The organism is Reyranella sp. (assembly GCF_004297405.1).
Lineage (GTDB): Bacteria > Pseudomonadota > Alphaproteobacteria > Reyranellales > Reyranellaceae > Reyranella.
This window is the reverse complement of record NZ_SCVC01000039.1, coordinates 111,983-167,926: the sequence shown is the minus strand read 5'-3', so window position 1 is coordinate 167,926 and position 55,944 is coordinate 111,983. Positions and strand designations below refer to the sequence as shown.

At 65.5% G+C, this 55,944-nt stretch carries 56 protein-coding genes (2 of these 56 only partly in view); 26 read left to right on the top strand and 30 right to left on the bottom strand.

The genetic code is table 11. The annotated features are described in order from the left end of the window. From EPO50_RS25415 to EPO50_RS25355, 13 genes are all read left to right on the top strand, one after another. Window positions 1-348, top strand: partial view of an aspartate aminotransferase family protein gene (locus EPO50_RS25415; RefSeq protein WP_296348789.1) — the 3' end only. Its footprint begins 897 nt before the window's first position; 348 of the gene's 1,245 nt are visible here — the last part of the coding sequence; its start codon lies beyond the left edge, outside the window; it ends in the stop codon at window positions 346-348. Window positions 349-559: 211 nt separating this feature from the next. Beyond that, window positions 560-859, top strand: coding sequence for a 50S ribosomal protein L21 (gene rplU, locus EPO50_RS25410; protein ID WP_020697939.1), 300 nt, complete (start codon window positions 560-562; stop codon window positions 857-859). A 27-nt stretch (window positions 860-886) separates the two neighbouring features. Beyond that, entirely contained in the window at window positions 887-1,159 is a 273-nt protein-coding gene (rpmA, locus tag EPO50_RS25405; protein WP_296348786.1) for a 50S ribosomal protein L27, read from the top strand. Between the two features lie 73 nt (window positions 1,160-1,232). Then, window positions 1,233-2,246, top strand: a complete 1,014-nt coding sequence (gene obgE / locus EPO50_RS25400) for a GTPase ObgE (protein ID WP_296348783.1) — start codon at window positions 1,233-1,235, stop codon at window positions 2,244-2,246. Continuing rightward, on the top strand, window positions 2,243-3,373 hold the full coding sequence (gene proB / locus EPO50_RS25395) for a glutamate 5-kinase (protein ID WP_296348781.1): 1,131 nt from the start codon (window positions 2,243-2,245) through the stop codon (window positions 3,371-3,373). Before obgE ends, proB begins: the two co-directional genes overlap by 4 nt. A gap of 29 nt (window positions 3,374-3,402) precedes the next feature. After that, complete coding sequence (locus EPO50_RS25390; RefSeq protein ID WP_296348779.1) at window positions 3,403-4,683, top strand: glutamate-5-semialdehyde dehydrogenase; 1,281 nt, start codon at window positions 3,403-3,405, stop codon at window positions 4,681-4,683. Between the two features lie 24 nt (window positions 4,684-4,707). Beyond that, window positions 4,708-5,814, top strand: a complete 1,107-nt coding sequence (locus EPO50_RS25385; RefSeq protein WP_296348777.1) for a nicotinate-nucleotide adenylyltransferase — start codon at window positions 4,708-4,710, stop codon at window positions 5,812-5,814. Further along, window positions 5,811-6,269 carry a 23S rRNA (pseudouridine(1915)-N(3))-methyltransferase RlmH gene (rlmH, locus tag EPO50_RS25380; RefSeq protein ID WP_296348775.1) on the top strand — a complete coding sequence of 153 codons (459 nt, stop codon included), beginning with the start codon at window positions 5,811-5,813 and terminating at the stop codon, window positions 6,267-6,269. Before EPO50_RS25385 ends, rlmH begins: the two co-directional genes overlap by 4 nt. A 65-nt stretch (window positions 6,270-6,334) precedes the next feature. Further along, the gene (locus tag EPO50_RS25375) at window positions 6,335-6,922 is read left to right on the top strand and encodes a hypothetical protein (protein WP_296348774.1); all 588 of its coding nucleotides are present in this window, start codon (window positions 6,335-6,337) and stop codon (window positions 6,920-6,922) included. An 8-nt stretch (window positions 6,923-6,930) separates the two neighbouring features. Continuing rightward, window positions 6,931-8,520 carry a 2,3-bisphosphoglycerate-independent phosphoglycerate mutase gene (gpmI, locus tag EPO50_RS25370; RefSeq protein WP_296348808.1) on the top strand — a complete coding sequence of 530 codons (1,590 nt, stop codon included), beginning with the start codon at window positions 6,931-6,933 and terminating at the stop codon, window positions 8,518-8,520. Window positions 8,521-8,660: 140 nt separating this feature from the next. Beyond that, the gene (locus tag EPO50_RS25365; protein ID WP_296348772.1) at window positions 8,661-10,070 is read left to right on the top strand and encodes a S41 family peptidase; all 1,410 of its coding nucleotides are present in this window, start codon (window positions 8,661-8,663) and stop codon (window positions 10,068-10,070) included. 24 nt (window positions 10,071-10,094) lie between these two features. Beyond that, on the top strand, window positions 10,095-11,207 hold the full coding sequence (locus tag EPO50_RS25360) for a divergent polysaccharide deacetylase family protein (protein WP_296348770.1): 1,113 nt from the start codon (window positions 10,095-10,097) through the stop codon (window positions 11,205-11,207). Further along, window positions 11,204-11,674, top strand: a complete 471-nt coding sequence (locus EPO50_RS25355) for an RNA pyrophosphohydrolase (RefSeq protein ID WP_367268062.1) — start codon at window positions 11,204-11,206, stop codon at window positions 11,672-11,674. Before EPO50_RS25360 ends, EPO50_RS25355 begins: the two co-directional genes overlap by 4 nt. Before the next feature lie 22 nt (window positions 11,675-11,696). On the opposite strand, the gene EPO50_RS25350 is transcribed toward EPO50_RS25355, so the two are convergent. The 7 genes from EPO50_RS25350 to EPO50_RS25320 all read right to left on the bottom strand — a co-directional run bounded on the left by EPO50_RS25350 (window position 11,697) and on the right by EPO50_RS25320 (window position 19,942). After that, window positions 11,697-12,515, bottom strand: coding sequence for a ferritin-like domain-containing protein (locus EPO50_RS25350; RefSeq protein WP_296348767.1), 819 nt, complete (start codon window positions 12,513-12,515; stop codon window positions 11,697-11,699). 113 nt (window positions 12,516-12,628) lie between these two features. Then, window positions 12,629-13,042: an ATP synthase F1 subunit epsilon gene (gene atpC, locus EPO50_RS25345; RefSeq protein WP_296348765.1), complete on the bottom strand. Its 414-nt coding sequence runs from the start codon at window positions 13,040-13,042 to the stop codon at window positions 12,629-12,631. Between the two features lie 4 nt (window positions 13,043-13,046). Continuing rightward, a complete protein-coding gene (gene atpD / locus EPO50_RS25340; protein WP_296348763.1) occupies window positions 13,047-14,471 on the bottom strand; it encodes a F0F1 ATP synthase subunit beta in 1,425 nt (474 codons plus the stop codon). Window positions 14,472-14,507: 36 nt separating this feature from the next. Beyond that, on the bottom strand, window positions 14,508-15,392 hold the full coding sequence (locus EPO50_RS25335) for a F0F1 ATP synthase subunit gamma (RefSeq protein WP_296348762.1): 885 nt from the start codon (window positions 15,390-15,392) through the stop codon (window positions 14,508-14,510). Between the two features lie 15 nt (window positions 15,393-15,407). Continuing rightward, window positions 15,408-16,934 (bottom strand): F0F1 ATP synthase subunit alpha, encoded by a 1,527-nt coding sequence (gene atpA, locus EPO50_RS25330; RefSeq protein ID WP_296348760.1) that lies wholly within the window; start codon window positions 16,932-16,934, stop codon window positions 15,408-15,410. Further along, a complete protein-coding gene (locus EPO50_RS25325) occupies window positions 16,935-17,498 on the bottom strand; it encodes a F0F1 ATP synthase subunit delta (RefSeq protein ID WP_296348758.1) in 564 nt (187 codons plus the stop codon). A gap of 176 nt (window positions 17,499-17,674) precedes the next feature. Continuing rightward, window positions 17,675-19,942 carry a primosomal protein N' gene (locus tag EPO50_RS25320; protein ID WP_296348757.1) on the bottom strand — a complete coding sequence of 756 codons (2,268 nt, stop codon included), beginning with the start codon at window positions 19,940-19,942 and terminating at the stop codon, window positions 17,675-17,677. Window positions 19,943-19,955: 13 nt separating this feature from the next. On the opposite strand from EPO50_RS25320, the gene fsa reads away from it, so the two are divergent. From fsa to EPO50_RS25300, 4 genes are read left to right on the top strand one after another with little or no spacing between them, the layout of a single operon-like run. Beyond that, the gene (fsa, locus tag EPO50_RS25315; RefSeq protein WP_296348755.1) at window positions 19,956-20,612 is read left to right on the top strand and encodes a fructose-6-phosphate aldolase; all 657 of its coding nucleotides are present in this window, start codon (window positions 19,956-19,958) and stop codon (window positions 20,610-20,612) included. Window positions 20,613-20,629: 17 nt separating this feature from the next. Then, window positions 20,630-21,376: a DUF484 family protein gene (locus EPO50_RS25310; protein WP_296348753.1), complete on the top strand. Its 747-nt coding sequence runs from the start codon at window positions 20,630-20,632 to the stop codon at window positions 21,374-21,376. 7 nt (window positions 21,377-21,383) lie between these two features. Then, window positions 21,384-22,316: a tyrosine recombinase XerC gene (locus EPO50_RS25305; protein WP_296348752.1), complete on the top strand. Its 933-nt coding sequence runs from the start codon at window positions 21,384-21,386 to the stop codon at window positions 22,314-22,316. 5 nt (window positions 22,317-22,321) lie between these two features. Beyond that, the gene (locus EPO50_RS25300) at window positions 22,322-23,014 is read left to right on the top strand and encodes an aspartate/glutamate racemase family protein (RefSeq protein ID WP_296348750.1); all 693 of its coding nucleotides are present in this window, start codon (window positions 22,322-22,324) and stop codon (window positions 23,012-23,014) included. Between the two features lie 3 nt (window positions 23,015-23,017). Here EPO50_RS25300 and EPO50_RS25295 read toward each other — a convergent pair whose 3' ends face one another. The 5 genes from EPO50_RS25295 to EPO50_RS25275 form a co-directional block, all read right to left on the bottom strand. Continuing rightward, window positions 23,018-23,434 carry a GNAT family N-acetyltransferase gene (locus tag EPO50_RS25295; RefSeq protein WP_296348749.1) on the bottom strand — a complete coding sequence of 139 codons (417 nt, stop codon included), beginning with the start codon at window positions 23,432-23,434 and terminating at the stop codon, window positions 23,018-23,020. Continuing rightward, window positions 23,431-24,729, bottom strand: coding sequence for an APC family permease (locus tag EPO50_RS25290; RefSeq protein WP_296348747.1), 1,299 nt, complete (start codon window positions 24,727-24,729; stop codon window positions 23,431-23,433). Before EPO50_RS25290 ends, EPO50_RS25295 begins: the two co-directional genes overlap by 4 nt. 99 nt (window positions 24,730-24,828) lie before the next feature. After that, window positions 24,829-25,356, bottom strand: a complete 528-nt coding sequence (locus tag EPO50_RS25285) for a dihydrofolate reductase family protein (RefSeq protein WP_296348745.1) — start codon at window positions 25,354-25,356, stop codon at window positions 24,829-24,831. A 15-nt stretch (window positions 25,357-25,371) separates the two neighbouring features. After that, window positions 25,372-26,217: a dienelactone hydrolase family protein gene (locus tag EPO50_RS25280; RefSeq protein WP_296348804.1), complete on the bottom strand. Its 846-nt coding sequence runs from the start codon at window positions 26,215-26,217 to the stop codon at window positions 25,372-25,374. Next, a complete protein-coding gene (locus EPO50_RS25275; RefSeq protein ID WP_296348743.1) occupies window positions 26,217-26,645 on the bottom strand; it encodes an Rrf2 family transcriptional regulator in 429 nt (142 codons plus the stop codon). Before EPO50_RS25275 ends, EPO50_RS25280 begins: the two co-directional genes overlap by 1 nt. 109 nt (window positions 26,646-26,754) lie before the next feature. Here EPO50_RS25275 and EPO50_RS25270 point away from each other — a divergent pair, with 109 nt between their 5' ends. The 3 genes from EPO50_RS25270 to EPO50_RS25260 are packed head-to-tail and all read left to right on the top strand — an operon-like array spanning window position 26,755 to window position 28,158. Beyond that, entirely contained in the window at window positions 26,755-27,150 is a 396-nt protein-coding gene (locus EPO50_RS25270; protein WP_296348741.1) for a group III truncated hemoglobin, read from the top strand. A gap of 17 nt (window positions 27,151-27,167) precedes the next feature. Next, window positions 27,168-27,866: an alternative oxidase gene (locus EPO50_RS25265; protein ID WP_296348739.1), complete on the top strand. Its 699-nt coding sequence runs from the start codon at window positions 27,168-27,170 to the stop codon at window positions 27,864-27,866. Between the two features lie 13 nt (window positions 27,867-27,879). Then, the gene (locus EPO50_RS25260; protein WP_296348737.1) at window positions 27,880-28,158 is read left to right on the top strand and encodes a DUF1971 domain-containing protein; all 279 of its coding nucleotides are present in this window, start codon (window positions 27,880-27,882) and stop codon (window positions 28,156-28,158) included. A 32-nt stretch (window positions 28,159-28,190) separates the two neighbouring features. On the opposite strand, the gene EPO50_RS25255 is transcribed toward EPO50_RS25260, so the two are convergent. Next, window positions 28,191-29,942: a cation:proton antiporter gene (locus tag EPO50_RS25255; RefSeq protein WP_296348735.1), complete on the bottom strand. Its 1,752-nt coding sequence runs from the start codon at window positions 29,940-29,942 to the stop codon at window positions 28,191-28,193. 208 nt (window positions 29,943-30,150) lie between these two features. Here EPO50_RS25255 and EPO50_RS25250 point away from each other — a divergent pair, with 208 nt between their 5' ends. From EPO50_RS25250 to EPO50_RS25240, 3 genes are read left to right on the top strand one after another with little or no spacing between them, the layout of a single operon-like run. Continuing rightward, window positions 30,151-30,534: a hypothetical protein gene (locus EPO50_RS25250; RefSeq protein ID WP_296348732.1), complete on the top strand. Its 384-nt coding sequence runs from the start codon at window positions 30,151-30,153 to the stop codon at window positions 30,532-30,534. Window positions 30,535-30,583: 49 nt separating this feature from the next. Further along, window positions 30,584-31,090, top strand: a complete 507-nt coding sequence (locus EPO50_RS25245) for a sigma-70 family RNA polymerase sigma factor (protein ID WP_296348730.1) — start codon at window positions 30,584-30,586, stop codon at window positions 31,088-31,090. Continuing rightward, entirely contained in the window at window positions 31,087-31,872 is a 786-nt protein-coding gene (locus EPO50_RS25240) for an anti-sigma factor (protein WP_296348728.1), read from the top strand. Before EPO50_RS25245 ends, EPO50_RS25240 begins: the two co-directional genes overlap by 4 nt. Before the next feature lie 4 nt (window positions 31,873-31,876). On the opposite strand, the gene EPO50_RS25235 is transcribed toward EPO50_RS25240, so the two are convergent. The 10 genes from EPO50_RS25235 to zapE form a co-directional block, all read right to left on the bottom strand. Next, window positions 31,877-32,143 (bottom strand): hypothetical protein, encoded by a 267-nt coding sequence (locus EPO50_RS25235; RefSeq protein ID WP_296348726.1) that lies wholly within the window; start codon window positions 32,141-32,143, stop codon window positions 31,877-31,879. Between the two features lie 18 nt (window positions 32,144-32,161). After that, on the bottom strand, window positions 32,162-33,574 hold the full coding sequence (lpdA, locus tag EPO50_RS25230) for a dihydrolipoyl dehydrogenase (protein ID WP_296348724.1): 1,413 nt from the start codon (window positions 33,572-33,574) through the stop codon (window positions 32,162-32,164). A 10-nt stretch (window positions 33,575-33,584) separates the two neighbouring features. Then, window positions 33,585-34,826 (bottom strand): 2-oxoglutarate dehydrogenase complex dihydrolipoyllysine-residue succinyltransferase, encoded by a 1,242-nt coding sequence (gene odhB / locus EPO50_RS25225; protein WP_296348722.1) that lies wholly within the window; start codon window positions 34,824-34,826, stop codon window positions 33,585-33,587. A 53-nt stretch (window positions 34,827-34,879) separates the two neighbouring features. Beyond that, window positions 34,880-37,786 carry a 2-oxoglutarate dehydrogenase E1 component gene (locus EPO50_RS25220; RefSeq protein WP_296348721.1) on the bottom strand — a complete coding sequence of 969 codons (2,907 nt, stop codon included), beginning with the start codon at window positions 37,784-37,786 and terminating at the stop codon, window positions 34,880-34,882. Between the two features lie 86 nt (window positions 37,787-37,872). Further along, on the bottom strand, window positions 37,873-38,748 hold the full coding sequence (sucD, locus tag EPO50_RS25215; protein WP_296348719.1) for a succinate--CoA ligase subunit alpha: 876 nt from the start codon (window positions 38,746-38,748) through the stop codon (window positions 37,873-37,875). Further along, window positions 38,748-39,944, bottom strand: a complete 1,197-nt coding sequence (gene sucC / locus EPO50_RS25210) for an ADP-forming succinate--CoA ligase subunit beta (protein ID WP_296348717.1) — start codon at window positions 39,942-39,944, stop codon at window positions 38,748-38,750. The genes sucD and sucC overlap by 1 nt, the downstream gene beginning before the upstream one ends. 191 nt (window positions 39,945-40,135) lie before the next feature. Beyond that, on the bottom strand, window positions 40,136-41,101 hold the full coding sequence (gene mdh / locus EPO50_RS25205; protein ID WP_296348715.1) for a malate dehydrogenase: 966 nt from the start codon (window positions 41,099-41,101) through the stop codon (window positions 40,136-40,138). 85 nt (window positions 41,102-41,186) lie between these two features. Next, window positions 41,187-42,047, bottom strand: coding sequence for an alpha/beta hydrolase (locus EPO50_RS25200; RefSeq protein WP_296348713.1), 861 nt, complete (start codon window positions 42,045-42,047; stop codon window positions 41,187-41,189). A gap of 7 nt (window positions 42,048-42,054) precedes the next feature. Then, window positions 42,055-42,936 carry a dienelactone hydrolase family protein gene (locus EPO50_RS25195; protein WP_296348712.1) on the bottom strand — a complete coding sequence of 294 codons (882 nt, stop codon included), beginning with the start codon at window positions 42,934-42,936 and terminating at the stop codon, window positions 42,055-42,057. A gap of 67 nt (window positions 42,937-43,003) precedes the next feature. Further along, window positions 43,004-44,179 carry a cell division protein ZapE gene (gene zapE / locus EPO50_RS25190; protein WP_296348710.1) on the bottom strand — a complete coding sequence of 392 codons (1,176 nt, stop codon included), beginning with the start codon at window positions 44,177-44,179 and terminating at the stop codon, window positions 43,004-43,006. Between the two features lie 50 nt (window positions 44,180-44,229). Between zapE and fmt the strand changes: the two genes are divergently transcribed. After that, window positions 44,230-45,192 carry a methionyl-tRNA formyltransferase gene (gene fmt / locus EPO50_RS25185; RefSeq protein WP_296348708.1) on the top strand — a complete coding sequence of 321 codons (963 nt, stop codon included), beginning with the start codon at window positions 44,230-44,232 and terminating at the stop codon, window positions 45,190-45,192. 4 nt (window positions 45,193-45,196) lie between these two features. Continuing rightward, window positions 45,197-45,988: a tRNA pseudouridine(38-40) synthase TruA gene (truA, locus tag EPO50_RS25180; protein WP_296348707.1), complete on the top strand. Its 792-nt coding sequence runs from the start codon at window positions 45,197-45,199 to the stop codon at window positions 45,986-45,988. Here the strand turns inward: truA and EPO50_RS25175 are convergent. From EPO50_RS25175 to EPO50_RS25155, 5 genes are all read right to left on the bottom strand, one after another. After that, the gene (locus EPO50_RS25175) at window positions 45,935-46,522 is read right to left on the bottom strand and encodes a hypothetical protein (RefSeq protein WP_296348705.1); all 588 of its coding nucleotides are present in this window, start codon (window positions 46,520-46,522) and stop codon (window positions 45,935-45,937) included. The genes truA and EPO50_RS25175 overlap by 54 nt on opposite strands. A gap of 7 nt (window positions 46,523-46,529) precedes the next feature. Continuing rightward, entirely contained in the window at window positions 46,530-47,717 is a 1,188-nt protein-coding gene (gene dapE / locus EPO50_RS25170) for a succinyl-diaminopimelate desuccinylase (protein WP_296348703.1), read from the bottom strand. A 105-nt stretch (window positions 47,718-47,822) separates the two neighbouring features. Then, window positions 47,823-51,479: an AAA family ATPase gene (locus EPO50_RS25165; protein ID WP_296348701.1), complete on the bottom strand. Its 3,657-nt coding sequence runs from the start codon at window positions 51,477-51,479 to the stop codon at window positions 47,823-47,825. A 22-nt stretch (window positions 51,480-51,501) separates the two neighbouring features. Beyond that, window positions 51,502-52,161, bottom strand: a complete 660-nt coding sequence (locus EPO50_RS25160; RefSeq protein WP_296348699.1) for a DsbA family protein — start codon at window positions 52,159-52,161, stop codon at window positions 51,502-51,504. Between the two features lie 54 nt (window positions 52,162-52,215). Next, the gene (locus EPO50_RS25155) at window positions 52,216-53,286 is read right to left on the bottom strand and encodes a DciA family protein (protein ID WP_296348697.1); all 1,071 of its coding nucleotides are present in this window, start codon (window positions 53,284-53,286) and stop codon (window positions 52,216-52,218) included. A gap of 52 nt (window positions 53,287-53,338) precedes the next feature. Between EPO50_RS25155 and mutY the strand changes: the two genes are divergently transcribed. After that, window positions 53,339-54,391, top strand: a complete 1,053-nt coding sequence (mutY, locus tag EPO50_RS25150; RefSeq protein ID WP_296348695.1) for an A/G-specific adenine glycosylase — start codon at window positions 53,339-53,341, stop codon at window positions 54,389-54,391. 51 nt (window positions 54,392-54,442) lie between these two features. Here mutY and EPO50_RS25145 read toward each other — a convergent pair whose 3' ends face one another. Both EPO50_RS25145 and EPO50_RS25140 read right to left on the bottom strand, forming a co-directional pair. Continuing rightward, window positions 54,443-55,519 (bottom strand): tartrate dehydrogenase, encoded by a 1,077-nt coding sequence (locus tag EPO50_RS25145; protein ID WP_296348691.1) that lies wholly within the window; start codon window positions 55,517-55,519, stop codon window positions 54,443-54,445. A 10-nt stretch (window positions 55,520-55,529) separates the two neighbouring features. Continuing rightward, window positions 55,530-55,944 carry the 3' portion of a tripartite tricarboxylate transporter substrate-binding protein gene (locus tag EPO50_RS25140; RefSeq protein WP_296348689.1) on the bottom strand. It continues 572 nt past the right edge of the window, so the window shows 415 of its 987 coding nt (coding positions 573-987); the start codon falls outside the window, past its right edge — the gene reads right to left on this strand; the stop codon is at window positions 55,530-55,532.

Sequence of the window (55,944 nt, the reverse complement as noted above, 5' to 3'; positions counted from 1 at the left end):
CTCGGCGACGAGGGCTACATGCGCTGCGCGCGCATGATCATGGACAACAAGAAATCCCTGATCGACGGCATTGCCCGCATCCCGGGCCTGACCGTACTGGAGCCCAGCGAACTCTCGATCTTCGTCACCCGCTCGGCCGATCCGACCCTGGATATCGGCGCTGTTTCCGATGCGATGGGTACCCGTGGCTGGCTGGTCGGTCGCCAGGTCGAGCCACCGGGCATCCATATGCATCTGAACCCCAGCCACGAGCGCATGGTCGGGGACTATCTGGGGGACCTCGCCTGGGCGGTCGGTGAGGCCCGCCACAGCGGGGCCACCTCGAAGGATGCCGGCTCGACCTACTGACGCCTGGAGATCAGCGAGGGGCCTTCAATTTGGGGCTTTTGCGGCGTTGACTCGGGGGCTCGCGTGCGTATATTCCGCCCTCCTCCGGCGGGTCTTGTAGGCCCGCCGTGCTCTTTCGTGCTTCCCAGGATTTTGGGGCCGAGTCATCGCTATCCCCTAGGGGTGGTAGGGCAATCGGATCCGGACTGGGAGCTTCAAGTCGGGTGTCATCATGATCGCCGTTATCCGCACGGGTGGAAAGCAATACACGGTCGCCGCTGACGACCAGCTCACGGTCGAGAAGATCGAGGGCGAAGCCGGCGCCAAGGTCGAGTTCACCGACGTGCTGATGGTCGGCGACAAGGTCGGCGCGCCGACCGTGGCCGGCGCCAAGGTCGTAGGCTCGATCGTCAAGCAGGCTCGCGGCCCGCACGTGATCATCTTCAAGAAGCGCCGTCGCCAGAACTCGCGGCGCAAGAACGGTCATCGTCAGGACCTGACGGTGGTTAAGATCGAACAGATCGTCGCCTAAGTTAGATAGAGCGACCGGAGTAGTACGATGGCACACAAAAAAGCAGGCGGCTCCTCGCGTAACGGCCGCGATTCCGACGGCAAGCGCCTGGGCGTGAAGCGCTTCGGCGGCCAGAAGGTCCTCTCGGGCAACATCCTGGTTCGCCAGCGCGGCACCAAGATGAACCCCGGCGAGAACGTCGGCGTCGGTCGCGACCACACGCTGTTCGCCACCGCCGACGGCGTCGTGTCCTTCCGCACCCGTTCGGGTGGCAAGGTCGAAGTGAACGTGCTCCCGGCGCCGGCTCTGGCCGCCGAATAGCCGTTCCCGTCCAATCGGATTGCGAAGGGGGAGCGGGTCGCCGTTCCCCCTTTTCGTTTGTGGACCCCATCTCATGAAATTTCTCGACCAGGCCAAGATCTACATTCGCTCCGGCAACGGCGGCGCCGGATGCGTGGGCTTTCGCCGCGAGAAGTTCATCGAGTTCGGTGGACCGGACGGTGGCGATGGCGGGCGCGGCGGCAATGTGATCGCCGAGTGCGTCGATGGGCTGAACACGCTGATCGACTATCGTTACGCCCAGCACTTCAAGGCCGAGACCGGCCATCACGGCATGGGCAGCCAGCGCACGGGCGGCAAGGGCAAGGATGTTGTGTTGCGCCTGCCGCGCGGCACGCAGGTCTTCGCCGAGGACAACGAGACCTTGCTCGTCGACTTCACCGAGATCGGCCAGAGCGTCGTGCTCGCCAAGGGCGGTGACGGTGGCTACGGCAACCTGCACTACAAGACCTCGACCAACCGTGCGCCGCGCCGCGCCGACAAAGGATGGCCCGGCGAAGAGAAAGCCCTGTGGCTGCGGCTGAAGCTGATCGCCGACATCGGACTGGTCGGCCTTCCCAACGCCGGCAAGTCGACGTTCCTGTCGTCCAACTCGAACGCACGGCCCAAAATCGCCGACTATCCGTTCACGACCCTGCATCCCGGCCTCGGCGTGGTGCGGGTGGGCGAGCGCGAGTTCGTGATGGCCGACATTCCGGGCCTGATCGAAGGCGCACATGAAGGCGCCGGCCTTGGCACGCGCTTCCTCGGCCATGTCGAGCGCTGCCGTGCGCTGCTCCACCTCGTCGACGGCACGCAGGACGATGTCGCCGATGCCTACAAGACCGTGCGCGCCGAGTTGCGCGCCTACGGCGGCAACCTCGCGCGCAAGAAGGAACTGGTGGCGCTCAACAAGACCGACGCCATGACGCCCGAGGATATCGAGGCCAAGCGCGCCGCGCTCGCCAAGGCCAGCCGCAAGACCGTGCATGTCATCTCGGCCGTCTCGGGTCAGGGCGTTCAGCCCCTGCTGCACGAACTGATGAAGCTCGTCGAAAAGCAGACCGCCAAGAGCAAGGAAGCGGCATGAGCTCCCGCACCAGCGCCCCCCTTCAGAGTGCGAGGCGGCTGGTCGTCAAGATCGGTTCCTCGATCCTGGTGGACGAGGCAAAAGGCGAAGTCCGGCGCGACTGGCTCGAAGCGCTGACCAACGACGTGGCACGCCTGCACAAAGGTGGCTGCGAAGTCGTGCTCGTTTCATCCGGCGCGATTCGGCTGGGCCGCACCCATCTCAAGCTCACATCGGTGCCGCTTCGCCTCGAGGAAAGCCAGGCTGCAGCAGCGACAGGGCAGATCAAGCTGGCGCAGGCCTACCAGGAAGCGCTGGCTCGGCATGGCATCACCGTAGCGCAGATCCTGCTCACCCTGAACGATTCCGAAGAGCGCCGCCGTTATCTCAATGCGCGCCAGACCATGGCGACCCTGCTCGGCCTCGGCGCCGTGCCGGTGATCAACGAGAACGACACGGTTGCCACCGACGAGATCCGCTTCGGCGACAATGATCGCCTGGGCGCAAGGGTCGCCGAAATGATCTCGGCCGACACGCTGGTTCTGCTCTCCGACATCGACGGTCTCTATACCGGCGACCCGCGCAGCGACGCGTCGGCGAAATTCATCCCCGAGATCCGTGAGATCACGCCGGAGATCGAATCGATGGCAGGCGCTGCCGCTTCGGTCCTGTCCAATGGCGGCATGGTGACCAAGCTGATGGCCGGCCGCATCGCGATGGCCGCAGGCTGCCGCATGGCAATCGCCGACGGCCGCAAAGTCGGCGCGCTGGGCGCGCTGATCGACGGCACCGCACGCTGCAGCTGGTTCCTGCCCGAAGGCTCGCCCCTGTCGGCGCGCAAGAAGTGGATCAAGGGCTCGCTCAAGACCTCGGGCAGCCTGGTCGTCGACGATGGCGCGGTGCGCGCCCTGTCGGCCGGCAAGAGCCTGCTGCCCGCCGGCGTCACGGCGATCGATGGCGAATTCAAGCGTGGCGACGTGGTCGATGTGAAGGATTGCGTCGGCCGCGTGCTGGCACGCGGGCTGGTCGCCTATGCCGCCGAGGATGCGCGCCGCATCGCCGGCCGCAAGAGCGTCGAGATCGAGAAGCTGCTGGGTTTCCGCGGCCGCGACGAGATGGTCCATCGCGACGACCTCGTGGTCGAGTAGGCGCAGCAGGAGCTATACTGGAGCGGCCGATGAACGTTCAGACCACGCCCGCTGAAGATGCCGCAAGCATCGTCGCCGAATTGGGTCGCCGCGCGAAGACGGCCGCGGCAGCACTGCGCAATGCGCCGACCGACGCCAAGAACAAAGCGCTGGCCGATGCTGCCCGACTGATCCGCGGCGAGAAGGCCGCCATTCTGGCCGCCAATGCCCGTGACATCGACGCGGCCAAGGCGGCCGGCATGTCGAGCGCATTGCAGGATCGCCTGCTCCTGAACGATGCGCGCATCGAGGGGATGGCCAAGGGCCTCGACGATATCGTTGCCCTGCCCGATCCCGTCGGCGCCACGATCGAGGAATGGCAGCGGCCGAACGGGCTCGTCATCAGCCGCGTGCGCGTGCCCATCGGCATCATCGGCGTGATCTACGAAGCGCGGCCCAACGTGACGGCGGACGCTGGCGCGCTTTGCATCAAGTCGGGCAACGTCGTCGTCCTGCGCGGCGGCTCCGACAGCTTCCATTCCTCGCGCGCCATCGTCGAGCTGCTGCGCCAGGCGCTGAAGGGCGCCGGCCTGCCCGAGGATTGCGTCCAGCTCGTGCCGACCACGGACCGCGCCGCCGTCGGCGAGATGCTGCGGGCCATGGACTGGCTCGACCTGATCGTGCCGCGCGGCGGACGCTCGCTGATCGATCGCGTGACGCAGGAAAGCCGCGTGCCGGTGCTGCGCCACTATGATGGTATCTGCCACGTCTATGTCGACCGCGATGCCGATGTCGCCATGGCGCGCGATCTCGTGGCCAACGCCAAGATGCGCCGGGTCAGCGTCTGCGGCGCCGCCGAGACGCTGCTGGTCGACAAGGCCGCCCTCGACACGCACCTGATGCCGGTGCTGGCGCGTCTGCACGAGCTCGGCTGCGAAGTCCGTGGCGACGCCGAAGTGCAGAAGCGCGATCCCAAGGCCGTTCCCGCCACCGACAAGGATTGGCGCACCGAGTATCTCGAACCGATCATCTCCGTCGCGACTGTCGACGGTGTTGGCGGTGCAATCGATCACATCGCACGTTACGGCAGCCAGCACACCGAATCGATCGTCACGGCCAACGAGGCAACGGCGCGTCGCTTCCTGGGCGAAGTCGACAGTGCCATCGTCATGCACAACGCCAGCACACAGTTCGCCGACGGCGGCGAGTTCGGGCTGGGGGCGGAGATCGGCATTTCGACCAACCGCATGCATGCCCGCGGACCGGTCGGCCTGGTCGAGCTCACGACCTACAAGAACATCGTGCGCGGCAAGGGCACTCTTCGTCCGTGAGTTCGCGCCCGTGAGTTCATCGTCATGAGCCTGCACCCGATGCCGGGTGTGCCGCGCGATACGACGCGGCGCATCGGTCTCCTGGGCGGTTCGTTCAACCCCGCACATCCGGGCCATCGGCACATCAGCCTCGAGGCGATGAAGCGTCTGGGCCTCGACGAGATCTGGTGGCTGGTCTCGCCGCAGAACCCGTTGAAGAGCGGCGACGGCATGGAGCCCCTGCCAACGCGCGTCGCCCGTGCCCGCCAGATCGCCGGCCATCCGCGGATTCGCGTCGACGCACCCGAGCTGCTGCTGGGCACGCGCTACACGCTCGATACGGTGCGGGCGCTGCGCCGGGTTTACCCCAGAGCCCGGTTCGTCTGGCTGATGGGCGCCGACATCCTGCCCCAGCTCGTCGATTGGGCAGGCTGGCGCGATCTTTTCGCTGCGATCCCCATCGCCGCCTTCGCCCGGCCCGGTTGGGGATATGCAGCGCTGGCGGCGACCGCGCCCCGCACGTTTGCCCGCTACCGGGTCGACGCAGAGAATGCCCGCCAGCTCGCCTCTTGCGAGCCGCCGGCCTGGTGCTTTATCCCGAGCCGTCTAGATAGCCATTCGGCCACAGCCATCCGCGCCGTCCGGCCGCGACGAACGAGAACGAAAGGAAAGACCATTTCCGACCAGAATTCCTCCCCGGGGACCCGTCAGCTCCCCGACCGCCGCAAAGCTATCGATGCCCTGCTCACGCTGGTGCGTCGTTCGCTGGAGGACGACAAGGCCGAGGACGTCGTCGTCATCGATCTCAAGGGCAAGTCCGCCTTCGCCGACTACATGGTGATCGCCTCGGGCCGCTCGAACCGCCAGGTCGTGGCCATTGCCGACCATCTCGCCGAGAAACTGAAGCAGAACGGCCACGGCTATACGCCGGTCGAAGGCAAGCAGGGCGGCGACTGGGTCCTCGTCGATGCCGGTGATGTGGTCGTGCATATCTTCCGCCCCGAGCCCCGCGCCTTCTACGCGCTGGAGAAGATGTGGGCGCTGGAGAACGAGGCTGTGGCCAAACCTGTCAAAGCCAAGCCCGTCAAGAAGGCGGCGGCCAAGCGGGTCAGTGCTGCCAAACCGCCGGCCCGGCGCAAGCGAGCCTCGTGAAACTGACGATCGCCGCCATCGGCCGCGCCGGACGTGGGCCGGAGCGCGATCTCTACGAACACTATGCCGGCCGCATCCGCTGGCCGCTGACGCTTCGCGAGCTCGAGGAGAAGCGCAAGCTGCCGCCGCCCCAGCTCATGCAGCGCGAGGGCGAATTGCTGCTACAGGCGGTGCCGGCAGGCGCGACCCTGGTGGCGCTGGATCGCCGCGGCAAGGTGCTCGACAGTGAGGCCTTCGCCGCCCGGATGGGCGCCTGGCGTGACAGTTCGGTGTCGGACGTTGCCTTCCTGATCGGCGGCGCCGACGGTCACACCGAACAGCTCGTGCAAAAATCCGCTCTCGTTCTGTCATTTGGCGCCATGACTTGGCCCCACTTGCTGGCCCGCGGCATGCTGGCGGAGCAGATCTACCGGGCACAGCAGCTGCTGGCCGGGCACCCCTATCATCGCGCCTGAACAGGAATGAAAGGGCGTCGATTTTGCCTCTGTTCTGACGAAAAACCGGGGCTACATTGAAACCCATGCACGCATTCGCCCGGTGGCTTTTGGCCGCCTCCGCTTCCCTGCTCGTGGCCGCCGCTGCGACTTCCGCGATGGCGCAGTCGACGCCGGTCCAGAAGCCGGGCGTCAAGCCCGTGCGGTCGATCCCCTATGTCTCGATCACCGGCGATGACGGCAAGCAGCGCCATTACGAGACGAACGCCATCCCACTGCTGTTCAACCGCGCCTGCTTCGGTTGGCGCATGTATCTCGGCGGCCCCAATCGCGTCGTTTCTTTGAAGGAAGTGCTGACGACCTCGCAGCCTGCCGAGCAGGTGATCGCCGGTCCGGAGACCGAGGTCAGCGCCGACAAGACGCAAGCCACCACTCGTATGTTCGAGACAGTGCAGGACGGCGTGCTACAGCGCTCGTGGTGCATCATCCCGGGCGATCCACCGGGCACCTACACCTACGACATCACGATCGACGGCGAGCCGCGCGGCGAGTTCGTGTTCTGCGCCATCGAAGTGCCGGACCAGAATCCCAACACCGATCCGCGCGAACTCGCCTGCCCCAACAAGTTCAACGCCGTCGAGCGCGCCCAGCCGCACGGCCGGAAGGCATCGTAATGGCTGTCGTGTCCCGTCCGCGCCCCGCCCTGCTCTGCATCCTCGACGGCTGGGGCTACCGCCCGGACCGCGCCTACAACGCCATCCTGGATGCCAAGACTCCCAACTTCGATCGCATGATCGCGACCTGTCCGCAGGGCCTGATCGATGCGTCAGAAACGTTCGTCGGCCTGCCCAAGGGTCAGATGGGCAACTCCGAGGTCGGCCACATGAACCTAGGCGCGGGCCGGGTCGCCGTGCCCGATCTGCCGCGGATCGACAATGCGATCGAGGACGGCTCGCTGGCCAAGAATCCCATTCTGGCGGACGCAATCGCGACCCTGAAGAAGAACGGCGGCGCCTTCCACCTGATGGGGCTTGCCTCGCCGGGTGGCGTGCACGCGCATCAGGACCATCTCGTCTTCCTCGCCAACCTGATTGCCGGCCAGGGCGTGCCAGTCTGGATCCACGCCTTCCTCGATGGCCGCGACATGCCTCCGCGCAGCGCGCTGGAATGCCTGGAGCCGATCCAGGCTGGTCTCAAGGCTGGCCTGCCGATCAAGTTCGCCACGGTCGCGGGCCGCTTCTATCCGATGGATCGCGACAAGCGTTGGGAGCGCGTGACGCTCGCCTACGATGCGATGGTCGACGCCAAGGCCGATCAACGCGCTGCGACGCCGACGGCAGCCGTCGAGCAGGCCTATGCTGCGAAGCTCGACGACGAGTTCGTGCTGCCGACGGTGATCGATGGCTATGGCGGCATGAAGGATGGCGACGGCCTCCTGATGTTCAATTACCGCTCCGACCGTGCTCGCCAGATCCTGACGGCATTGCTCGATCCCCGCTTCGACGGCTTCAACCGTGCGCGCGTGGTGAAGTTCGCGACGGCGGTCGGCATGGTCGAGTATTCGGCGGCCCTCAGCCCCTTCCTGAAGACGCTGTTCCCACCTGAGATCATCAAGATGGGCCTGGGCGAAACGGTGTCACGCGCGGGACTGAAACAGCTTCGCATCGCCGAAACCGAGAAGTACGCCCACGTCACGTTCTTCTTCAATGGTGGCGAGGAGCGCGTGTTCGACGGCGAGGAGCGCATCCTGGTGCCCTCCCCCAAGGTCAAGACCTACGACCTCAAGCCCGAGATGAGCGCGCCGGAAGTGACCGACAAGCTCGTCGAGGCCATCGGCTCGGGCAAGTTCGACCTGATCGTGGTCAACTACGCCAACACCGACATGGTGGGCCATACGGGCGATCTCGCAGCGGCGACCAAGGCTGTCGAGGCCGTGGATACGAGCCTCGGGCGCCTCATGGAGGCGATCAAGGCTGCAGGCGGCGTGATGTTCGTCACCGCCGACCATGGCAACGCCGAGCAGATGTTCGACGAGCAATCGCACCAGAAGCACACCCAGCACACGTTAAATCGCGTGCCGGCTCTGCTGTTCAACGGCCCTGCCGGCGTTCATTCGCTGAGCGATGGCAAGCTCGCCGACGTTGCACCCACCCTGCTGGCTCTGATGGGCGTGCCGCAGCCCCAGGAAATGACCGGCCGGTCGCTTCTGTCGACCGCCGCACGGCCAGCGATCCTGACCGCACCGCGTCCTGCGGCCGCGGCTTCTGCCTGATTTGTGAACGGGGGCCCTCCGCTAACCGCGCCAGCGCCTTGATCCTGCCAAAGACCGCCCTGTATTCTCGATTCCGACGCTCGAAAACACCTCGGCCGTTGGGCCGAACGGCCTCCAGCGACCATCCTGAAAGCATGCACATGACCTTTCTGCGCTCCGCCTCCATTGCCGCCGCGACCCTGGCGTTCCTGGCCGGTCCAGCTCTCGCTCCTGCCTTCGCGCAAGACAAAGCCGACCCCAAGGCGGGTGCTGGCGACAAGAGCGAGCTCTACCAGCAGCTCAACCTGTTCGGTGATGTGCTGGAGCGCATCCGCCGCGACTATGTCGAACCGGTCGAAGAGAAGACGCTGATCGAGAATGCGATCAACGGCATGCTGACCGCGCTCGACCCGCACTCGAGCTACATGAACCCCAAGGCCTACAAGGACATGCAGGTCCAGACCAAGGGCGAGTTCGGCGGGCTCGGCATCGAAGTCACGATGGAGAACGGCGTCATCAAGGTCGTGTCGCCGATCGACGATACACCGGCGGCCAAGGCCGGCATCCAGGCGGGTGACCTGATCTTCGCGCTCGACGGCGAGCCCGTGCAGGGCCTGACCCTGCAGGAGGCGGTCGAAAAGATGCGCGGCAAGGTCGGCACGCCGATCAAGATCTCGATCCGCCGCGGCGGCAAGGATCCGTTCGACGTCTCGCTGACCCGCGAGATCATCAAGGTGAAGTCGGTACGCTACCGCCTCGAAGGAAACGACATCGGCTATATCCGTGTCACCTCCTTCACCGAGCAGACGACCTCGGGCGTGCTCGACGCCATCGAGAAGCTCAAGAAGGAAGCGGGCAACAAGCTCAAGGGCTACATCCTCGACCTGCGCAACAATCCGGGTGGCCTGCTCGACCAGGCGATCGCCCTGTCCGATGCCTTCCTCGACAAGGGCGAGATCGTCTCGGTCAAGGCGCGCAAGAGCGATGACGTCCAGCGTTGGAACGCCAAGCCTGGCGATGTCACCAACGGCCTGCCCATCGTCGTGCTGCTGAACGGCGGCTCGGCCTCGGCTTCGGAGATCGTGGCCGGCGCGCTGCAGGATCATCGCCGCGCGATCATCCTCGGCACGCGGTCCTTCGGTAAGGGCTCGGTCCAGACCATCATGCAGGTGACCGGCGGTGGCGCGATCCGCCTCACGACGGCGCTCTACTTCACGCCGTCGGGCCGTTCGATCCAGAAGGAAGGCATCAAGCCCGACATCGAGGTCGAGCCTGCCAAGATCGAGAACCTGCAGGCGCGCGGCGGCTTCCGCGAGGAAAACCTGCGCCGCTCGATCACCAATCCGAACGAAAAGCCTGCCGATGCGCCCAAGCCTGACGCCAAGGCCGCACCGAAGCCGGAAGCCACCAAGCCCGGCGACAGGAAGGACGAGAAGCCGGCCGCCAATCAGGCAACTCAGCCGCCGACCGATCCGGACGAGCCGCCGAAGGAGCAGGCTGCCGACTACCAGCTCCTGCGCGCGGCCGATCTGATCCGCGGCATCTCGCTCTACAGCGGTCGCGCCAACTAGAGCGCAGCCGCCGGAGTTGGGGTCGTGCCCGGCCCGACAAAAGCCGATGGCCGAGCGAACGGAAGAGATATCAGGCCGCAACGTAGCGGCCTGATCGCTGCTTATCTCCTGGTCGCCGTCGCTATTGCCGGTTCCGCCGCCCTGATCTTCGGCGACGTCACCGCAGCGGCGCCGCAGGTCGTCGAGAAAGCCGTTGCTGCGACGTCGCCGACGCCAGCACCGGCGCAGTCCCTCCCCTTGCCACTCCGTCCACCGCCGTCCGGTTTCCGCAGTCTCTCCCCCGCCGAGCTTACGGCGATGTCCGAGATTACGACCGACGGGCTTCGCCTGCCGCGCATTGCTCCCGATGGCTGGATGCCCTGGATCGCCAATGCCCGGCGCTTTGATCCGTCGGGCCCACGGGCCCGCATCGGCCTCTTGATGATCAACCTCGGCGCCAGCGAAGCGGCGATGAAACGCGCCATCGAGGAGCTTCCCGCCGAAGTGAGCCTGGCATTCCTGCCCGGCACGCCCGATCTGCCGCGCTGGCTTGCCCAGGCCCGTGCGTTCGGTCACGAGAGCTATCTGATGCTGCCGATCGAGGACCAAGGGGCCGGCGAGCGCGGCATTCGTGCCATCGATAGCAGCGCCGATACCGCGGAGAACCTTCGCCGTCTGCGATTGGCCCTGGCACGCGGCGCGGGCTATGTCGGCCTGGTGGTTTCCTCGCCGGGCCCTGTCACCCAATCCGAGACCATCCTGCGGCCGCTGGTGAAGGAAATGGCCGACCGCGGTCTAGGGCTGGTCGAGATCAACCCGGCGCCAGGGGCCGCCGCCGTCCAGCGGCTGACTGACGAACTTGGCGCAGGCTATGCCCGAAGCGCCGATGTGCTCGACTACAAGCTGGCGGGTGAGGGCGTGCTGGGAAATCTCGATCGACTGGCCGCCTGGGTGGCTCAGTCGCCCTCCGGTCGTTCGGCTCGGCACGCTTTCGGTGTCATGCAGCCCGATGACGAGACGATCGACGCCATCGTGACCTGGAGCAAGCGCCTGCGCGAACGGTCAACGATGTCGTTCGTGCCCCTCATTGGACATTTCGAATGTCGTGACGCCTGCATGGCGCGCTTGCAGGCCCAGCCGGCGCAGCTTCGCCCATGATGCTCGGCCGTCCCGAGGAATATCGCAAGAACGTCGGGCTGATGCTCATTGCGTCGGACCGGCGCGTGTTCGTCGGCTGCCGCGCCAACCAACCCGATGCCTGGCAGATGCCGCAAGGGGGCATCGACAAGGGCGAAAGCGCGGTCGAGGCCGCCTGTCGCGAGCTGCATGAGGAAGTCGGCACGACGAAAGCGCTGCTCCTGCGCGAAAGCCTGCGCTGGATCAGCTACGAGGTACCGGCAGAGCGGCGGCCGCCGTATTGGAAGGGCCGCTGGCGTGGCCAGGCGCAGAAGTGGTTTGCACTGGCGTTCACCGGCAGCGACGCGGACATCGACATCCACGCCCATGACAAGGAATTCGAATCGTGGCGCTGGATCGGTGCCCACGAACTCGCCGGGCTGATCGTGCCCTTCAAGCGCGCCGTCTACGACGCCGTGTTCGAGGAATTCGCCGACCTGATTTCGTGAGGGCTCGCCGTCGGCGAACCCGCTATGCGCCCTGGGCGGCGAGCTTGGCGGCGTTGCGGCGCAGGAACCACAGGCCAACCCGCGTCATCATACTGTTCAATCGGCCCTGCGGTTCGAGGCCGATGGCTTTCAGCACCATCGCCATGGCGCGTTGCACGTGGCTCGGCCGATAGAGCGGATAGGCCCGACGCGCATAGGCCTGCATGTTGCGCTTGCGATCATAGACGGCGCCAAGCGGCTCATTCGCCGCGAAGTAGGCATAGGCGAGTTCGTCGTCCTCGCTCTCGGCCAGACGCCCCCAGCCGATGCGCAACCGGGTCCAGCGGCTCAGCCTGTCACGCTGCAGGCAACGCCGCAGGTGCTCGTAGAAGAGCTTGTAGTGACGGAACTCGTCGGCGGCGATCTTCGCGCAGACCTGCTTCAGCACCGGCTCCTCGGTCGCGTCCTTGAGGGCGCTGTAATAGGAGCTGGTGCCGGTTTCGACGATGCAGCGGGCCATCATCTCGCCCGCCTGGCTGCCCCGCACCGAACTGCTGGCATCGAGCGGCAGCTTGTACCCTGTGCGGAATCGATCGAACGCCGCGTCGAAATCCCAGGAAGGGTCGGCGAGCTGGGCCCAGCGGCCGAGCGCCATGCCGTGCTGCACTTCCTCGACGACCCAATTGTTCACCGACTCGGTGAAGGCCGGATCGTCGGCGAAGACACGGCCAAGATAGATGCCGTAGTCACCACCGTTGCGCTCCACCAGGGCCGCGGCCTTGATGTTGCGCAGAATCTCGGGATCGACCTTCGACGCATCGAAGCGATCCCAGGCGATCGTCTCGAGAGTCCAGTTACTCATGGGCGCCAATCCTCGGCATCATGTCGCTGAAGCGTAATAAAGCGACGTTGGCCGCGGCTTTCAATGGCTAGGCCGTATACATCTCGACAGAAAATTACGCAGTGCCGCTGAAATCAGCGGCCCGCGTAATAGGCTTGAGCACGACGAAGGTCCCTGACGACAAGCAGACTCTTTTCGGCTGCCGCCTTTTCGGCGTCGGTTGCGGCATCCATGAGATCACGCTCCGCAGCACGTTCGCGCTCGGCGAGCTGCTCGGGCGTCACCTCCTCGAACAGCAGGGCTTCGTCGGCAAGCACCGTGCAACGCTCGGGCGTCACCTCGGCGAAGCCACCGGCCACCAGGAAGCGCTGCTCGACCTTGTTGCCCTGATAGACTTCCAGGACACCAGGGCGAACCGTCGAGATCAGCGGCGCATGGCCCGGCAGGACGCCGAAATCGCCTTCGCTGCCCGGGACGACAACCATGTCGGCCTCGGTCGCGAGCAACTCGCGCTCGGGCATCACCAGACGGAAGGAGACCTTGGCCATCTGCTTAGGCCGCCTCGGCCGCGAGCTTCTTGGCCTTGGCAACGGCCTCGTCGATCGTGCCGACCATGTAGAACGCCGCTTCCGGCAGGTCGTCGTACTCGCCGGCGACAATGGCCTTGAACGCCTTGATCGTGTCCTCAAGCTTCACGAACACGCCCGGCGTGCCGGTGAAGACTTCGGCGACGTGGAACGGCTGGCTGAGGAAGCGCTGCATCTTGCGGGCGCGCGACACGACCAGCTTGTCCTCTTCCGAGAGCTCGTCCATGCCCAGAATGGCGATGATGTCCTGCAGCGACTTGTACTGCTGCAGCACGCGCTGCACCGAACGGGCGACGTTGTAGTGCTCCTCGCCGACGACGCGCGGATCCAGCATGCGCGAGGTCGAGTCGAGCGGATCGACGGCCGGGAAGATCGCCTGCTCGGCGATCGAGCGGCTCAGCACCGTCGTCGCGTCCAAGTGGGCGAACGAGGTCGCCGGCGCCGGGTCGGTCAAGTCGTCGGCGGGCACGTAAATGGCCTGCACCGAGGTGATCGAACCCTTCTTGGTCGAGGTGATGCGCTCCTGCAGGGCGCCCATGTCGGTCGAGAGCGTCGGCTGATAACCCACCGCCGACGGGATACGGCCGAGCAGCGCCGACACTTCCGAGCCGGCCTGCGTGAAGCGGAAGATGTTGTCGACGAAGAACAGCACGTCCTGGCCTTCGGCATCGCGGAAGTACTCGGCGACGGTGAGGCCCGACAGCGCAACGCGGGCGCGGGCGCCCGGCGGCTCGTTCATCTGGCCGTACACCAGCGCGACCTTCGAGCCCGGACCGTCGAGCTTGATGACGCCGCCTTCGATCATCTCGTGATAGAGGTCGTTGCCCTCGCGGGTACGCTCGCCGACGCCGGCGAACACCGACACACCACCGTGCGCCTTCGCGACGTTGTTGATCAGCTCCATGATCGTCACGGTCTTGCCGACGCCGGCACCGCCGAACAGGCCGATCTTGCCGCCCTTGGCGTAGGGCGCCAGCAGGTCGATGACCTTGATGCCGGTGACCAGGATCTGCGCTTCCGTCGACTGCTCGACGAACTCGGGCGCCGAACGATGGATCGGGAGGGTGGTCTTGTTGCCGACCGCGCCGCGCTCGTCGACCGGCTCGCCGATGACGTTCAGGATGCGGCCCAGCGTCTCCGGACCGACCGGCATGGCAATCGGGGCGCCAGTGTCGGCTGCCTTCTCGCCGCGGACCAGACCGTCGGTCGTGTCCATCGCGATGGTACGGACTTCCGACTCACCCAGATGCTGAGCGACTTCCAGCACGATCAGGCGGCCATCGGCCTTCACGTGCAGCGCGTTCAGGATGTTCGGCAGCTCGCCGTCGAAGCGAACGTCGACGACCGCGCCCGTAATCTGGGTGATCGTGCCGATGTTGTTGGAGGCCATTGCGGATCCCTTTCCTTCGATTGCCTGGCAGCCGGCCTAGATGGCCTCGGCGCCCGAGATGATCTCGATGAGTTCCTTGGTGATCGAGGCCTGGCGCGAGCGGTTCATCTGCAGCGTCAGCTTCTTGATCACGTCGCCCGCGTTGCGCGAGGCGTTGTCCATTGCCGTCATCTGCGAGCCGTAGAAGCTCGCGGAGTTTTCCAGCAGCACGCGGAAGATCTGGACGGCGAGATTGCGCGGCAGCAGGTCGGCCAGGATCTCGCCCTCGTCAGGCTCGAACTCGTAGATGGCACCACCCGCAGCGGCAGGCGCGGCCGTCGAGGCCTCGGGCGCCGGCGGCGGAATGAGCTGCTGTGTCGTGACGATCTGAGTCATCGCCGACTTGAAGCGGTTGAAGACGACCGAAGCGACGTCGAATTCGCCGGCGTCGAACATCTCCATCACGCGGGTCGCGATCTGCTGGGCATCGCCGAAGGACAGCCGCGGACGGCCGAGATCAGTCATCGTCTCGACGATCATCGAACCGAAATCGCGGCGGAGTTGGTCACGACCCTTGCGGCCGACGCAGAAGATCTTGACCGTCTTGCCTTCCGCCACGAGCGCGCGGATGTTGCGACGCGCCTCGCGCACGATCGTGCTGTTGAAGCCGCCACACAGGCCGCGATCGCCTGTGGTGACGATCAGCAGATGGACCTTGTCGGAGCCAGTGCCGGCCAGCAGGCGCGGGCCGGTGCCACTCTTGAAGCTCGCTCCCAGCGACGCCAGGATCTTGTCCATGGCTTCGGCATAGGGACGGGCCGCCGTGGCCTGCTCCTGAGCGCGCCGCAGCTTGGCGGCTGCGACCATCTTCATGGCCTTGGTGATCTTCTGCGTCGACTGGACGCTTCGGATCCTCAGGCGGAAGGTTTTGAGGCTGGGCATCGAAACCTTCGGGTGTTAGGCGAACTTCTTGACGAAATCGCCGAGGAACGCCTTCAGCTTGTCGTCGGTCTCCTTGACGATCTCGCGCTTCTCGCGGATCGACGCCAGGATCGAGCCTTCGGCGCGCACGGCATCGAGCATCTGACGCTCGAAGTCGTTGATGCGGGCGATCGGCAGGCTGTCGAGGAAGCCGCGGGTGCCGGCGTAGAGCGATATGACCTGCTCCTCGACCGGCATCGGCACGAACTGGCCCTGCTTCAAGAGCTCGGTCAGGCGCTGACCGCGGGCCAGCAGGCGCTGCGTCGAGGCATCGAGGTCCGAGGCGAACTGGGCGAAGGCCGCCATTTCACGATACTGCGCCAGCTCGAGCTTGATGGTGCCGGCGACCTGCTTCATCGCCTTGATCTGCGCGGCCGAACCGACGCGGCTCACCGACAGACCGACGTTAATGGCGGGGCGGATGCCCTGATAGAAGAGTTCGGTCTCGAGGAAGATCTGACCGTCGGTGATCGAGATCACGTTGGTCGGGATGTAGGCCGACACGTCGCCGGCCTGCGTCTCGATGACCGGCAGCGCCGTCAGCGAGCCCGAGCCGTTCTTCTCGTTCAGCTTGGCGGCGCGCTCCAGCAGGCGCGAGTGGAGATAGAACACGTCGCCGGGATAGGCTTCGCGGCCCGGCGGGCGGCGCAGCAGCAGCGACATCTGGCGGTAGGCGACGGCCTGCTTGGAAAGATCGTCGTACACGATCACGGCATGCATGCCGTTGTCGCGGAAGAACTCACCCATGGCGCAGCCGGTATAGGGCGCGAGGAACTGCATGGGCGCCGGATCGGACGCCGTGGCGGCAACGACGATGGAATATTCCATCGCGCCGTTGTCCTCGAGTGTCTTCACGATCTGGGCGACGGTCGAGCGCTTCTGGCCGACGGCGACATAGACGCAGTAGAGCTTGCGGCTCTCGTCGGTGCCCTTGTTGATCGGCTTCTGGTTCAGGAAGGTGTCGATGGCGACGGCGGTCTTGCCGGTCTGGCGGTCACCGATGATCAGCTCGCGCTGGCCGCGTCCAATCGGCACCAGCGAGTCGACGGCCTTGAGGCCGGTCTGCATCGGCTCGTTCACCGACTTGCGCGGAATGATGCCGGGAGCCTTGAGCTCGACCAGGCGGCGCTCGGTGCTCTGGATCGGGCCCTTGCCGTCGATCGGGTTGCCGAGGCCATCGACCACGCGGCCGAGCAGGCCCTTGCCGACCGGCACGTCGACGATGGTGCCGGTACGCTTGACCGTGTCGCCTTCGCGGATGGTGCGGTCTTCGCCGAAGATCACGACGCCAACATTGTCGCGCTCAAGGTTCAGCGCCATGCCCTTGATGCCGCCGGGGAACTCGACCATCTCGCCGGCCTTGACGCTGTCGAGGCCGTAGACACGGGCGATACCGTCACCGACGGAGAGGACCTGGCCGACCTCGGCCACTTCGGCCTCGGTGCCGAAGTTGGCGATCTGCTGCTTCAGAATGGCCGAAATTTCGGCGGCACGGATATCCATTTAGGCAACTCCCTTCATGGCAAGCTGCAAGCGCTGCAGCTTGCTTCGGATGGACGAATCGAACAGGCGCGAGCCGACCTTCACGACGAGACCGCCGAGAATGTCGGGTTCGACGCGCGCGTCGATAGAAACCTTGGCGCTGCCCAGCACGGAGCGCAGCGCGGCGCTCAACTGCTCGACCTGGGCAGGGGTCAGCGGAACGGCAGACGTGACGGCGGCCGTGGTCTCGCCGCGGCGTGCGGCAAGCTCGGCCAGGAAGGCCGAGGCCATCGCCGGCAGCTCACGGGCGCGGCCATTGGCGGCCACAGCGCCGACAAAATTACGCGTCAGACCGGAAATGCCCGCGGCATCCAGCACGGCCAGCAGCGCCTTGCCCTGCAGGTCGCGACCAATGACCGGGCTCGCGATCAGGCGGGCGAGGTCGGCACTTTCGCCAACCATCGCGCGAAATGAGGTGAGATCCTGAGCGACCTGATCGAGCGACTTGGCATTGTCCGCCAGCTCAAAAAGGGCGCTGGCATAGCGTCCGGCAACGCCGGTCGTGGCGGAGGATGCGGTAGACACGTCGAAAACCTCTCCCCTGCCGTGGGTCTCACGGCCGGCAAGCCATTGAATTCACTCACTTTTCACCAGTAGAACGCCCCGCTCCACCCTGGAAAAGCGCGCGTTGCTACCATGCGGTTTTTCCCGGCGCAAGGTTAGCAAGGCGCTGTATTACCGCGGTTTTTCGGCGCGATCTGTCACAGGAAGGAATAGGGATCGACGTCGACCTGCAGACGAACTGAACCGGGAAGCCCAATCCTTTCCAGCCAGGCGTGCAGGATGGGCTGCACGGCGACATCGCGGGAGGTCTTAAGCAGGAACCGTCGCCGGTGCCGCCCACGCAGCAGGGCCAGCGGCGCCGTCGAGGGTCCAAGCACCGTAATCCCCTCCCGATGCGGCGCCCCACGAGCCAGCGCTGCACAGACATTGTCGACGGCGGCAGGATCGGGGCCTGAAATGATCAACGAGGCCAGCCGGCCGTAAGGCGGCATGCCCGCGACCTCGCGATCTGCCAGCTCGACTTCAACGAAACGGTCACGATCGCCCGAGACGAGCGCCTGCATGACCGCATGTTCGGGATTGTGCGTCTGGATCAGCGCCCGGCCTGGCCTGCCCTCGCGGCCGGCGCGGCCTGCGACCTGATAGAGGAGCTGGAAGGTCCGCTCGGCCGCGCGCAGATCGCCGCCATTCAAACCGAGATCGGCATCGATTACCGCAACGAGAGTCAGATTCGGAAAGTGATGGCCCTTCGCGGCCATCTGCGTGCCGATGAGAATGTCGATCTCGCCGTTGATCATGCGATCGACGGCGGCCTCCGCTTCGTCGCGGTTCATCAAACTGTCAGAGGTGAACAGTTCCAGCCGCGCCTCGGGAAAGAGCTCCTGTGCCTCCTCGGCCAGACGTTCGACACCCGGACCGCAGGCCACGAACTGATCGACCGCGCCGCAATGCTTGCAGGAATGCGCTGGTGCTTCGGTGTGACCGCAATGATGACAGACCAGACTGCGTCGAAAACGATGCTCGACCAGCCACGCCGAACATTGCGGGCATTCGAGTCCATGGCCGCAGGCGCGGCAGAGCGTAATCGGCGCATAACCACGACGATTGAGAAAGAGCAGTGTCTGCTCGCCGGCCGCCAGGGCGGTCTTCATCGCTTCCACCACCGGCGGCGACAGCCAGCGGCCGCGCGCCGGCGGATCACGCCTCATATCGACCGCGGACAGAGTCGCGAGCTGATGGCCACCGTGCCGGCCTGGCAGGTGTACCTCGCCGTAGCGGCCTGTCTTCACATTGACGACGCTCTCCAGCGAAGGTGTCGCCGAGGCCAGCACCACGGGCGCCGAAGCGAGCCGGGCGCGCACGACCGCCATATCGCGGGCGTTGTAGACGACGCCCTCGTCTTGCTTGAAGGAGCCGTCATGCTCCTCGTCGACCACGATCAGGCCAAGATTGGCGAACGGCAGAAAGAGCGCGGAGCGTGCGCCAACCACGACGCCTACCCTGCCCTCGGCGATGGCACGCCAAGTTTCGCGGCGCTCCAGGCTGGTGAGGCCCGAATGCCAGGGCGCCGGCGGCGCGCCGAAACGATCTTCGAAGCGTCGCAACCACTGCGCGGTCAACGCGATCTCGGGCAGCAGCACCAGCACCTGCCGCCCCGCTGCGAGAGCCGCCGCGATCGCCTCGAAATAGACTTCGGTCTTGCCCGCGCCCGGTACGCCATCGAGCAGCATCGCCGAGAAGGCATGCGCCTTTACCTTCTCGACCAACCCATCGGCTGCAGTTTTCTGGGCCGGCGACAGGATCGGGCCGTCGCGCATCCCGTCAGGCTGCGGAAAGGAGCGACGCACGACGCGCTCCACCGCTTCGAGCAGGCCGACCGACGCCATGGTCTTCACGACCGAAGTGCCGACACCTGCAAGATGCGCGAGCTCCGCCGCCGGCATCGCCGGCCCATCCTTCAACTGATCGAGAACGCGGCGGCGTGCGGCGGTGAGTTTCAACGCGGCATCGTCCGACTGTTCGGCGGCGCGATAGACCAGCTCGGTCTTTGGCGCCTCCAGCGCCGACGGTGCGCTCATGGCCATGCGCAGCACCGCCCCCGGCGGCATCAAGGTGTAGGCCGATACCCAGTCGACGAAACGGCGCATCGCATCGGCCATCGGCAGTGCCGGCAGCACGCCAATGACATCGCGCAGCTTCGCCTGCGGCACTTCGCCGGTGCCCGCACCCCAGACCACGCCGACCATCTCACGCTTGCCAAGTGGCACGACCACGAAATGGCCGGGAACGAGATGCATTTCTGCCGGCACGCGATAATCGTACGCATCGGCCAAAGGCAGTGGCAGCAGGACCTTGACGGTGTTTTCCACCGTTTCGGGACGCAGCCGTGCAGCCGCCTCGGCTTGTAGCTCCGAGGCGGAATCGCTAGAAATTGTGGCAGCAGGTGAGTCCGAACTACTGGCCATTGGGGTATTTTATATGAAGTTCTTCGTCGATACCGCCGATGTTGCCGAGATCAAGGATTTGGCCGCTTCCGGCCTGCTCGACGGTGTCACCACCAATCCCTCGCTGATCATGAAGGCCGGCCGGCCAATGCTCGACGTGATCAAGGAGATCTGCGCGATCGTTCCCGGCCCGGTCAGCGCCGAGACGGTGGCGACCGATCACAAGACCATGCTCGAGGAAGGCCGCAAACTCGCCAAGCTCGCCAAGAACGTCGCGGTCAAAGTGCCGCTGACGCCGGACGGCCTGAAGACCTGCAAGGCGCTGACTTCCGAAGGCACGATGGTGAATGTCACCCTCTGCTTCTCTCCGGCGCAGGCACTGCTGGCAGCCAAGGCTGGCGCTACCTTCATCTCGCCCTTCGTCGGACGTCTCGACGATATCGGCCACGACGGCATGCACCTCATCGGCGAGATCATGACGATCTATCGCCAGTATCCGCACTTCAAGACCGAGGTGCTGGTCGCCTCGGTACGCCACCCGCAGCACGTCGTCCAGGCCGCCAAGCTCGGCGCCCAGGTCGCAACGTTGCCGCCCAACGTGCTGCGCCAGCTCTTCAAGCACGTGCTGACCGACAATGGACTGAAGGCCTTCCTCGACGACTGGGCCAAGACCGGCCAGTCGATCCTCTGACCCGGAGACGGGCGTTCATGGACAAGAAAAAAGAGGCAGACGACGGTACCGTAATGGCCCCCGACGGTTCCGGCCGTCAGATAAAGCTCATCACTGCCGACGATGTCGTGGCCTATCTCAAGGCCCACCCCGACTTCTTCGAGAAGCATGCCGAGCTGGGCAGTGAGATGGGCGTTGCGCCGCGGGTCCAGGGACCGGGCGTCATCGACATGCAACAGGCGATCCTGAAGCGCCTACGCAGCGAGATCGACCGGCTGAAAACCGAACGCACCGAGATCATCGCCAATTCCAAGCAGAACCAGATCGTCCAGAACCGCATCCAGGCGGCGGTGATCAGCATCATCCAGGCGACGACCTTCGAGAAGATGATCCACGTTGTCACGCACGAGCTGCCGGAATTGCTCGACGTCGACTTCATCACCATGGCGATCGAAGCCAATGCCGATGCGCCCAAGCGCGTTCCCGTCCGTGGCGTCTATGTGTTGGCGCCCGGCGCCATCGATGCCGCGATCGGACCGGACAAGCATGCCCGCCTGCGCTCCGATATCGTGGGCGAGGATGCCTTCTTCGGCGAGGTCTCGCGCTTCGTGAAGTCCGACGTGCTGATGCGGCTCCGCGTTTCTTCGGGCTCGCCCGACGGCGTCATGTGCTTCGGTGCGCGCGATCCGGAAGCCTTCGGTCCGGAGATGTCGACCGAACTCCTGTTCTTCCTTGCCAAGGTGCTTGAAAACACCATCCGCGCCTGGCTCGACCTGCCCGAGTGACCTCAACATGAGCGTCGCCGAGGCGCAGAGCGCGTGGCACGACTGGCTGCAAAGCGAACGCCGCTTCTCGGCCCACACGCTCACCGCCTACCAGCATGATGTGGCGACCTTCCTCGGCTTCATGACGAGCTATCTCGGCGCTGAGCCCACGCTCGATGCCCTCGGCAAGTTGAAACCCGCCGAGTTCCGCGCCTGGCTGGCCGAACGCGGCCGACAGGGCCTGGCGCGCACGTCGACGGCGCGGGCCTTCGCCTCGGTGCGCTCGTTCTTTCGTTTCCTCGACAAGAACGGACTGGCCCACAATGCCAGCATCGCGTCGATCCAGACGCCCAAGTTGCCGCGGTCCGTCCCGAAGGCGCTCAGCGAACGCGACATGGAAGACCTGCTCGATGCCGAGTCCGATCGCGAGCGGGCGCCGTGGCTCGACCTGCGCGACACGGCCGTATTGATCCTGCTCTACGGCGCCGGCCTGCGTATCGGTGAAGCGCTCGCCCTCACCAAGGCAGAGGTCGATGAGCTGCTGAAGAGCGGCAACGACACGCTCGCCATCACCGGCAAGGGCAACAAGACACGGATGGTGCTGCTGCTGCCTCAGGCGCTGCAGGCACTGAAAGCCTATCGCGACGCCTGCCCCTGGCTCGCGGCCGCCAGGCCCGGCGACAGGGTCTTCGTCGGCGCCCGCGGCGGCGCGCTCGATCCCGCCATCGTGCAGAAGCGCGTGCGCGAGATCCGCCGCGGCCTGGGTCTTGCCGAGAGCGTGACGCCGCATGCGCTGCGCCACTCCTTCGCGACCCACCTTTTGGGCGCCGGCGGCGATCTACGCGCGATCCAGGAGCTGCTGGGACACGCCTCGCTCTCGACGACGCAGCGCTACACCGACGTCGACGCCGCCCGCCTCGCCACCGTCTATCGAAACGCCCATCCACGCGCCAAGGGCTGAAAGCCATGCCACAGCACATCGGAATCGTCGCCTGTTCGGCCGAAGGCGCCGCGCTTTGCTACAAGACGATCTGCGTCGAGGGAGCCCGCTTTCTCGGACCACACGTCCATCCGGAAGTCTCGTTGCACACGCATTCGCTGGCCGCCTATGTCGAGTGCCTCGACCGCGGCGATCGGAAAGGTGTGGCCGAGCTGATGCTTTCCTCGGCGCACAAGCTTGCCAAGGCTGGCGCCGACTTCCTGATCTGCCCCGACAATACGATCCACCAGGCAATGCCGCATGTGTTGCCACAGTCGCCGCTGCCCTGGCTGCACATCGCCGAGGTGGTCGCGGAGGAAGCCGTGGCGCGCGGCTTCAAGCGGCTGGGCATCACCGGCACGCGCTGGCTGATCGACAGCGAGGTCTATCCCGAGAAGCTCACCGCGCGCGGTCTCGGCTATCTGCGTCCAACCGATGCCGAGCGTGACGAAACCAACGGGATCATCATGGACGAGCTGGTGCGCAGCATCTTCACGCCACAGGCGGTCGCCGCCTATCAGCGGGTCATGGACCGCATGAAGGCCGGGGGCTGCGATGCCGTCGTTCTCGGTTGCACGGAAATCCCGCTGATCATGAACGACGGCAACTCGCCCTTGCCGACCCTCGATTCGACGCGCCTGCTGGCGACGGCCGCGCTGAAGCGCGCGACGCAAGCCTGACGGTCAGAGCGATTTCTGAAAGATGATCTGGCCGTCGTCCTGGCGGCCGGTCTCTTCCCATCCGTTGGTGCGATAGAAACGTTCTGCCCGCGTGCCGGCCCCTGTCGTCAGTTTCGCGACCGTGAAGCCTGCGGCCCGTAGATCCTCACAAGCCTTCGGCAACAGCGCCCGCCCGATGCCACGGCTTTCATAATCGGGATAGATGAAGAGGCCGAAGATCGTGCCGTCGCGAGAATCGGCGACGGCGAAGCCCTGTACCGCGCTATCCTCGTCCCAGACCCAGAAGCTGCCATTGGCAAAGATCCAGTCGGTAACCTGATCGACCTTGGCTTCGGAAGAACGGCTCAGGCGGTTCTCCCGGACGGCGTGGCGCACCTCATAGATTCGTGGCCGATCGGCGAGCGTTGCCTTGCGAATCATAGTGAAGTCCGTCGTCGGCGTTGCACCAGCCACTCTATCCCGAAGCTGCCAGCGATGGCGATCAGGGCGAGGCCAACGACGATCGGCTGGGTTTGCAAAAGGCTGACCGTGAAGGCACCGAGCGTGAGCACCATCAGTGCGGCACCGAGCAGGATCAGGCTTCGCCGTCCCCCGACCTGGGCATGCAGTCGCCAGTGCGCCCGGAAGATCGCGAGATAGGAAATCAGGAACGTGGCGCCCGCGACTTGCGCGATGGCACCGAGGTCGAAGAGATTCACCAGGACCAGGATCGCACCGGTCGCCCAGACCAGGCCATGCGTCCCCTGCCCCCAGGTCGCGCGACCGAAGGCGGCCGGCAGTTGCCCCTTGGCGGCAAGACCACGAGAGACTTCGAGGGCGGAGAAGATGCAGGCATTGATGGCGGATGCCGTCGCAAACAGCGCGCCGCCCGCGACGATGACGAAGCCTGCCTGCCCCAGCACCGGCCGCGCCGCCTGGGCGACAGCCGTGTCAGCATAGCGCGCCAGTTCGGCCGGCGAGATGCTGCCCAGAACGACGATCGCCAAGCCGATGTAGAGGACGATCACCAGTCCGATCGCAAGGTAGATGGCCCGCGGAATCGTCACCTCGGGATTGGCGACATGCCCGGCGGCATTCGTCATCATGCCATAGCCTGCATAGGCAAAGAACGTCAGGCCGACGCTGGCGAGTAGCGTTCCCAACCCCACGGTCGGCCCGGCGATCAGCAAGGCAGGATCGATCGCCGGCACCCCCGCTATCATCAGGACCGCCAGAATGACGAGCTTGGCGATGACCAGCAGCTCTTCGAGGCGGCCGACCGCACCCGAGCCCACCATGTTCGCCGCCACGAGGGCGATCACGATGGCCGATGCGAAGAAGCTCTTCACCCAGGGCGACGACGTATCGCCCAGGAGCAGCCGGTCGGCATAGGCGCCGAAGGTCTTGGCGATCATCGCAATCGCGATGATCGAGGTGACGAGATAGAGGACCGACAATCCACCCGCCACGACCCGAGACGGGTAGGCGCGATCGAAGTAGTCCATGATGCCGGCCGAGCTGGGAAAGCGGGCAGCGAGACGAGCATAGGAGTAGCCGGACAGCAGCGCGATGATGCCGCCGATGGCAAACGACAGGTAGACGTCGCTGCCGGCCATCAGGGCGGCCTGGCCGAGCAGAGCGAAGATGCCCGCGCCGACCATCGAACCTATGCCGAGCGCCGCGACGCCCCACAGGCGCATGGCGCCGTGTTTGGCAGGTGTCGCGATATCGGTCACGAGGCTGCCCTCAGCAGCCTGCGGCCCATCGACTTGTCCATCGTTTGTCCCCCGGCGGGACCTTACACAATCGCCGCCGGGAACAACACGACAGCTCGTTCACGGCGTACGTCGGTAGACGACATGCAGCGCGCCGCCGCTGCGCGGTTCGCACGCTACCAGTTCGAGCTTGAGTTCGGGCGTGCCGGGCGGGATCAGGGGTATGCCGTCACCCAATACGATCGGCAGGATCGCCATCTCGAAGACATCGAGCTTGCCGGCTGCGATCATGCTGCGGATCACCTGGCCGCCGCCTTCGACCCAGACGGTCCCGTAGCCGCGCGCTTCCAGCTCCGCCGCAACGACACTCAAGTCACCCGACCGGGCCTCGACGCCGGGAGGCGCATTGTCCAGCGGTCGGTTGGTCATGACGATGGTCGGTTTGCCGGGGCGGGGCCAATCGCCGAAGCCGCGCACGATATCGTAGGTGTCACGTCCCATCAGGATGGCGTCGACCTTTTCCAGGAAAGCGTCGATGCCAAATTCCTGCGGTGGATACGGCTCCAGCCAGTCGAACGACCCATCGGCCCGAGCGATCTTGCCGTCGAGCGATATCGCGATATGGCACTGCCAGATCGTCTTCTCCATCGACCAAACTCCGGATCAGGGCGCGAGGTGCTTGGCCAGAAAGACCCGCACATCGGCCACGAACTGCTTCCAGGCCGGCTCGTGCGCGCCGTAGTGCGCGCCGCAGCAACCACCCGGCTTGCTGCGATTGCCGACACCGTCGAGATAGCGCACCGGCAGTCCGAGCGCATCGAAACTGTGATGCGCGCCCTCGTATATTTTCGTTTCGATCAAGTCCTTGCCGCGCGAGACCCGATTGATCACGGCCTGGCATCGCGGCACTGGAGTCCAGTCATCCAGCGCACCCATGGCGAAGAGTGTTGGCTGGCGCACGGCGAGGCGCGGCCCCAGCGCGTCGGCTAAAGCGCAATCGGGATAGACCAGCACGACCGCACGAGCTGCCGATGGCGATGCGGGCGCATCAGGCTGGCCCGACAGGGCGCGCAGCATCGCGACGCCACCGCCATAGGAATAGCCCATGTATCCCAACCGCTTCGGATCGACGCCCGGTTGCCTCGCCAGCCAGGCGAGCGCTGCGTCGATGTCCGGTGCCCGCGCCTCTGCGTCGGCCTGCGTCGGCCAGTTGCGGCCGCAAATGTCCTTCAATCCACGTGCCGAGAAACTGTCGACCACGAGAGCGGCGTAGCCCCAGGAGGCGAGCAACGCCGCCATGCGCGACGTGTTCTGCCCCGGTCCACCGCAGCCGTGGAAGATCGCGACGGCCGGCAGCGGCGTTGCGACATTGGCTGGACGGAAGAGTTGCGCGGCGAGCTGCACGGTGCGGCCGCCCTGCTCGACGGGAACGCGAACATTCTGCTGCGCCTCGGCCGCGAGGGAGGCGAGCAACAGGATTGCCGACAGCGCAGCGCAGACAAGACGCATCACGAGGCCAACTGGATCTCGAACAGACGCATGAGCTTCGACCTCTTCTTCAGCAGGTCGGCCAGCGTATAGCGATCGAGGACGGCCATGAAGGCCGCAAGTGCTTCGTCCAGCGCACCGGTGAGTCCACAGGCGGGCGCAATGACGCAGGTGCTGCACTCCACCAGTTCAAATCCTTCTTCCGTCTGGCGCACGACGTCGCCGACGTTGATCTCCTCGGCCGGCTTTGCGAGGCGGATGCCGCCGAAGCGGCCACGCACGCCCTCGACATAGCCGGCCTTCCCAAGATCGTGGGCGACCTTCATCAGGTGGTTCTGCGAGATGCCGTAGGCACGTGCGATCTCGGAAATGGAGCAGACCTTTTCAGGCTGGGCCCCGAGATAGAGCAGCACCCGCATCGCATAATCGGTGTAGCGCGTCAGCCGCATACGACCTCCGGAGGGCTCAATTCAGATCGGGAAGATAATACATGTATTTCGTTGACATGTTTAGCCAAGGATAATACATGTACTTCAGATACATGATTGGAGCCGTCACATGGACAGCATCGAAGGTATCGACGAAGAAGGCCTCGCCCGGCTGGTCGGGCGCTTCTATGCCAAGGTTCGCGCCGATGAGCTGATCGGCCCGGTTTTCAACGACGCCATCGACGACTGGCCGGAGCATCTGGAGAAGCTCGCGGCCTTCTGGTCTTCCCTGATGCTGACCACCGGCCGCTACAAGGGCATGCCGATGGCCGCTCACCTGAAGCATCGCGCCCGCCTGACGCCGGCCATGTTCGAGCGCTGGCTCGGCCTGTGGCGCGAGACGACCGCGGAAGAAATGCCACCGCAGGCGGCCGCCGCCATGCAGGCCAAAGCCAATCGCATCGCCGAGAGCTTCAAGCTGGCGTTGATGCTGAAGCTCGATCCTGCCCCCGTTCCTGCCGCTTGATCCGAAGGAGAGGCAACATGTTACGCACCGCGCAGATCCCGGCCGTCGACCTCGACGTCCATCACAAGGCCAAGGGTGTGTCCGACCGCATCGCGCTCGGGTTCACCAAGGTCCTGCGCTTCTGTGCCGACACGTTCTTCGCCAAGCGCTACGGCCATCGTGCGGTAGTGCTGGAGACGGTCGCGGCCGTGCCCGGTATGGTGGGCGCCACGCTCACCCATCTGAAGTGCCTGCGCCGCATGACCGACGACAATGGTTGGATCCGCACGCTCATGGAGGAAGCCGAGAATGAGCGGATGCACCTCATGACGTTCATCCATGTCGCCAAGCCGACCCTGTTCGAACGCTGCGTCATCCTCGGCGCCCAGTGGGTGTTCTATCTTGCCTTCTTCGCTCTCTATCTCGTGAGCCCCAGGACCGCCCATCGCGTCGTCGGCTACTTCGAGGAAGAGGCGGTGATCAGCTACACCTACTACCTGAAGGAACTGGACGAAGGTCGCTCTCCCAACCTGCCGGCGCCAGCGATTGCCCGGCACTACTGGAAGCTTCCGGAAGACGCGACCCTGCGTGATGTCGTACTCGTGGTCCGGGCCGACGAAGCCCACCACCGCGACGTGAATCACGGCTTCGCCAGCGAGCTGGCAGGTCTGGAAGTCGCGGATCGGAAGGTAGCCCCCTACCCCGAGCATGCCGACGACATCCGGGTCGCCGCCTGAAGGAGAGTCAGCCGTGCCAACACCCTATCGCTCAACCCCGGTGTTCGACGAGAACACGCTCCCCGCCGCCTTGCGCGGGGAGCACCGGACGAAGGCCGGCGTCTGGGGTGTGATCGATGTGATCGAGGGGAAGGTGAAATTCACCCGGTCCGATCGGGCCGATGCAACGACCCTCGAACCCGGCAAACCCGGCCTCATCCTGCCCGAGCAGCCCCACTTCGTGGAGCCGCTCGGACCGATGCGCATGCAGGTCCACTTCTACGACCAGCCACCCGATATCAGCGAAATCTGAACAAGGTCCGTCCGCGAGGACGGACCTTTCGTCTATGAGCCCTTCGTTCCCGCCTCGGCCTCCGCTGTCGGCGCGAGGTTCATCTCGCGACGTTGCTCGGCAATCTCCGCAACAGCAGCGCGGACGGCGGGATGGCGCGCCATGAACTGGTTGAAGTCGCGGCGGTCGAGCACCAGGAACTGGCAGAAATCGACGGCAACCACGTCGGCCGTACGCCGCTCGCCGCTCAGCAACGCCATTTCGCCGAAGTAGGACCCGGCATCGAGCCGGATAGTGCGGCCGTTGACTGCCACTTCGACGGCGCCGGACGAGATGAAATACATGCCGTCCGCACGGTCACCGCGACGGATCACCCGTTCGCCGGGCGCGGCCGACTTCGGCCGGAACATCAGCAGCAACGCTTCCTGATCCTGCCGCTCTACGAGCGACAGGACGGGAAACTGTTCCAGGAGGCTGTGCAGCTTCAGATCGTGCGCCTTCGTACGCTCCTCGCTGCGGGCCCGGATGCGGTCAAGTTCATGGCTCAGCGCCTCGTAGTGCGGCTGACCGAAGAATGCGGTGCCGGCCGGCTGAGCAAGTTGCACGCGGCGCTGCAACTCGGAAATGAGTGCGAAGACGAGCGGGTTGAGCATGATCGAGAACAGCGCACCCGCCACGACCAGATCCCGGCCCTCACCCGGCACCAGGCCCGTCGAGATGCCGAGCGCGATCAGAATGAAGGAAAATTCACCGATCTGCGCCAGGCTGGCTGATACCATCAGCCCAGTACCGATCGGAAAGCGCAGCAGCATGATGATGCCGAAGGCGATCAGCGACTTGCCGATGACGATCACCGCCAGCACGCCCAACACCGCCTCGGGACGGCGGATGAGGATGGCCGGATCGAACAGCATGCCGACCGATACGAAGAACAGCACCGAGAACGCGTCCTGCAGCGGCAGCGAGTCGGCCGCCGCCTTGTGGCTGAAGGACGATTCGCTCAACACCACGCCGGCGAAGAATGCCCCCAGCGCAAAAGAGACGCCGAAGACGTGGGCCGAGCCGTAGGCGATGCCGAGTGCGATCGCGAGGACCGACAGCGTGAAGAGTTCGCGCGAGCCCGTACGAGCGACGCGGGCGAGGATCCACGGCACCACTTTCGGACCAAGCAACATAGCGAGGACAGCAAAGGCCGCGACCTTGGCCAGCGTGACGGCGAGCTCCAGCAGGAGCGGCATGTCGGTCGAACCTGCACCGTGACCTTCGACCGGCTTGCCGCCCAGAATCTCGGCGAAGGCCGGCAGCAGCACCAGCGCCAGCACCATCGCCAGGTCCTCGACGATCAGCCAGCCGACCGCGACACGGCCGTTGGGACTGTTGACGAGGTTGCGCTCCTCCAGCGCCTTCAGGAGCACAACGGTGCTGGCCACCGAGAGACTCAATCCCACGACGAGGCCGGTGCCGAGGCTCCAACCCCACAGCCAGCACATGCCCATGCCCAGCAAGGTCGCCAGGACGATCTGGCCGATGGCACCGGGTATGGCGATCCCGCGCACGGCCAACAGGTCCGATGCAGAAAAATGCAGGCCGACGCCGAACATCAACAGGATGACGCCGACCTCAGCGAGCTGGGCCGAAAGTCCGGCATCTGCGACAAAGCCGGGCGTGTAAGGGCCGATGAGGATGCCGGCAAAGAGGTAACCGACCAGCGGCGGGAGACGTAGCCGGTCGGCGATGTAGCCAAAGGTGAATGCAAGCACGAAGCCAATGGCGATCGTGGAGATGAGGGTGACTTCGTGATGCACCTGTGGGTCCCGTCTGTTGTGAGAGGTGGCCCAGGAGACGGACCGCCCATCAGATTTAGCGCGGCCCCAACCCCCATGTCACTACATGTGCAGTGACACTTCCTGGTCACGCAAACGCAGTGCCAGGAAATATTTCCTGTCCGCGGGAATAGATCGTCGGCTGCAGCGTCTCTCTCCTGCAGCTCAACATCTGCATGGGAGACCTGGAATGCTGAAGTCGATCCTGTCCACCGCCGCCCTCCTGGCGGTTTTCGCCGCCGGCAGCGCTCTCGCCGCCGAGCCCGCCACCACGACCCCGCCGACCATGAAGGACGGCATGTTCGTCACGGCCAAGGGCATGACCCTCTACACGTTCGACAAGGACACCGCCGGCAAGTCGGTGTGCAATGGCCCGTGCGCGACCAACTGGCCGCCGGCATTGGTGGCTGACGGTGCCAAGGCCACGGGCGACTGGACGATCATCACCCGTGACGACGGGCTGAAGCAGTGGGCCTATAAGGGCAAGCCGCTCTACGCGTTCGCCAAGGACACCAAGGCGGGCGACAAGACGGGCGATGGCTTCCTCAACGGCGCCTGGCACATCGCGAAGTAATCATGTCGCCTTCCCCCTCCACCCCGTATGACAGTGGAGGGGGTTTGTGATGGCGGATGCGGAGGCCCTGCTCGAACCGCTGATCCCGGCGTTGCGTCGTTACGCCTATGCGTTGGTGCGCAACCACGATGCTGCCGACGATCTGGTGCAAGACACGCTGGAGCGTGCCCTGTCGCGTTGGACCTTGCGCCGTCCCGACGGCGACCTGCGCGCCTGGCTGTTCACCATCCTGCGCAATCTGCACGTCTCGGCCGAACGCCAGCGGCAGCGCCGCGGGCCGCATCTCGATCTCGACACGACATCTCCGCCTGGCGCCGCCGCGACGCAGGAAGCGGGCCTCGAAATGCAGGACGTGCTGGCCGCTCTCGACCAGCTTCCGGAGGAACAGAAGTCGCTTCTGCTCCTGGTCGGTGTCGAGGACCTTTCCTACGACGATGCCGCGCGCGTGCTGGGCGTGCCGCCGGGCACGGTGATGTCGCGGCTGTCGCGCGGACGGCAAAGGCTGCGCTCGATTCTGGAGACGGGGCGGGCCACGCTGCTTCGGAGAGTAAAATGACCGGCAATGAATTTCCCATCAGCGAGGACGACCTGCAGGCCTTCGTCGATGATCGCCTCGATGACACCCGGCGAGCTGCGTTGCAGACGCATCTGGTCGCGCATCCCGAACTCGCCGACCGGATCGCTGCCGAGCGACGCCACCGCGCCCTGCTGCGTGGCCAGCTCGAGGCGAAGTTTGCGGAACCTGTGCCGGCGCGATTGCGCGTCGCCAATCTCCGCGCGGCGCGACGCGGTAGCCGGATCGTCTCGATGCGGTCCATCGCGGCGGCGCTGACGATCTTCGTGGTCGGTGCAATGGCCGGATGGTTCGCCAACAGCATGACGCCGGCGTCCCGCGCGCCCGCGCCCACGACCAGTGTCGCGCAAAGTGCGACGGCAGCCTTCCGCACCTTCGTGGTCGAAGTCGCCCATCCGGTCGAAGTCGGCGTGCAGCAGGAAGCGCATTTGCTGCAGTGGCTCTCCAAGCGCCTGGGCCGCAAGCTCGCCGCACCCGACCTGCAGCCCTTTGGTTACAGGCTGATGGGCGGGCGGCTTCTGCCCGGCGGCAGTGGCGCGGCGGCGCAACTCATGTACGACGATGCGAGCGGCCGGCGCCTCACGATCTACGTGCGTGCGGCGGACGGCACCGAGACGGCTTTCCGCTTCCAGCAGGAAGGTGAAGCGGCGACCTTCGCCTGGATCGACCAGGGGTTCGGCTTTGCCGTGACGGCGGTGGCGACGCGCGAGGAACTGCTGCCGATCGCGGAAGCCGTGTATCGCGGGTTCGAGGGGAAGAGCTGATCCGCTACTTCGTCGGATCCGTCAGGTCCTCGAATTCCTTGAGATGGCGCGGCGCCCATTTGTGGTCGCGGGCCTGCACGATCCAGCGGTTGAGAAAAGGCCAGCGTCCACGGGCGCGCCTGACCCAGCGACGGCCGGTCTCGAATTCGGTCGCGAGCAGGTAGAGGCCGAGCACGAAGAAGATCCAGCCCTGCAAGATCGGCACGAAGCCGCCGACCACCGACATCACCAGGCACCCGGCAATCGCGAGCGCCATCAGCGGCTTGCGCATGGCGCCGCGCCGCCCGGGCTAGAGGTGGATGGGCTTGTCCCAGGCCGCGAGGGCAGCTTCCTTCATCGCCTCGTTGACCGTGGGATGGGCATGGCACACGCGGCCGATATCCTCGGCCGACGCCGAGAACTCCATCGCGAGGGCAGCTTCGGCGATCATGGTTCCGGCTTCGGCGCCGAAAATATGGACGCCCAGTACGCGGTCCGTTGCCTTGTCGGCCAGCACCTTCACAAAACCCTCCGTCGCTCCGTTCGCGCGGCTGCGCGGATCGGCGGTGAAAGGATACTTGCCGATCTTGTAGGCAACGCCGGCGGCCTTCAGCTGTTCCTCGGTCTTTCCGACCCACGCCACCTCGGGCTGGGTGTAGATGATCGAGGGCACGAGATCCCAGTTCACATGGCCCTTCTGGCCCGCAATGGTCTCGACGCAGGCGACGCCATCTTCGCTCGCTTTGTGCGCCAGCATCGGTCCGTCGATCGCGTCGCCGATGGCGTAGATACCCGGCACCGAGGTCTGGAAATGACCGTCGACGGCAATGCGGCCGCGTTCGGTCATCTTCACACCGACCTTGTCGAGGCCGAGACCCTGCACGTAGGGACGGCGGCCGATCGAGACCAGCACCACGTCGGCTTCAAGCGTCTCCGTCGCGCCACCCTTGGCCGGCTCGACGGTGAGCGTGACACCCGTACCGGTCGCCTCGGCCTTCGTCACCTTGGAACCCAGCTTGAACTTCAGCCCCTGCTTGGCGAGTGCGCGCTGGAAGAACTTGGTGATCTCGTCGTCGACGCCCGGCGTAATGCGGTCGAGGAATTCGACGACGGTGACATCTGCGCCGAGGCGGCGCCACACCGAGCCGAGTTCCAGCCCGATGATGCCGGCGCCCACCACCACCAGATGCTTGGGCACCTCGGTCAGCTCCAGCGCGCCGGTCGAAGAAACGATCTTCCTTTCGTCGATGGTCACGCCCGGTAGCGGCATCACTTCCGAACCGGTGGCGATCAGAATGTTCTTGGTGGAAAGCGTATCCTTCACCGCGCCATCGTCGCCCAGGACAGCGACCGATCCGGCCGCTTCGATACGGCCGGCGCCGGTGTAGGAGGTGATCTTGTTCTTCTTGAACAGGAAGGCGACACCCTTGGTCGTCGCGTCGACCACGTCGCCCTTGCGCTTCATGAGCTGGGCAAAGTCGAGCTTCGGCGGCTCAAGCACGATGCCATGGGCGGCGAGATCGTGGCCCGCTTCCTCGAACAGGTGCGAGGACTGCAGCAGCGCCTTGGAGGGAATGCAACCGACATTGAGGCAGGTGCCGCCCAAGGTCGTGCGCTTCTCGACGACGGCTACCTTGAGCCCGAGCTGGGCGGCGCGGATCGCCGCCACATAACCACCAGGCCCAGCGCCGATGACGACGAGGTCGAACGTTTCGTTGGCCATGGGACTGTCCTCACGCGCCGATGAGCAGGCGTTCGGGATCCTCGATGCATTCCTTGACCCGCACCAGGAACAACACCGCCTCGCGGCCATCGATGATGCGATGATCGTATGACAGAGCGAGGTACATCATCGGCCGCGCCTTGATCTCGCCGCCGACCACCATGGGCCGCTGCTGGATCTTGTGCATGCCGAGGATGGCCGACTGCGGCGGGTTGAGGATCGGCGTCGACATCAGCGAGCCGTAGACGCCACCGTTGGAGATGGTGAAGGTACCGCCCGTCAGATCGGCGATCGACAGCTTGCCGTCGCGCGCCTTGCGGCCGAGATCGCCGATGCCCTTTTCGACGCCGGCGAAGTCGAGTACATCGGCATCGCGCAGCACCGGCACGACTAGACCCTGCGGCGTGCCGACGGCAACACCGATGTCGTAGTAGTTCTTGTAGACGAGCTCATCGCCCTCGATCTCGGCGTTGACCGCGGGCAGTTCCTTGAGGCCCGCAATGCAAGCCTTCACGAAGAACGACATGAAGCCCAGCCGCGCGCCATGCTTCTTCTCGAAATCGTCCTTCAACCGGTCGCGCAGCGCCATGACGTTGGTCATGTCCACCTCGTTGAAGGTGGTGAGCATGGCCGCCGTGTTCTGCGCTTCCTTGAGGCGATTGGCGATGGTGCGGCGCAGCCGTGTCATGCGCACGCGCTCTTCGCGGTCGGCGCGTTGGCGCGGTCCGGCCGGTGCGGCGGGCTTGGCCGCCACTGGCGCCGCCGCCGACGGGATCGACGAAAGCGCCGCGAGCACGTCTTCCTTGGTCGCTCGGCCGTCCTTGCCGGTGGGCTGGATGGCAGCAGCCGACACTCCCTTCTCCTCGGCGAGCTTGCGCGCGGCCGGACCAGAGGCGGCGAGGTTCGCGCCTGCCGGCGCTGCGGCTGGCGCCGGCGCCGGTGCGGCAGGCTTTGGAGCCGGGGCTGCGGCCGGAGCAGCAGCGGCAGCAGGCTTCGGCGTAGCGGCGCCAGCAGCACCTGCTTCGATATGACAGAGCACGCCGCCCACCTGGACCGACGCGCCTTCCTCGACGACGAGATCGGCAATCGTACCGGCGACCGAGGCATTCACCTCGACCGTCACCTTGTCGGTTTCCAGTTCGCACAAGGGCTGATCGACGGCGACGGCATCGCCCGCCTTCACCAGCCACTTGGCGACGGTCGCCTCGGTGACCGATTCACCCAGTGCCGGAACCTTGATCTCGACAGACATGACTAAACCCCTTCCCTACCTACTGGCCCCACGATCGACCCTGGCAGCGCTGCTCAGACAGTGAGCGCGCGGTCGACCAGATCGGCCTGTTCCTTGAGATGTGTGCGCGCCGAGCCGGTCGCCGGCGAGGCTGCTTCAGCCCGGCCGACATAGATCGGCCGCTTGGCCTTCACGTTGATGCCGGCCAGGGCGCGTTCGATGCGACGGTCGGCGAAGTGCCAGGCGCCCATGTTCTCCGGCTCCTCCTGACACCACACGACCTCGGCATTCGGATACTCTGCAAGCCGCACGCCAAGCCGCGTGAACGGGAACGGATAGAGCTGCTCGATGCGCATGATCGCGACGTCGTCGATCTTGCGCTTGCGGCGCTCGGCGACGAGATCGAAGTAGACCTTGCCCGAACAGAGCACGACGCGGCGCACCTTGGGGCCGGGCGCGATCTGATCGGTTTCGGCGAGGATGCGGCGGAACGAGCTGCCGGGACCGAAGTCCGCCAGGGTCGACACGCAATCCTTGTGACGCAGCAGCGACTTCGGCGTCATCACCACTAGAGGCTTGCGGAAGGTCCGGCGCATCTGCCGGCGCAGCGCGTGGAAGTAATTGGCCGGCGTCGTCGGATTGATGACCTGCCAATTGTCTTCCGCGGAAAGCTGCAGGTAGCGCTCCAGGCGCGCCGAGCTGTGCTCAGGGCCCTGCCCCTCGTAGCCGTGCGGCAGGAGCATGACGAGGCCCGACATGCGCAGCCACTTGCTCTCACCGGAGCAGATGAACTGGTCGATGATGACCTGCGCGCCGTTCGCGAAATCGCCGAACTGCGCTTCCCAGAGGACCAACGCATTGGGCTCGGCCAGCGAGTAGCCGTACTCGAAGCCCAGCACGGCTGCCTCGTTCAGCGGACTGTCGATCACCTCGAAATGCGCCTGGCCTTCGGCCACATGGTTCAACGGCACGTACTTCTGCTCGCTGACCTGATCGACCAGCACCGAATGGCGCTGCGAGAAGGTGCCGCGACCGGAATCCTGGCCGGTGAGACGGACCGGCGTGCCCTCCGACAACAGCGTGCCGAACGCCAACGCTTCGCCAGTCGCCCAGTCGATATCCGCGCCGGACTCGATCGTCTTGCGCTTGTCCTGGAGTTGGCGCGTGATCTTGCGGTTGAGCTCGAAGTTCTTCGGCGGCTCGGAGATCGCGCGGCCAACCATTTTCAGCCTGTCGAGATCGACGGCGGTGACGCCCTTGCGATCTTCCTCGCCCGGCGCAACGGTGAAGCCCGCCCACTTGCCTTCGAGCCAGTCGGCCTTGTTGGGCTTGTAGTTGGTCGCGGCCTCCAGCGCCTTGTCGAGCTTTTCGCGCAAGGCCGCGTTCATGCCGGCGACGTCCTCGGCGCTCACCACGCCTGCCGCTTCCAGCCGTGCGGCGTAGACTTCCATCACCGTCTTGTGGCCGCCGATCTGCTTGTACATCAGCGGCTGGGTGAACATCGGCTCGTCACCCTCGTTGTGACCGTGCCGGCGGTAGCAGAACATGTCGATGACGATGTCGCGCTTGAAGTGCTGACGGAATTCGGTGGCGATGCGCGCGACGTGCACCACGGCTTCCGGGTCGTCACCGTTCACGTGCAGGATCGGCGCCTGAACGATCTTGGCGACCTCGGTGCAGTACGGGCCGGACCGCGACTGCGTCGGCAGGGTCGTGAAGCCGATCTGGTTGTTGACCACGAAATGGATCGTGCCGCCGATGCGGTAGCCATCGAGGTCGGAAAGATCGAGGCTCTCGGCGACCAAACCCTGACCCGCGAAAGCCGCGTCGCCGTGCATCAGGACGCACATGACCTGGCTGCGGTCGGTGTCGCCGCGCTGGTCTTCCTTGGCGCGTGCCTTGCCCAGCACCACCGGGTTCACCGCCTCGAGATGCGAGGGATTGGGCGACAGCGAGAGATGCACGACATTGCCGTCGAACTCGCGATCGGCCGAAGCGCCGAGGTGATACTTCACGTCGCCCGAGCCGCGCATCTCCTCGGGCTGCGAGGAGCGACCCTGGAATTCGGAGAAGAGTGCGGTGTAGCTCTTGTGCATGACGTGCACGAGCGTGTTGAGGCGGCCACGATGCGGCATACCGAGCATCACTTCCTTCACGCCGAGCTGGCCGCCGCGCTTCAGGATCTGCTCGATACCGGGGATCAGTGCCTCGCCGCCGTCTAGGCCGAAGCGCTTGGTGCCGACGAACTTCACATGCAGGTAGCGCTCGAGGCCCTCGGCCTCGATGACCCGCTCCAGGATCATCTTGCGGCCGGTCAGGGTGAACTCGGTGGTGTTCTCGATATGCTCGATGCGCTCCTGGATCCACGCCTTCTGGGCGGGATCGGAGATGTGCATGAACTCGACGCCGATCTTGCCGCAGTAGGTCTTGCGCAGGCGTTCCATGATCTGGCGCAGGGTCGCGGATTCACCCAGGGCCAGCGAGCCGAAGATCAGGATCGGACGGTCCCAGTCGCTCTCGGCGAAGCCGTAGGTCGCTGGATCGAGCTCGGGATGCGGTGCCTGGCGCACCAGGCCCAGCGGATCGAGATCGGCTTCGAGGTGGCCGCGGATGCGATAGGCGCGGATCAACATCAGCGCCCGCGCCGTATCCTGCGCCGCAGCGCGGATCTCGACTTCGGTCTTGCCGCCCAGCTGGCCGGCGGGAGCAGGCGCCGCGGCGCCCTTGCCGCCCTTCACGTTGCGGTTGGCGGCCGCCGGCAGCGTCTCGGGATCGACGGCACCGATCACCCGCGCACCATTGGGCGCCCAGGACGCGCCCCGCACTTCAGCCAGCACGTCGCCGCTCTGGTCGGCCAGCGCCTCGAAGAAGGTGCGCCACTCGGCGTCGACCGCATTGGAATCGGCGAGATACCGCGCGTGTAGCTCTTCGATGAATGGCGCGTTGGCGCCGAACAGGAACGATGTCTGCTCTGCTCTCATGGCCCCTACTCCTTGGCCTATCGTCGCTGGCCGCCTGGCAGAGGCTGGGCGGCAAATACGCCTACCTCGAAAGCTTCGAGGACTTGTCAGCCTTTCATGGCTTTAAGCATTTCCTCGCCCAGCGCCGCAGGAGAATCCGCGACCCTGATGCCAGCCATGCGCATGGCCTCGACCTTGAACTCTGCCGTGTCGTTACCGCCCGAAATTACGGCGCCAGCATGACCCATGCGACGGCCCGGCGGCGCCGTGCGTCCGGCAATGAAGCCGACGACCGGCTTCTTCACCTTGGACGCTTTGACGTATTCCGCGCCCTTGACCTCGGCATCGCCGCCGATTTCGCCGATCATGACGATGCCCTGCGTTTCCTTGTCGGCCATCAGCATCTCGAGGCATTCGACGAAGTTGGTGCCGTTCACCGGATCGCCGCCGATGCCGATGCAGGTGGTCTGGCCGAGACCCGCCGCAGTGGTCTGCGCCACGGCTTCGTAAGTCAGCGTGCCGGAGCGCGAGACGATGCCGATCTTGCCGCGCTTGTGGATGTGGCCCGGCATGATGCCGATCTTGCATTCGCCGGGCGTGATGACGCCGGGGCAGTTGGGGCCGATCAGGCGTGACTTCGAGCCGACCAGCGCGCGCTTCACCTTCACCATGTCGAGCACCGGAATGCCTTCGGTGATGCAGACGACCAGCGGGATTTCGGCGTCGATCGCCTCGAGGATCGAGTCGGCAGCGTAGGGCGCCGGCACGTAAATCACGCTGGCGTCAGCGCCCGTCTTGGCGACGGCTTCGGCCACGGTGTCGAACACCGGCAAGTCGAGATGTGTCGAGCCGCCTTTGCCCGGCGTCACGCCGCCCACCATCTTGGTGCCGTAGGCAATCGCCTGCTCTGAATGGAACGTGCCCTGCGAGCCGGTGAAGCCCTGGCAGATGACTTTGGTGTTCTTGTCGACCAGGACGGCCATCAGTTCGACTCCTTGACCGCCTTGACGATCTTCTCTGCAGCGTCGGCCAGATGATCCGCCGAGGTGATCTTCAGCCCCGACTCCTTCAGGATCTTCTTGCCGAGCTCGACGTTGGTGCCTTCGAGCCTCACGACCAGCGGCACATGCAGGTTGACCTCGCGTGCCGCGGCGACCACGCCTTCGGCGATCACGTCGCAGCGCATGATGCCGCCGAAGATGTTGACCAGGATGCCTTCGACGTTCGGATCCTTCAGGATGATCTTGAAGGCCGCGGTCACACGCTCCTTGGTGGCGCCGCCGCCGACATCGAGGAAGTTGGCGGGTGAAGAGCCGTAGAGCTTGATGATGTCCATGGTGGCCATGGCGAGGCCCGCGCCGTTCACCATGCAGCCGATCTGACCGTCGAGCTTCACGTAGTTCAGGGCATACTTGGCGGCTTCGGTTTCGGCCGGATCCTCTTCGTCGAGGTCGCGCAGATCCTCCAGCTCCTTGTGCCGGTAGAGTGCGTTGTCGTCGAAGTTCATCTTCGCATCGAGCGCGACGACGTCGCCCCCACCCGTGACGACCAGCGGATTGATCTCGATCAGCGTGGCGTCGAGGTCGGTGAAGGCGCGATAGAGATTGCCCAGCATCGTGGTGAAGGTGCCGACCTGCTTGCCCTGCAGGCCGAGCGCGAAGGCGAGCCTGCGGCCCTGATAGCCCTGGAAGCCGGCGGCCGGATCGATCGACTGCTTGACGATCTTGTCGGGCGTTTCGTGCGCCACCGTCTCGATATCCATGCCGCCTTCGGTCGAGGCGACGACGGAGATGCGGCCGACCGCGCGGTCGACCAGCATGGAGAGGTAGAGCTCGCGTTTGATGTCGCAGCCGTCCTCGATGTAGAGGCGCTTTACGGTCTTGCCGGCCGGACCGGTCTGCTTGGTCACCAGATCCTGGCCCAGCATGGCCGCCGCGGCGGCACCGACCTCGTCAGCCGACTTGGCGATGCGCACACCGCCCTTGCCCTTGGGATCGCTCTTGAAGTGTCCCTTGCCGCGTCCGCCAGCGTGGATCTGGGCCTTCACGACAGTAACAGGCCCGCCAAGCTTGCGGGCTACGTCCATCGCCTCGTCCTTGGTGTAAGCGACGCCGCCCTTGAGCAGCGGGACGGCGAACTTGGCCAATAGCGCCTTGGCCTGGTATTCGTGGATGTTCATGGAGTCCTATCGTTCGGGACTGCTTGCAAGAAGCGTATCAGCCCTCAGTTTTAAAACGCAACTAACCAAGGGATGCGGCACTTTATGAGTGCCACAGGCCCTTGGCAACGACGGACTGATGACCCTTTTGAGGCGTTCGACCAAAGTCGCAGGCAGCCTTCGCGCAGACTGCCTGCAACACGCATCGAAACTCAGGCGCGGCCGACGATCTTGTTGGTGGCCTCGATCAGCGACTTCACGGCCGCGACCGACTTGTCGAACATCGCCTTTTCCTCGGCGTTGAACTCGACTTCGACGATGCGCTCCACACCCTTGGAGCCGATCACGACCGGCACGCCGATGTAGAGGCCCTTCACGCCGTACTCGCCGTTGAGGTAGGCGGCGCAGGGGATCATGCGCTTCTTGTCCTTGAGGTAGGACTCCGCCATGGCGATGGCCGAGGCGGCCGGGGCGTAGAAGGCCGAACCGGTCTTGAGATGGGCCACGATCTCCGCACCGCCGTCACGGGTACGCTGGACGATCTGCTCGAGCCGCTCCTTGGTGGTCCAGCCCATGTCCACCAGATCGTGCAGCGAAATGCCGCCGACCGTCGAGTAGCGCAGCAGCGGCACCATCGTGTCGCCGTGGCCACCCAGCACGAAGGCCGTGACGTCCTCGACCGAGACGTTGAATTCCTCGGCGAGGAACAGGCGGAAGCGGGCGCTGTCGAGCACGCCGGCCATGCCGACGACGCGGGCCGCCGGGAAACCGGTGACTTCCTGCATCAGGCCGACCATGGCGTCGAGCGGGTTGGTGATAACGATGACGAAGGCGTTCGGGGCATGCTGCTTGATGCCCTTGCCGACCGCATCGATGACCTTGGCGTTGATGCCGACCAGGTCGTCGCGGGTCATGCCGGGCTTGCGCGGCACGCCGGCGGTGACGATCACCACGTCGGCGCCCTCGATGTCCTTGTAGTCCGAGGAGCCGCTGTACTTGGTGTCGAAGCCCTCGACCGGGCTGAGCTGGGCGATGTCGAGCGCCTTGCCCTTGGCAGTGCCTTCGGCGGCGGGAATGTCGAACAGGACGACATCGCCCAGCTCTTTCTGGCCGGCGAGCAACGCCAGAGTGCCGCCAATCTGTCCGGCGCCGATCAGCGCGATCTTCTTGCGAGCCATGCGAAAAACTCCCGATTCTTGAAGGCGGCGCGTGGTAGCGCGATTCGCCGGGAGCGGCAAGAAGAGCCGATATCGGACCGATTTCTCAGACCGGATGTTTCTTCAGGTGCGCCAGCAGAAGATCGGTGGTCTTGGCCGGTGCCTGGTCCATCACGAAGTGGCCGACATTCGGCAGCACTTCCATGACGAATGACGGCGCCACGAACTCGGCCGTGCCATAGGCGGCATCCGGTCCGACGGTCGCGTCGACATCGCCCCAGACGTAGAGCGTCGGCACAGTGATCGTGCCGATATCCGCCGCAAGCCCCTTGTTCGAGCGATACCAGGCAAGGGCTGCTTCCAGCGCTTCGGGATTGCCGAGGACTGAGAGGTGGTCTTCGAGCGCCTCCGACGGCACGCCCTGCCCGAACAGTCCGTCACGCAAGCGACGCGCATTGTCGGCCAGCAGCAGCTTTCCGGTATCCGCGTCGAGAAAGGCACGATGGTGGCGCGAGCGATGCTTCTGGTCGCCATCCTCCTTCTGGAGGGCCCGACGAAACGACGAGGGATGCGGCCGCGACAGGATGGTGAGCGACGCCAACCGCTTCGGATGCTGGCTCGCAACGCCCCACGAAACCTGTCCGCCCCAGTCATGGCCGACCAGATGGAAGCGCTTACCGTCGTAGCCCTCGGCCGACACGATCTCAATCGCATCGCCAATCAGCTTGTCGAACGCATAGTTGGCGAGATCGGCCGGATCGGGACGCGCGCCCGGCGAATAGCCGCGCTGGTCGGGGGCGACGGCGCGATAGCCCGCCGCCGCGAGCGCCGGCAACGCCGCGCGCCAGCTATGCCGCGATTCGGGAAACCCGTGCAGCAACAGCACGAGCGGACCCTCGGCCGGGCCCGCGACATCCGCGGTGAATGTCAGGCCCGACCGCGTCTTTATACCGGTGGTATCGATCATCGATCGGTCAGGTCACGCCGTTGGCCTTGAACCAGGCGAGCGCCCGCTTCCAGCCGTCTTCGGCCTGATCCTTGCGATAGCTCGGACGATAGTCGGCGTTGAAGGCGTGCGGCGTGTCGGGATAGGTCACGATCTCCGACTTCTTTGCAGCGGCATTGCCCTCCTTGAGAGCGGCACGCATCTTGTCGACCGAGTCGTTCGGAATGCCGGTATCGGCACCACCGTAGAGCCCGAGCACAGGGCCATTCAGCTTACCGACGACATCGATCGGGTTCGCGGTCGTCGCCGGATGGTAACCACGGTTCAGCGGACCATACCAGGCTACTCCCGCCTTCAATGCCGGATTGTGCGCTGCGTAGAGCCATACGATGCGACCGCCCCAGCAGAAGCCCGTAATGCCGAGCTTGGCAGTGTCGGCCTTGCCCTCGCCCTTGGCGAAGGCGACGCAGGAATCGAGATCGTCCATGACCTGGGCATCCGGCACCTTGGCCACGACCTCTGAGATCAGCTTGGGGACCTCGGGATGGGCTTTGGGATCGCCCTGGCGGAAATAGAGCTCGGGTGCGATCGCATAGTAACCGGCCTTGGCGAATCGGCGGCACATGTCGGCGATGTGGGCGTGCACACCGAAGATCTCCTGCACGACGAGGATCGTGCCGAAACCCTGGCCCGTCGCCGGCATCGCCCGGTAGGCTGCAAGATCCTTTCCGTCTTTGGTCTTCACCGTCACTTCACCTGCCATCAACCCTTCGGCAGGGGTCGTGATCATGGTCTGCGCGGATACTGGCTGGACCGCCAGCGCGAACGTGCTACCGAGCGCTACAGTGGTCAAAGCCGCACGTCGCGACAGGCCATTCTCGGCACCGTAAACCAAACGATCGCCATCCATCTTGAGGCTCCCTGAGCTTGAAATGTCGCAGAGCCTATGCTGCGAACCTGCCGGGCCACAATCACAATCAGGCGATATGCTCCAGGGCGAGATACTCCGGACTCTGCATTTCCATCAGCCGAGACACGGTCCGCTCGAACTCGAACGAACCATCGCCCGCGGGATAAAGCGACGCCGGCGGACCGGCAGCGGAGCAGATGAGCTTCACCTTCCTCTCGTAGAAGGTGTCGATCATGGTTACGAAGCGGGTGGCCTTGTCGCGGCTGTCAGGGCCCATCTTCGGAATGTCGGCGACGATGATCGTGTGGAAGTGGTCGGCGATGCAGAGGAAGTCGGCGGCGCCCATCGGCTTGGCACACCAGTCGAGGAAATGCGCCATGGCGACACCCGGTGCAGCGCGCGGCACCTCGACGTCGCGGCCCTGCGTGCGCAACACGCGCGGCTCGCCATCGGAGCCGCCGCTCAGCGCGCGGAAGGCTTCGTCGAGCTTTGCGTTGGCCCAGGCACCGAGCGGCGTCAGGTAGAGGTCGAACTCGCGCATGCGGCCCATGCGGTAATCCTGCGCACCGCCCAACTCGAGAACCTCGAGACGCTGTTTCAGCAGCTCGATGAAAGGCAGGAAGCGGTCGCGCTGCAGCCCGTCCCTGTAGAGATCGTCCGGTTTGCGGTTCGAGGTGGCGATCACGGTGATGCCCTCCTCGAACAGCGTCTCGAACAGGCGGCCGAGGATCATCGCATCTGCGATGTTGGTCACCTGGAACTCGTCGAAGCAGAGCAGTCGGGTCTCGGCGGCAATCTGCTTGGCGATCGGCACGATCGTATCGGATTCGGGTGACGCCCCCTTGGCCGCCAGCTCCTCGCGGCGGGTATGCAGGCGCGTCTGCACTTCGAGCATGAACTCATGGAAGTGGACACGACGCTTCTTCGCCACCGGCGCATCGGCGAAGAAGAGATCCATCAACATCGACTTACCGCGGCCGACCGGTCCCCAGATGTAGAGACCGTGCGGACCATCGGGCGCCTTGGGCGCGCTGACGAGCCCCAACCGGGCCAGCAGCCCCGCAGGCTTGGCGGGATGGGCCGCCATCGCGACAAGCTGGTCGTAGATCGCTTGCAGCCGCAGGACGACCTTCTCCTGCACGGGATCGGCATGGATCTCGCCGTCAGCGCGGCGTGCCGTGAGATTGGCGAGAGGCCCTTTCTTTGCAACCAGGGGGCCGGGCGAGGAGGTCGCGGAATCCATTGAACCGCATACCTAGCTCACCGCCGCTCTGCTGCCTATAAGGTGCGGCGATGAAGATTGCGTTCCTTGGCACTTCCGCATTCGCCGTGCCCGCTCTGCGAGCCCTGGTCGAGGCCGGTCACGACGTGGCCGCCGTCTATACGAGAGCTCCCAAGCCTGCGGGCCGTGGCCAGCAGGAACGCAAGACACCGGTGCACGAGCTTGCCGACCAGCTCGGCTTGTCTGTTCACACACCGCGAAGCCTCAAAAGCGACGAGGAAGCGGCGTCTTTCAAAGCGCTCGATCTCGACGCTGCCGTGGTCGTGTCCTACGGCCATATCCTGCCCAAGAGTTTCCTCGACGCGCCGGTCCTGGGCTGCATCAACATCCACGGCTCCTTGCTGCCGCGCTGGCGTGGTGCCGCGCCGATCCATCGCGCCATCCTGGCAGGCGATGCCGAGACGGGGGTCACCACCATGCGCATGGACGAAGGCCTCGATACCGGCCCGATGCTGCTGGCGGAAAGCACACCGATCTCCGCGGCCGACACTGCCGAAAGCGTACACGACCGATTGGCAGAGCTGGGTGCGCGCCTGATCGTCTCCACGCTCGACGGGCTGATGCGCAAGAGCATCGACGCCGTCGTACAGCCCGAGCAAGGCGTCACCTATGCCCACAAGCTCGGCAAGGAGGAAGGCGTGCTCGACTGGCGTCGGCCCGCCGCCGAACTCGAACGCAAGGTGCGCGCCTTTCATCCGTGGCCTGGCACGTCGTTCGAAGCTCCCAGGGACAATGGCGTCGAGCGCATCAAGGTGCTGGCGGCGACCCTCACTTTGGCCGGCGGCGCGCCAGGCACGATCAGCATCGCGCGTGATGGCTTTCCCGTCGTGACCTGCGGCGTGGGCGGATTGAAGCTCCTGAAGCTGCAGCGGCCGGGCAAGTCGGCACAGGCGGCCGATTCCTTTTTGCGCGGCTTTGCCCTCGACGCCGGAACGGTGCTGGCGTCGCCCGCGGTCGTGCGCTTGCCGACCTGACGCCGTGCCACGCTACAAACTCACCATCGAATACGACGGCGAACCCTTCGTCGGTTGGCAACGCCAGCACAATGGCCTTTCGATCCAGGGAGCGCTCGAGGACGCCGTCTTCGCCTTCTGCGGCGAACGCGTCTCCGTCATCGGCGCCGGCCGCACCGATGCCGGCGTCCATGCCCGCGGCCAGGTGGCCCACTTCGACATCACCCATGAGAAGCCTACCGACACGGTGCGGTCGGCGCTCAACTTCCACCTGAAGCCGCATCCCATCGTTGTCGTGCAAGCCGAGCCGGCGCCGGCGAATTTCCATGCGCGCTTCTCGGCGACCTGGCGGCGCTATCGCTATCGCATCATCAATCGCCGCGCGCCGCCCGCCCTCGATCGTGGCCAGTTCTGGCACGTCCCCGTGCCGCTCGACGCGGCGGCGATGGCCGATGCGGCGTCAGTTCTGGTGGGACACCACGACTTCAACAGCTTTCGCTCGACGGCATGTCAGTCGCCCTCGGCCATCAAGACGTTGGACCTGCTCGAGGTCAGCCGCAATGGCAACGAGATCACGATCGACGTCGGCGCCCGCTCCTTCCTCCACAATCAGGTGCGGATCCTGGCTGGCACGTTGCAGTTCGTAGGCCGTGGTCAATGGAGCCGCCGCGATGTCGAGGAAGCGCTGGCGGCGCGCGACCGCACGCGCGCCGGCCCGACGGCACCGCCGCAAGGTCTTTGCTTCATGGAAGTGCGTTACGATCTAGGTCCCGGTCGCCATCGGAACGATGCCGAGGAAACGATCGACGATCAATGACAGGAAACGCGACGGCAGCCAGTTGACCAGCAGCAGCATGAACGAATGCAGCCAGCCCGTCTTCAGGACCGACCGCGTCACGGCGAGGAACCAGTAGAAGAGCAGGCCATAGAGACCGAGCTGGATCAGGACGGCAACGGCCGTCGGCAGGATCGACGCCAGGATGATGGCAACCACCGCCACGATGGTGAGCGGCAGGTTCACCCAGTTGAGCGCCGCGATGTAGCGCGGATAGATGCCGAGCCAGCTCTGGCGCCGGGCGATCTCGTAGAAAATGACGGGAAACAGCAGCCAGTCGACGGTGTAGCGCAGCGCCTCGACGAAAACGATCTCCCAACCCTCGGCCGTCGTCGTGACGTTCGAGTAGAGAATCATCATCACCACGATGTAGAGCGGCGCCACCAGCGCCATCACCTGGAACGAACGCAGGCAGCTCTCGGCAGTATTCTCGAAGTAGGACGGCGCCGCAGGATCGCGCTGCAGGAAAGCGAGCGCTCCCTGCATGCCGCGGGCGATTTCCCCGACGCTCAGCACGATCCGCTCAGGCCGTGAAGTAGCGGTCGAGCACCGTTTCGTAGACGCGGGCCAGCGTCTTGAGGTCGGCGATCGCGCTCTTCTCGTCGACCTTGTGCATGCTCTCGCCCACCAGACCGAACTCGAGGACCGGACAGTAGCTGCGGATGAAACGTGCATCCGAGGTGCCGCCAGTGGTCGAAAGCTCGGCCTCGACGCCCGCGACGTCGCGGATCGCGCCAGCGACGAGATCGCTGAGCGGCCCCGGCGGCGTATAGAACGACTCGCCCGAGACCGAGACCTCGTACTCGATCGTGCCATTGCCGCCGACCGCAGCGCTCGCGCGTTCGATGCGTTCCTGCAGATGCGCCAGCAGCGTCTTGGAGGTCCAGAGATCGTTGAAGCGCGTGTTGAAGCGGGCCCGCACGACACCCGGTGCGATATTGGTCGCCTTGTTGCCGACATCGACAGTGGTGAACTGCAGCGACGTCGGCTGGAAATGTGTGCTGCCCTTGTCGATCGGCTCGCGCACCAGCGCCTCGATGATGGCCGACAGGCGATGGACGGCATTGTCGAGTCGCTCGGGATAGGCGACATGGCCCTGCACGCCGCGCACCGTCAGGTCTACCGTCATGCTGCCGCGCCGGCCGATCTTCATCATGTCGCCGAAACGCTTCGAACTCGTGGGCTCTCCGACCACGCAGGCATCGATGGTCTCGCCACGCTCGGCAAGACGCTTCAGCATCTTCACGGTGCCGTTGACCGCAGGCCCCTCCTCGTCGCCGGTGATCAACAGGCTGATCGAACCGCCGAAGTCGCGGCCGCGACGGCTGAGGAAACGGGCAGTAGCATCGGTGAAGGCCGCGATGGCGCCCTTCATGTCGGCAGCGCCGCGGCCGAACAGGTAGCCGCCCGAGAGCTCTGCCGAGAAGGGACCGATCGTCCAGGAGGAGAGATCGCCTACCGGCACCACGTCGGAATGCCCCGCAAAACAGAAATGGCGGCCGCCAGTCCCGATTCGGGCATAGAGGTTGGCGACGTCGTCAGTGCCGGCCTGTGTGAAATCCATGCGCTCGCAACGGAAGCCCAGTGGCTCCAGCGTGCGCTCCAGGAGCTGCAGCGCACCAGCTTCCTTCGGCGTCACGCTCTCGCAGCGGACCAGGGTGCGCGTCAGTTCGACGACATCTGTGACAGTCGGAGCCAGTGTATCGGGCATTGGCGGACACTACATCCGCCCCCTTCCAAAGAGAAGGGCGCCGGCTCAGGCCCGCCGGCGCCCAGTCATTCGAGAGGAAGATAGTCTTGCTTGCTTGAAATCGACTCAGGCCACCAGTCGGTCGGCCTCCATCAGGTTGACCGAGACGAGCTGGGACACGCCTTGCTCGGCCATGGTCACGCCGTAAAGACGATCCATGCGCGCCATCGTGACGCGATGGTGGGTGATGATCAGGAAGCGCGTGTCGGTACGGCCGGCGATGTCGTTCACCAGGCCGCAGAAGCGTTCCACGTTCAGATCGTCCAGCGGTGCGTCCACCTCGTCCAGCACGCAGATCGGCGCCGGGTTGGTCATGAACACCGCGAACAGCAACGACAGAGCCGTCAGCGCCTGCTCGCCGCCCGAGAGCAGCGACATCACCTGCAGCTTCTTGCCTGGCGGGCTGGCATGGATCTCAAGGCCGGCCTCGAGCGGGTCTTCTGACTCGGTGAGTCGAAGTTCGGCCTTGCCGCCACCGAACAGCTTGGTGAAGAGCTGCTGGAAGTGACCGCTGACCTGCTCGAAGGCAGCGAGGAAGCGCTCGCGGCCTTCGCGGTTCAGGCTCTGGATGCCCTGGCGCAGGCGACCGATGGCGGCGACCAGATCGTCGCGTTCGGTCGTCATGCCGGTGATCTGCTGCTCGAGTTCGTTGGCTTCTTCCTCGGCACGCAGGTTCACCGCGCCCATGGTCTCGCGCTCGTGCACTAGGCGTTCGAGCTTGTGCTCGGCCTTGTCGAGTTCAGGCAGCTCGTCCAGCGTCTGGACCTCGGCCAGCGCCAGCACACCGTCGGGCTCGCAACGCAGGCGCTCGACGATACGTTCGACGACCGCCTCGCGATCCTTGGTCGCCTGCTCCATCAGGCCCTCGCGGCGCACGCGGCTCTCGCGCGCCTGACCCATCTCGGTCTCGGCCTGCCTCAGCGCCTTGTCCGCTTCGCCGAGCCGCGTCTCGCCGATAGCCAGCCGGTCGGCGGCTTCCTGGCGATTGACCTCGGCTTTGGCGATCTCGTCGGCCAGCGTCTCGCGCTTGGCCTCGATCTCCTCCGGCTTGGCGGCCAACTCGGAAATCGCCGCGGCGGTCTGTTCGCGGCGGGCGTCGAGTTCGACGATCTGGCCGTCGGCATCGCCCAGGCGCTTGGCCCAGCCGTCGCGGTCCTGCGCGATCTGCGCCAGCCGCTCGACCCGCATCGCCGCCTCGCGTGCAAGACGGTTGCACTGGCCTTCGGCTTCGACGAGGGCCGCCCGCAGCTCGGCAATGCGCGCACGGAGCTGGCCGGCTTCGACGCGGTCGGCCTGCGTATCGGAGATCGACGACAGGCGCGCCTCGCGGAAGGTGCGACGCATCTCGACGTCAGCGATGTCGCCGGTCACTTCGGTACGAACCTGCTCGATGCCGTTCAGACGCGTCCGCAGTTGATCGGTGCGGCGCGCCACCTCGACATGACGATCGCGTGCCTGCGTGGCATGACGCTCGGCAGCAGAGATCGCCGACTGCGAAGCCCGTTCGGCCGCGCGCGTCGCCTCGCCTGCTTCCTGAGCCTTGCGGCGCGATCCCTCGGCGATCTGACGCTCGTGCGCGCGTGCCTGCTCGACGCAGGTCTTCTCGGCATCGCGGGCAGCGGCAAGCCAGATTTTCTCGGCGTCGACGCGGGCCTGTTCGGCCGTCTGTTCGACCACCACTCCATCGATCTGGAGACGGATCTCGGCCAGGCGGTTGCGCTGGCTGAGACGTACGGCGGCGGTAGAGGGGGCGCCGGCCCGCATCGTGTAACCGTCCCAGCGCCAGACCGCGCCTTCGCGGCTGACGAGCTGTTGGCCGGGCTTAAGGCCGGCTTGCAGCGCAGCACCCGTAACGTCGTCCGCCACGATGCCGATGAAGGCCAGGCGCCGGGCGAGTTCCGGCAGGGTCTGGACATGGGCGCCGAGCGGCGTCGCGCCTTCCGGCAGCGCCGGCGCATCGGCCAGCGGTTCGAACGGCAGCCAGTGCACCGGCGCACCGCGATCCGACGAGGCTTCGAGCTCGTCGCCGAACGCCGCACCCAGCGCCTTCTCGAAGCCCGGCTCGACGGTCAGCGCATCGAGCAGCGGCGGCCAGAGCGAGTCAGCCGCCGACTTGAGCGCAGCGGCAACGCCCGCTTCTTCGGCGCGCAGCTTGGTCAGGCGTGCGTTGGTTTTCTGGAGAGTTTCGACGGCGCCGGCATGACTGGCCTCGGCGGCCTGACGCTCGGCTGCGCGAGCGCGCTCCATGTCCTGGCGCTCGGCCTCGGCCTTGGCGACCGCGGTGCGGGCCGCCTCGGATTCGTAGCGCTCGGCTTCGCGGGCCGCTTCGATCGCTTCCTGGCCCTGGTAACGCGCCTCTTCCAAAGCCACGCGAGCGGCTTCGAGAGCTTCCTCGACCTCGGGCAGCGCCGGCAGGTTCGCCAGCTCGTTCTCGATCTGCTGCTGCTGCGCGGCGACCTCGTCGCGGCGCACGGTCAGGCGGCGCAGGCGATCCTGCAGCTCGGACAGTTCGCGGCTGACGCTCTGGCGCAGCGCCTCGTCGGCGGCAATCTGACGGGTGAGCTGATCGTGCTCGGTCTCGGCTGTGGCCGTCTCGGCCTGAGCCGTGTCGCGTGCCTCCTGCGCGGCCTCGGCACGATCCTCTTCGCCTACCTGTTCCTCTTCCAGACGGCCACGCTGGCTGTCGAGATCGGCAATGGCGGTCTCGGCGTCACCCTTGCGCCCCTGCTCGCGAGCAAGGTCCTGTTCGGTCTGCTGCAGGCGGGTTTCGGCTTCGAGCTGCGCGGCGGCGACACGCTCGGCTTCGGCCGTCAGTGCATCGTGCGCCACGCGCAGGCGCTGCAGGGCAGCAGCGGCGGCCGCCTCGTCGTTGCGCAGCGGCGGCAAGGCGGTGGCTGCTTCGGCCTGCGCCGTGGTGGCAAGGCCTACCAGACGCGTGAGATCGGCGACCTGCGCCTCGGCTTCCTTCAGCCGCTCGCCCGACTCGGCCAGTTCACGTTCGGCATTGGCGAGCTTCAGCGCCAGCACGGAGGCTTCGGCACGGCGGATGTGGTCGGAGAGGTTGCGGTAACGGCTGGCTTGGCGCGCCTGGCGCTTCAGGCCCTTGTGCTGCTCCTCAAGGGCCACCAGCACGTCCTGCACGCGGGCGAGGTTCTGCTCGGCGGCGCGCAAGCGCAGCTCGGCCTCGTGACGGCGGGCATAGAGGCCGGTGATGCCGGCCGCCTCGTCGATGACCATGCGGCGGTCGGCCGGCTTGGCATTGATCAGGGTCCCGATACGGCCCTGACTGACGAGAGCTGTCGAGCGTGACCCCGTGGCGGCATCGGCGAACAGAGTCTGCACGTCGCGGGCACGAATATCACGGCCGTTCACCGAATAGGCCGAACCGTGGCCGCGCTCGATGCGGCGCGTGACGTCAAGCTGGTCGGTGTCGTTCACCAGGGCAGGCGCAGTGCGGGTCTTGTTGTCCAGCGACAGCATCACTTCGGCGATGTTGCGCGCCGGCCGCGTGCCGGCGCCCGCGAAGATGACGTCCTCCATCTCGCTGCCACGCATCTGCTTGGCCGAGGTTTCGCCCATCACCCACTTGAGCGCTTCGACGAGGTTCGACTTTCCGCAGCCGTTGGGCCCGACGATTCCGGTCATCCCGGGCTCGATGGCGAGCTCCGTCGGATCGACGAATGACTTGAAGCCGGAGAGCCGGAGCTTGTCGAACTGGACCATCTACACCACGCCTGTCTGTTACTTACTTGGCTAGCTTGCTGAATACGCCGTCGAGATCCTCGACCGAGCGCGAGCCACGATAGAGCTGGCCGTTGATGAACAGCGTCGGCGTCGAGTTGACGCCCATCTGCTCACCGGCCTTGTAGTCGTTGATCACGGCGTTGCTCATCGCCTCGTTGGCGAGGCATGCCTTGATTTCGTTCTCGCCGATGCCCGCGATGCGCAGCGGCTTGGCGAGTTCGACCAGCGGATCGGACGAGGCCGCCCATTGCGGCTGGCCGCGGAAAATGATGTCGAGGACGCCGAAATAACGGTCGTTGCCGGCGCATTCGGCGATCTGGGCGGCCTTGGCCGCTACCTGGTCGAGCGGGAAGTCGCGATAGACCAGCTTCACCTTGCCGGTATCGATCCACTTCTTCTTGATCTCGGGCAGGACATGCGTGTGGAATTGCGCACAGTGCGAGCAGGTCAGCGAGGCATACTCGATGACGGTGATCGGGGCCTTGGGATCGCCCAGGACATGGTCGCCGGGCTGAACGGCCGCCAAAGCAGACGAATCCGGGGTCGCCACGGCGGCCACGGGCGCCGTGCCGGTAGTAGCAGGACGGGTGCCGAAATAGGCGCCAGCCGCAATCGCGGCCACCGCCACGACCCCGCCGGCGACGATCAAGATATTCCGCATTCCGTCTTCCTCTCCACTACATCTTGGGAATTACGCCTGTGGGGAGTCAAACGTTTACCGCCCCACCTGACTTAAAATTGCTGCGATGGCGTCGGCACCGCCGGGATTGCCGTAGTTCTGCTCGTTGATGAAAACCGTCGGGGTGAACCGAACCCCCAACATTTGGCCGGACTGCACGTCGGCGATGACTTTGTCCAAAAGCCGGTCGTTGGCGACACAGGCTGCCGCTTTCTCCGGCGTCACCCCGAAATCTGCCAGCACCGTCAGCAGTTCCGTGGCGGGATCGGGCGCGGTCATCCACTGGACCTGAGTGCGAAACAGCGTATCGACCGCGTCGAAGAACTTGTCGGGACCGCTGCACTCGGCCAGCACGCTGGCGCGGGTCGCCACCCCATCGGAAGGGAAGTGGCGATGGATCAGGCGCATCTTGCCGGTCTCGATCCAATCGCGGCGCAACACCGGCATCACGGCGGCATTGAAGTTCGCGCAGTGCGGGCAGGTGAAGGAGGCGTAGTCGATCAGGACGTTCGGCGCGTCGGGCTTGCCCAGCACATGATCGTCGGGCAGCGGGTCGAGGAACTTCGCCGGCGATTGCGCCCGAAGATCATCGCCGAGGAAGAGCGCCCCAAGGCCGCCGATCAACAGGCTGCGCCGTCCAGTCGTGATGCGTGCGCCGAGCCGCGCCAGGGCAGCCCGCAGTTCAGGATCTTTCACGTCAGCAACCTTGTTTGCGATGTCGCGCTCGACGGCAGCGTCGGGACGCTTCACCTTGGGTTTGGCGGGAGGGGCAGCGATCACGCCCTGAACGAGGCGTAGTTCATCGATCAGCCGGTGCCCGAAATAGGCGTTTACGCGCTCCACGATCTGACTGCTCCTGTGCTGGACCTCGAGCGCGGCAGCACCAGACACTTTGAGGCGCAGCACCTTGCCGCTTCCGGATCGACTGCTGCGAGCACCGCGGGCGGAAAGAAGCGCGTCCGGCCGGGTGACGCGCGCCAGCTCCGGACCGACGACAGCCGACCACTCCGCCTTCAGTCGCACGACCGACGCGTCGCGGCCTTTCGCCAAGCCGGACGTGAGCTTCTGGGCCAGACCGCCGATCGCACGGAAGCCGTTTTCCCGCATGGACCCTTTCAAACTCCGCTCCGTATGGTAGGCCACGCCCCGTTGCCTGACCATGACTCACGCCGACCGACTGCTCGCCTGGTATGATCGACATCGTCGCACCCTTCCCTGGCGCGCCCCGCCGGGAGAGCGCACGGCGCCTTACCGCGTCTGGCTGTCGGAAATCATGCTGCAGCAGACCACCGTCGCCACGGTGGGTGAGTATTTCCGCCGCTTCGTCGAGCGCTGGCCCACGGTCGAAGCCCTGGCCGCCGCGCCCCTGGACGAGGTGCTGTCGGCCTGGGCAGGGCTTGGTTACTATGCACGCGCCCGTAACCTGCATGCCTGCGCCCAAGTCGTGGCCGAAGCGCATGGAGGTCGTTTCCCCAAGGACGAGGCAGGGCTCCGGGCCTTGCCCGGCATCGGCCCCTACACGGCCGCCGCAATCCAGGCGATTGCCTTCGACCGTCCCGCTTCGGCCGTCGACGGCAATGTCGAGCGCGTGATTGCCCGCCTCTACGCGCTGGAAACGCCGCTGCCCAACGTCAAACCCGAGATCCACGAATACGCCGCCAAGCTGGTGCCTTCACAGAGGGCCGGCGACTATGCCCAGGCGATGATGGATCTCGGCGCGACAGTCTGCGTGCCGCGCGGCCCGCGCTGCGTCATCTGCCCGCTGATCGCCAATTGTCGTGCGAGCAAGCTCGGCATCGCCGAAGAGCTGCCGCGCCGCGCGCCCAAGGCAGAGAAGCCCACGCGCAGAGGCCTCGCCTTCGTGCTGATGCGCAAGGACGGCGCGATCCTGCTGCGCAAGCGACCGGTCAAAGGTTTGCTGGGCGGCATGGACGAGGTGCCGTCGAGCCCGTGGCGCGAAGGCACGCTCGACGAAGGGAAGGCTTTGGAGGACGCGCCCGTCCCGGCACGCTGGCAGGTGCTGGCGGGGCTGGTGCGCCACACCTTCACGCACTTCCACCTGGAACTCACCATCGCGCGCGCCACGTCGACGACGGGACGACTGGCCGAACGTGCCCTGCCCGGCTCGGTCTGGTGTCCGATCGACGCCCTTACCGAACGCGCCTTGCCGACGGTGATGCGCAAGGTGATCGCGCACGCCGTAAAAAACTAGGCAGGTTGCAGCCCAAGTTCCTCGGGGAATTCCTGGCTCTCCGATGGACTGCTAGACGTTCGCCCCGTGGATGGCATCGATGACTGCGGCGGTGACGTCCGCCGTCCGCGCGGTGCCGCCAAGGTCGGGCGTGTGGAGACGCCGGTCTCCCGTCACTTTCTCGATGGCTCGCATGAGCCGGGCGGCCGCAGCCTGTTCGCCGAAATGCTCGAGCATCATCACGGATGACCAGAACGTGCCGATCGGGTTGGCAATGCCCTTGCCCATGATGTCGAAGGCGGAGCCGTGGATCGGCTCGAACATCGAGGGAAAGGCGCGCTCCGGATTGAGATTGGCGGTCGGTGCAATGCCTAGCGATCCTGCCAGCACCGCGGCGAGGTCGGACAGGATGTCGGCGTGGAGGTTGGTCGCAACGATCGTGTCGAGCGTCTGCGGCCGCATGACCATGCGCATGGTCATGGCATCGACAAGCATCTTGTCCCACGTCACGTCGGGAAACTCGGCGGCGATCTGGGTGGCGATCTCGTCCCACATCACCATTGCATGGCGCTGGGCGTTGGACTTGGTGACGACCGTGAGAAACTTGCGCGACCGCGAACGGGCCAGGCCGAAGGCGAACCGCATGATGCGCTCGACGCCGGCGCGCGTGAACATGGCCACGTCGGTGGCGGCTTCGAGCGGCGAGCCCTGATGGACCCTGCCACCGACGCCGGCATACTCGCCTTCGGAATTCTCGCGCACGATCACCCAGTCGAGTTCGGGTCCGTCGACGGCGCGCAGCGGTGAGGTGATGCCGGGCAGCACGCGGGTCGGGCGCACGTTGGCGTACTGATCGAAGGGCTGGCAGATGGCGAGCCGCAGCCCCCAGAGCGTGATGTGATCGGGAATGTCGGGATGACCCGCCGAACCGAACAGGATGGCATCGTGCTTGCGGATCAGGTCACGGCCGTTTTCCGGCATCATGCGGCCGTGCTTCTTGTAGTACTCGCCGCCCCAATCGAACCGGTCGACGCGAAGGCCGAAGCCACCGTCGCGCTTCGCCACGGCCTCCAGCACTTCTACGCCGGCATCGACCACCTCTGGGCCAATGCCGTCACCGGGGATGGCTGCGATCGCATAAGTCTTCATGGTTCTGTTCCTAGTTGCCCTTCACGCCGGCGGCCTTGATGACCTCGCCCCAGCGCTTCACCTCCGCTTCGAGGTAGGACTTCAGCGGGGCAGGCTGGGCCAGCGACGGATCGACCGGAACGGTGCCGAGGCTGGCGAAGCGTTCGACCACCTTCGGATCCTTGAGCGCGGCTTGCAGGGCAGCGACCAGCTTGTCGGTCGCCTCCTTCGGCAGGCCCTTGGGCGCCCACATCGCATGCCAGGCCGAGACCTCGAAGCCCGGCAGAACGGTGCTGTCGAGCGTCGGCAAGTCGGGCACCGAAGAGACCTTGGATTTGGTCGTCACGGCATAGCCGCGGATCTTGCCGTCCTTGATATGGCCGGTGGTGTTGGTGGTCTGGTCGCACATGAAATCGAACTGTCCGGCCAGCAGGTCATTCATGGCG

Excerpts from the sequence above, each read along its gene's own strand:
- EPO50_RS25160 (WP_296348699.1), bottom strand. The coding sequence starts at position 52,161 with ATGCGGAATATCTTGATCGTCGCCGGCGGGGTCGTGGCGGTGGCCGCG.
- atpA (WP_296348760.1), bottom strand. The coding sequence starts at position 16,934 with ATGGATATCCGTGCCGCCGAAATTTCGGCCATTCTGAAGCAGCAGATC.
- EPO50_RS25275 (WP_296348743.1), bottom strand. The coding sequence starts at position 26,645 with ATGCGGCTGACGCGCTACACCGATTATGCGATGCGGGTGCTGCTCTAT.
- EPO50_RS25335 (WP_296348762.1), bottom strand. The coding sequence starts at position 15,392 with ATGCCCAGCCTCAAAACCTTCCGCCTGAGGATCCGAAGCGTCCAGTCG.
- EPO50_RS25280 (WP_296348804.1), bottom strand. The coding sequence starts at position 26,217 with ATGCGTCTTGTCTGCGCTGCGCTGTCGGCAATCCTGTTGCTCGCCTCC.
- zapE (WP_296348710.1), bottom strand. The coding sequence starts at position 44,179 with ATGGATTCCGCGACCTCCTCGCCCGGCCCCCTGGTTGCAAAGAAAGGG.
- rplU (WP_020697939.1), top strand. The coding sequence starts at position 560 with ATGATCGCCGTTATCCGCACGGGTGGAAAGCAATACACGGTCGCCGCT.
- EPO50_RS25350 (WP_296348767.1), bottom strand. The coding sequence starts at position 12,515 with ATGAGTAACTGGACTCTCGAGACGATCGCCTGGGATCGCTTCGATGCG.
- EPO50_RS25390 (WP_296348779.1), top strand. The coding sequence starts at position 3,403 with ATGAACGTTCAGACCACGCCCGCTGAAGATGCCGCAAGCATCGTCGCC.
- rpmA (WP_296348786.1), top strand. The coding sequence starts at position 887 with ATGGCACACAAAAAAGCAGGCGGCTCCTCGCGTAACGGCCGCGATTCC.
- EPO50_RS25270 (WP_296348741.1), top strand. The coding sequence starts at position 26,755 with ATGGACAGCATCGAAGGTATCGACGAAGAAGGCCTCGCCCGGCTGGTC.
- EPO50_RS25285 (WP_296348745.1), bottom strand. The coding sequence starts at position 25,356 with ATGGAGAAGACGATCTGGCAGTGCCATATCGCGATATCGCTCGACGGC.
- sucC (WP_296348717.1), bottom strand. The coding sequence starts at position 39,944 with ATGAACATCCACGAATACCAGGCCAAGGCGCTATTGGCCAAGTTCGCC.
- EPO50_RS25145 (WP_296348691.1), bottom strand. The coding sequence starts at position 55,519 with ATGAAGACTTATGCGATCGCAGCCATCCCCGGTGACGGCATTGGCCCA.
- EPO50_RS25155 (WP_296348697.1), bottom strand. The coding sequence starts at position 53,286 with ATGCGGGAAAACGGCTTCCGTGCGATCGGCGGTCTGGCCCAGAAGCTC.
- EPO50_RS25320 (WP_296348757.1), bottom strand. The coding sequence starts at position 19,942 with ATGGCCAGTAGTTCGGACTCACCTGCTGCCACAATTTCTAGCGATTCC.
- mdh (WP_296348715.1), bottom strand. The coding sequence starts at position 41,101 with ATGGCTCGCAAGAAGATCGCGCTGATCGGCGCCGGACAGATTGGCGGC.
- EPO50_RS25265 (WP_296348739.1), top strand. The coding sequence starts at position 27,168 with ATGTTACGCACCGCGCAGATCCCGGCCGTCGACCTCGACGTCCATCAC.
- EPO50_RS25300 (WP_296348750.1), top strand. The coding sequence starts at position 22,322 with ATGCCACAGCACATCGGAATCGTCGCCTGTTCGGCCGAAGGCGCCGCG.
- EPO50_RS25195 (WP_296348712.1), bottom strand. The coding sequence starts at position 42,936 with ATGGATGGCGATCGTTTGGTTTACGGTGCCGAGAATGGCCTGTCGCGA.
- fmt (WP_296348708.1), top strand. The coding sequence starts at position 44,230 with ATGAAGATTGCGTTCCTTGGCACTTCCGCATTCGCCGTGCCCGCTCTG.
- sucD (WP_296348719.1), bottom strand. The coding sequence starts at position 38,748 with ATGGCCGTCCTGGTCGACAAGAACACCAAAGTCATCTGCCAGGGCTTC.
- EPO50_RS25385 (WP_296348777.1), top strand. The coding sequence starts at position 4,708 with ATGAGCCTGCACCCGATGCCGGGTGTGCCGCGCGATACGACGCGGCGC.
- EPO50_RS25365 (WP_296348772.1), top strand. The coding sequence starts at position 8,661 with ATGACCTTTCTGCGCTCCGCCTCCATTGCCGCCGCGACCCTGGCGTTC.
- EPO50_RS25250 (WP_296348732.1), top strand. The coding sequence starts at position 30,151 with ATGCTGAAGTCGATCCTGTCCACCGCCGCCCTCCTGGCGGTTTTCGCC.
- atpC (WP_296348765.1), bottom strand. The coding sequence starts at position 13,042 with ATGGCCAAGGTCTCCTTCCGTCTGGTGATGCCCGAGCGCGAGTTGCTC.
- odhB (WP_296348722.1), bottom strand. The coding sequence starts at position 34,826 with ATGTCTGTCGAGATCAAGGTTCCGGCACTGGGTGAATCGGTCACCGAG.
- EPO50_RS25245 (WP_296348730.1), top strand. The coding sequence starts at position 30,584 with ATGGCGGATGCGGAGGCCCTGCTCGAACCGCTGATCCCGGCGTTGCGT.
- EPO50_RS25305 (WP_296348752.1), top strand. The coding sequence starts at position 21,384 with ATGAGCGTCGCCGAGGCGCAGAGCGCGTGGCACGACTGGCTGCAAAGC.
- EPO50_RS25310 (WP_296348753.1), top strand. The coding sequence starts at position 20,630 with ATGGACAAGAAAAAAGAGGCAGACGACGGTACCGTAATGGCCCCCGAC.
- EPO50_RS25235 (WP_296348726.1), bottom strand. The coding sequence starts at position 32,143 with ATGCGCAAGCCGCTGATGGCGCTCGCGATTGCCGGGTGCCTGGTGATG.
- obgE (WP_296348783.1), top strand. The coding sequence starts at position 1,233 with ATGAAATTTCTCGACCAGGCCAAGATCTACATTCGCTCCGGCAACGGC.
- atpD (WP_296348763.1), bottom strand. The coding sequence starts at position 14,471 with ATGGCCTCCAACAACATCGGCACGATCACCCAGATTACGGGCGCGGTC.
- EPO50_RS25165 (WP_296348701.1), bottom strand. The coding sequence starts at position 51,479 with ATGGTCCAGTTCGACAAGCTCCGGCTCTCCGGCTTCAAGTCATTCGTC.
- lpdA (WP_296348724.1), bottom strand. The coding sequence starts at position 33,574 with ATGGCCAACGAAACGTTCGACCTCGTCGTCATCGGCGCTGGGCCTGGT.
- fsa (WP_296348755.1), top strand. The coding sequence starts at position 19,956 with ATGAAGTTCTTCGTCGATACCGCCGATGTTGCCGAGATCAAGGATTTG.
- EPO50_RS25355 (WP_367268062.1), top strand. The coding sequence starts at position 11,204 with ATGATGCTCGGCCGTCCCGAGGAATATCGCAAGAACGTCGGGCTGATG.
- EPO50_RS25220 (WP_296348721.1), bottom strand. The coding sequence starts at position 37,786 with ATGAGAGCAGAGCAGACATCGTTCCTGTTCGGCGCCAACGCGCCATTC.
- mutY (WP_296348695.1), top strand. The coding sequence starts at position 53,339 with ATGACTCACGCCGACCGACTGCTCGCCTGGTATGATCGACATCGTCGC.
- EPO50_RS25375 (WP_296348774.1), top strand. The coding sequence starts at position 6,335 with ATGCACGCATTCGCCCGGTGGCTTTTGGCCGCCTCCGCTTCCCTGCTC.
- EPO50_RS25200 (WP_296348713.1), bottom strand. The coding sequence starts at position 42,047 with ATGATCGATACCACCGGTATAAAGACGCGGTCGGGCCTGACATTCACC.
- EPO50_RS25295 (WP_296348749.1), bottom strand. The coding sequence starts at position 23,434 with ATGATTCGCAAGGCAACGCTCGCCGATCGGCCACGAATCTATGAGGTG.
- dapE (WP_296348703.1), bottom strand. The coding sequence starts at position 47,717 with ATGCCCGATACACTGGCTCCGACTGTCACAGATGTCGTCGAACTGACG.
- EPO50_RS25240 (WP_296348728.1), top strand. The coding sequence starts at position 31,087 with ATGACCGGCAATGAATTTCCCATCAGCGAGGACGACCTGCAGGCCTTC.
- proB (WP_296348781.1), top strand. The coding sequence starts at position 2,243 with ATGAGCTCCCGCACCAGCGCCCCCCTTCAGAGTGCGAGGCGGCTGGTC.